General features: G+C 59.4%; 50 protein-coding genes and 2 pseudogenes (1 of these 52 running past the window's edge). 25 read left to right on the forward strand and 27 right to left on the reverse strand.

Annotation, left to right across the window (positions count from 1 at the left end; genetic code table 11):
• Positions 1–67: 67 nt before the first annotated feature.
• The 3 genes from nahK to AC07VR_RS06595 all read right to left on the reverse strand — a co-directional run bounded on the left by nahK (position 68) and on the right by AC07VR_RS06595 (position 5,426).
• Complete coding sequence (gene nahK / locus AC07VR_RS06585) at positions 68–2,701, reverse strand: hybrid sensor histidine kinase/response regulator NahK/ErcS' (RefSeq protein ID WP_494992797.1); 2,634 nt, start codon at positions 2,699–2,701, stop codon at positions 68–70.
• The gene (gene nosP, locus AC07VR_RS06590; protein WP_495010765.1) at positions 2,631–3,794 is read right to left on the reverse strand and encodes a nitric oxide-sensing protein NosP; all 1,164 of its coding nucleotides are present in this window, start codon (positions 3,792–3,794) and stop codon (positions 2,631–2,633) included. The genes nahK and nosP overlap by 71 nt, the downstream gene beginning before the upstream one ends.
• Positions 3,795–4,241: 447 nt before the next feature.
• Positions 4,242–5,426, reverse strand: coding sequence for a porin (locus tag AC07VR_RS06595; protein ID WP_494992795.1), 1,185 nt, complete (start codon positions 5,424–5,426; stop codon positions 4,242–4,244).
• 446 nt (positions 5,427–5,872) lie between these two features.
• On the opposite strand from AC07VR_RS06595, the gene AC07VR_RS06600 reads away from it, so the two are divergent.
• The 7 genes and pseudogenes from AC07VR_RS06600 to AC07VR_RS06630 all read left to right on the forward strand — a co-directional run.
• On the forward strand, positions 5,873–6,748 hold the full coding sequence (locus tag AC07VR_RS06600) for a MurR/RpiR family transcriptional regulator (protein ID WP_494992794.1): 876 nt from the start codon (positions 5,873–5,875) through the stop codon (positions 6,746–6,748).
• Positions 6,749–6,760: 12 nt separating this feature from the next.
• Complete coding sequence (locus AC07VR_RS06605) at positions 6,761–7,516, forward strand: transporter substrate-binding domain-containing protein (protein ID WP_495010766.1); 756 nt, start codon at positions 6,761–6,763, stop codon at positions 7,514–7,516.
• A gap of 112 nt (positions 7,517–7,628) precedes the next feature.
• Positions 7,629–8,348, forward strand: a complete 720-nt coding sequence (locus tag AC07VR_RS06610; protein WP_494992792.1) for an ABC transporter permease — start codon at positions 7,629–7,631, stop codon at positions 8,346–8,348.
• Entirely contained in the window at positions 8,345–9,055 is a 711-nt protein-coding gene (locus AC07VR_RS06615; protein WP_494992791.1) for an ABC transporter permease, read from the forward strand. Before AC07VR_RS06610 ends, AC07VR_RS06615 begins: the two co-directional genes overlap by 4 nt.
• Positions 9,056–9,104: 49 nt before the next feature.
• On the forward strand, positions 9,105–10,346 hold the full coding sequence (locus AC07VR_RS06620; protein ID WP_495010767.1) for an NAD(P)/FAD-dependent oxidoreductase: 1,242 nt from the start codon (positions 9,105–9,107) through the stop codon (positions 10,344–10,346).
• 17 nt (positions 10,347–10,363) lie between these two features.
• Positions 10,364–11,152, forward strand: coding sequence for an amino acid ABC transporter ATP-binding protein (locus AC07VR_RS06625; protein WP_494992789.1), 789 nt, complete (start codon positions 10,364–10,366; stop codon positions 11,150–11,152).
• Positions 11,153–11,321: 169 nt separating this feature from the next.
• Positions 11,322–11,438: pseudogene (locus AC07VR_RS06630) on the forward strand (SAM-dependent methyltransferase); the annotation flags it as partial.
• Between the two features lie 78 nt (positions 11,439–11,516).
• Here the strand turns inward: AC07VR_RS06630 and AC07VR_RS06635 are convergent.
• From AC07VR_RS06635 to AC07VR_RS06655, 5 genes are all read right to left on the reverse strand, one after another.
• Positions 11,517–12,581 (reverse strand): 2,3-butanediol dehydrogenase, encoded by a 1,065-nt coding sequence (locus AC07VR_RS06635; protein WP_495010925.1) that lies wholly within the window; start codon positions 12,579–12,581, stop codon positions 11,517–11,519.
• Between the two features lie 90 nt (positions 12,582–12,671).
• Entirely contained in the window at positions 12,672–13,784 is a 1,113-nt protein-coding gene (locus AC07VR_RS06640; RefSeq protein WP_495010768.1) for an acetoin dehydrogenase dihydrolipoyllysine-residue acetyltransferase subunit, read from the reverse strand.
• The gene (locus AC07VR_RS06645) at positions 13,781–14,800 is read right to left on the reverse strand and encodes an alpha-ketoacid dehydrogenase subunit beta (RefSeq protein ID WP_495010769.1); all 1,020 of its coding nucleotides are present in this window, start codon (positions 14,798–14,800) and stop codon (positions 13,781–13,783) included. Before AC07VR_RS06645 ends, AC07VR_RS06640 begins: the two co-directional genes overlap by 4 nt.
• Positions 14,801–14,833: 33 nt before the next feature.
• The gene (locus AC07VR_RS06650) at positions 14,834–15,811 is read right to left on the reverse strand and encodes a thiamine pyrophosphate-dependent dehydrogenase E1 component subunit alpha (protein WP_494992785.1); all 978 of its coding nucleotides are present in this window, start codon (positions 15,809–15,811) and stop codon (positions 14,834–14,836) included.
• Positions 15,812–15,813: 2 nt separating this feature from the next.
• Complete coding sequence (locus AC07VR_RS06655) at positions 15,814–16,890, reverse strand: ATP-NAD kinase family protein (RefSeq protein WP_495010770.1); 1,077 nt, start codon at positions 16,888–16,890, stop codon at positions 15,814–15,816.
• Between the two features lie 352 nt (positions 16,891–17,242).
• On the opposite strand from AC07VR_RS06655, the gene AC07VR_RS06660 reads away from it, so the two are divergent.
• Complete coding sequence (locus AC07VR_RS06660) at positions 17,243–19,135, forward strand: sigma-54-dependent Fis family transcriptional regulator (RefSeq protein ID WP_495010771.1); 1,893 nt, start codon at positions 17,243–17,245, stop codon at positions 19,133–19,135.
• On the opposite strand, the pseudogene AC07VR_RS06665 reads toward AC07VR_RS06660, so the two are convergent.
• A pseudogene (locus AC07VR_RS06665) lies at positions 19,132–19,320 on the reverse strand (hypothetical protein); the annotation flags it as partial. The gene AC07VR_RS06660 and the pseudogene AC07VR_RS06665 sit on opposite strands and share 4 nt — an antisense overlap.
• Before the next feature lie 295 nt (positions 19,321–19,615).
• The gene (locus tag AC07VR_RS06670; protein ID WP_494994952.1) at positions 19,616–20,629 is read right to left on the reverse strand and encodes an AraC family transcriptional regulator; all 1,014 of its coding nucleotides are present in this window, start codon (positions 20,627–20,629) and stop codon (positions 19,616–19,618) included.
• Between the two features lie 194 nt (positions 20,630–20,823).
• Between AC07VR_RS06670 and AC07VR_RS06675 the strand changes: the two genes are divergently transcribed.
• The 3 genes from AC07VR_RS06675 to AC07VR_RS06685 are packed head-to-tail and all read left to right on the forward strand — an operon-like array spanning position 20,824 to position 23,485.
• Positions 20,824–22,008, forward strand: a complete 1,185-nt coding sequence (locus AC07VR_RS06675; RefSeq protein WP_495010772.1) for an acetyl-CoA C-acyltransferase family protein — start codon at positions 20,824–20,826, stop codon at positions 22,006–22,008.
• Positions 22,009–22,026: 18 nt separating this feature from the next.
• Positions 22,027–22,878 (forward strand): 3-hydroxybutyryl-CoA dehydrogenase, encoded by an 852-nt coding sequence (locus AC07VR_RS06680; RefSeq protein ID WP_495010773.1) that lies wholly within the window; start codon positions 22,027–22,029, stop codon positions 22,876–22,878.
• Positions 22,865–23,485 (forward strand): TetR/AcrR family transcriptional regulator, encoded by a 621-nt coding sequence (locus tag AC07VR_RS06685; protein WP_494994949.1) that lies wholly within the window; start codon positions 22,865–22,867, stop codon positions 23,483–23,485. The genes AC07VR_RS06680 and AC07VR_RS06685 overlap by 14 nt, the downstream gene beginning before the upstream one ends.
• Before the next feature lie 236 nt (positions 23,486–23,721).
• Here AC07VR_RS06685 and AC07VR_RS06690 read toward each other — a convergent pair whose 3' ends face one another.
• Positions 23,722–24,534 (reverse strand): class I SAM-dependent methyltransferase, encoded by an 813-nt coding sequence (locus AC07VR_RS06690; RefSeq protein WP_495010774.1) that lies wholly within the window; start codon positions 24,532–24,534, stop codon positions 23,722–23,724.
• A 50-nt stretch (positions 24,535–24,584) separates the two neighbouring features.
• Positions 24,585–24,857 carry a DUF4242 domain-containing protein gene (locus tag AC07VR_RS06695; RefSeq protein ID WP_495010775.1) on the reverse strand — a complete coding sequence of 91 codons (273 nt, stop codon included), beginning with the start codon at positions 24,855–24,857 and terminating at the stop codon, positions 24,585–24,587.
• A 180-nt stretch (positions 24,858–25,037) separates the two neighbouring features.
• Between AC07VR_RS06695 and AC07VR_RS06700 the strand changes: the two genes are divergently transcribed.
• Together AC07VR_RS06700 and AC07VR_RS06705 are read left to right on the forward strand one after the other, a co-directional pair.
• A complete protein-coding gene (locus AC07VR_RS06700; RefSeq protein ID WP_495010776.1) occupies positions 25,038–25,163 on the forward strand; it encodes a hypothetical protein in 126 nt (41 codons plus the stop codon).
• Between the two features lie 34 nt (positions 25,164–25,197).
• Positions 25,198–25,563, forward strand: coding sequence for a VOC family protein (locus tag AC07VR_RS06705; protein ID WP_495010777.1), 366 nt, complete (start codon positions 25,198–25,200; stop codon positions 25,561–25,563).
• A gap of 33 nt (positions 25,564–25,596) precedes the next feature.
• On the opposite strand, the gene AC07VR_RS06710 is transcribed toward AC07VR_RS06705, so the two are convergent.
• Genes AC07VR_RS06710 through AC07VR_RS06725 form a run of 4 tightly spaced genes read right to left on the reverse strand, consistent with a single transcriptional unit; the run spans position 25,597 to position 29,197 of the window.
• On the reverse strand, positions 25,597–26,466 hold the full coding sequence (locus AC07VR_RS06710; protein WP_495010778.1) for a sugar phosphate isomerase/epimerase family protein: 870 nt from the start codon (positions 26,464–26,466) through the stop codon (positions 25,597–25,599).
• Between the two features lies 1 nt (position 26,467).
• Positions 26,468–27,709, reverse strand: a complete 1,242-nt coding sequence (locus AC07VR_RS06715; RefSeq protein WP_495010779.1) for an NAD(P)/FAD-dependent oxidoreductase — start codon at positions 27,707–27,709, stop codon at positions 26,468–26,470.
• 18 nt (positions 27,710–27,727) lie between these two features.
• Positions 27,728–28,048: a MocE family 2Fe-2S type ferredoxin gene (locus tag AC07VR_RS06720; protein WP_495010780.1), complete on the reverse strand. Its 321-nt coding sequence runs from the start codon at positions 28,046–28,048 to the stop codon at positions 27,728–27,730.
• A 36-nt stretch (positions 28,049–28,084) separates the two neighbouring features.
• Entirely contained in the window at positions 28,085–29,197 is a 1,113-nt protein-coding gene (locus AC07VR_RS06725) for a fatty acid desaturase family protein (RefSeq protein ID WP_495010781.1), read from the reverse strand.
• 182 nt (positions 29,198–29,379) lie between these two features.
• Here AC07VR_RS06725 and AC07VR_RS06730 point away from each other — a divergent pair, with 182 nt between their 5' ends.
• The 3 genes from AC07VR_RS06730 (at position 29,380) to phaR (ending at position 31,626) form a co-directional block, all read left to right on the forward strand.
• On the forward strand, positions 29,380–30,429 hold the full coding sequence (locus AC07VR_RS06730) for a LacI family DNA-binding transcriptional regulator (protein WP_495010782.1): 1,050 nt from the start codon (positions 29,380–29,382) through the stop codon (positions 30,427–30,429).
• 65 nt (positions 30,430–30,494) lie between these two features.
• Entirely contained in the window at positions 30,495–31,016 is a 522-nt protein-coding gene (locus tag AC07VR_RS06735; RefSeq protein WP_495010783.1) for a GNAT family N-acetyltransferase, read from the forward strand.
• A 76-nt stretch (positions 31,017–31,092) separates the two neighbouring features.
• Entirely contained in the window at positions 31,093–31,626 is a 534-nt protein-coding gene (phaR, locus tag AC07VR_RS06740; protein WP_494994938.1) for a polyhydroxyalkanoate synthesis repressor PhaR, read from the forward strand.
• Between the two features lie 35 nt (positions 31,627–31,661).
• On the opposite strand, the gene phaP is transcribed toward phaR, so the two are convergent.
• Positions 31,662–32,234 (reverse strand): TIGR01841 family phasin, encoded by a 573-nt coding sequence (gene phaP / locus AC07VR_RS06745; RefSeq protein ID WP_494994937.1) that lies wholly within the window; start codon positions 32,232–32,234, stop codon positions 31,662–31,664.
• A 252-nt stretch (positions 32,235–32,486) separates the two neighbouring features.
• Here phaP and AC07VR_RS06750 point away from each other — a divergent pair, with 252 nt between their 5' ends.
• Complete coding sequence (locus AC07VR_RS06750; protein ID WP_495010784.1) at positions 32,487–34,925, forward strand: DUF3141 domain-containing protein; 2,439 nt, start codon at positions 32,487–32,489, stop codon at positions 34,923–34,925.
• A 26-nt stretch (positions 34,926–34,951) separates the two neighbouring features.
• Here the strand turns inward: AC07VR_RS06750 and AC07VR_RS06755 are convergent, their stop codons facing one another.
• Positions 34,952–36,079: an AraC family transcriptional regulator gene (locus AC07VR_RS06755; protein ID WP_495010926.1), complete on the reverse strand. Its 1,128-nt coding sequence runs from the start codon at positions 36,077–36,079 to the stop codon at positions 34,952–34,954.
• A gap of 271 nt (positions 36,080–36,350) precedes the next feature.
• Between AC07VR_RS06755 and phbB the strand changes: the two genes are divergently transcribed.
• The 3 genes from phbB to phaC all read left to right on the forward strand — a co-directional run bounded on the left by phbB (position 36,351) and on the right by phaC (position 40,205).
• Entirely contained in the window at positions 36,351–37,097 is a 747-nt protein-coding gene (phbB, locus tag AC07VR_RS06760; RefSeq protein ID WP_494994935.1) for an acetoacetyl-CoA reductase, read from the forward strand.
• Positions 37,098–37,161: 64 nt separating this feature from the next.
• Positions 37,162–38,340 carry an acetyl-CoA C-acetyltransferase gene (locus AC07VR_RS06765; protein ID WP_495010785.1) on the forward strand — a complete coding sequence of 393 codons (1,179 nt, stop codon included), beginning with the start codon at positions 37,162–37,164 and terminating at the stop codon, positions 38,338–38,340.
• Between the two features lie 161 nt (positions 38,341–38,501).
• Positions 38,502–40,205 (forward strand): class I poly(R)-hydroxyalkanoic acid synthase, encoded by a 1,704-nt coding sequence (gene phaC / locus AC07VR_RS06770; RefSeq protein WP_495010786.1) that lies wholly within the window; start codon positions 38,502–38,504, stop codon positions 40,203–40,205.
• A gap of 142 nt (positions 40,206–40,347) precedes the next feature.
• On the opposite strand, the gene AC07VR_RS06775 is transcribed toward phaC, so the two are convergent.
• The 3 genes from AC07VR_RS06775 to AC07VR_RS06785 all read right to left on the reverse strand — a co-directional run bounded on the left by AC07VR_RS06775 (position 40,348) and on the right by AC07VR_RS06785 (position 43,179).
• On the reverse strand, positions 40,348–40,734 hold the full coding sequence (locus AC07VR_RS06775) for a LysR substrate-binding domain-containing protein (RefSeq protein ID WP_495010787.1): 387 nt from the start codon (positions 40,732–40,734) through the stop codon (positions 40,348–40,350).
• 272 nt (positions 40,735–41,006) lie between these two features.
• Positions 41,007–42,257 carry a 2-aminoadipate transaminase gene (locus AC07VR_RS06780; protein ID WP_495010788.1) on the reverse strand — a complete coding sequence of 417 codons (1,251 nt, stop codon included), beginning with the start codon at positions 42,255–42,257 and terminating at the stop codon, positions 41,007–41,009.
• Positions 42,258–42,468: 211 nt separating this feature from the next.
• Positions 42,469–43,179, reverse strand: coding sequence for a FadR/GntR family transcriptional regulator (locus AC07VR_RS06785; RefSeq protein WP_494994959.1), 711 nt, complete (start codon positions 43,177–43,179; stop codon positions 42,469–42,471).
• Between the two features lie 570 nt (positions 43,180–43,749).
• On the opposite strand from AC07VR_RS06785, the gene AC07VR_RS06790 reads away from it, so the two are divergent.
• Positions 43,750–45,078: an MFS transporter gene (locus AC07VR_RS06790; protein WP_495010927.1), complete on the forward strand. Its 1,329-nt coding sequence runs from the start codon at positions 43,750–43,752 to the stop codon at positions 45,076–45,078.
• Positions 45,079–45,161: 83 nt separating this feature from the next.
• The gene (gene gudD, locus AC07VR_RS06795) at positions 45,162–46,514 is read left to right on the forward strand and encodes a glucarate dehydratase (protein ID WP_495010789.1); all 1,353 of its coding nucleotides are present in this window, start codon (positions 45,162–45,164) and stop codon (positions 46,512–46,514) included.
• Positions 46,515–46,746: 232 nt separating this feature from the next.
• Here gudD and AC07VR_RS06800 read toward each other — a convergent pair whose 3' ends face one another.
• From AC07VR_RS06800 to AC07VR_RS06815, 4 genes are read right to left on the reverse strand one after another with little or no spacing between them, the layout of a single operon-like run.
• The gene (locus tag AC07VR_RS06800; RefSeq protein WP_495010790.1) at positions 46,747–47,355 is read right to left on the reverse strand and encodes a PqiC family protein; all 609 of its coding nucleotides are present in this window, start codon (positions 47,353–47,355) and stop codon (positions 46,747–46,749) included.
• Between the two features lie 5 nt (positions 47,356–47,360).
• A complete protein-coding gene (locus tag AC07VR_RS06805; protein WP_495010791.1) occupies positions 47,361–49,034 on the reverse strand; it encodes a PqiB family protein in 1,674 nt (557 codons plus the stop codon).
• A complete protein-coding gene (locus AC07VR_RS06810) occupies positions 49,027–49,641 on the reverse strand; it encodes a paraquat-inducible protein A (RefSeq protein ID WP_494994925.1) in 615 nt (204 codons plus the stop codon). The genes AC07VR_RS06805 and AC07VR_RS06810 overlap by 8 nt, the downstream gene beginning before the upstream one ends.
• Positions 49,638–50,249 (reverse strand): paraquat-inducible protein A, encoded by a 612-nt coding sequence (locus tag AC07VR_RS06815; RefSeq protein ID WP_494994924.1) that lies wholly within the window; start codon positions 50,247–50,249, stop codon positions 49,638–49,640. The genes AC07VR_RS06810 and AC07VR_RS06815 overlap by 4 nt, the downstream gene beginning before the upstream one ends.
• A gap of 341 nt (positions 50,250–50,590) precedes the next feature.
• Here AC07VR_RS06815 and AC07VR_RS06820 point away from each other — a divergent pair, with 341 nt between their 5' ends.
• Together AC07VR_RS06820 and alr are read left to right on the forward strand one after the other, a co-directional pair.
• Entirely contained in the window at positions 50,591–51,388 is a 798-nt protein-coding gene (locus tag AC07VR_RS06820; protein ID WP_494994923.1) for a DJ-1/PfpI family protein, read from the forward strand.
• A gap of 261 nt (positions 51,389–51,649) precedes the next feature.
• Complete coding sequence (gene alr, locus AC07VR_RS06825; RefSeq protein ID WP_495010792.1) at positions 51,650–52,888, forward strand: alanine racemase; 1,239 nt, start codon at positions 51,650–51,652, stop codon at positions 52,886–52,888.
• 69 nt (positions 52,889–52,957) lie between these two features.
• Here the strand turns inward: alr and AC07VR_RS06830 are convergent, their stop codons facing one another.
• On the reverse strand, positions 52,958–55,228 hold the full coding sequence (locus AC07VR_RS06830; RefSeq protein WP_495010793.1) for an ATP-dependent DNA helicase: 2,271 nt from the start codon (positions 55,226–55,228) through the stop codon (positions 52,958–52,960).
• A complete protein-coding gene (locus tag AC07VR_RS06835; RefSeq protein ID WP_495010794.1) occupies positions 55,225–56,877 on the reverse strand; it encodes a VRR-NUC domain-containing protein in 1,653 nt (550 codons plus the stop codon). Before AC07VR_RS06835 ends, AC07VR_RS06830 begins: the two co-directional genes overlap by 4 nt.
• Positions 56,878–57,095: 218 nt before the next feature.
• On the opposite strand from AC07VR_RS06835, the gene AC07VR_RS06840 reads away from it, so the two are divergent.
• Positions 57,096–57,144: the 5' portion of a YgdI/YgdR family lipoprotein gene (locus AC07VR_RS06840; protein ID WP_495010795.1), read on the forward strand. It continues 170 nt past the right edge of the window; 49 of the gene's 219 nt are visible here — the first part of the coding sequence; the start codon lies at positions 57,096–57,098; its stop codon lies off the right edge, out of view.

Consider the following 57,144-nt stretch of genomic DNA (forward strand, 5'->3'; position numbering starts at 1 on the left):
CCCCCCCCACCACCCCCCGCTCCTACAGGGGCAGGGCAATGCCCCACCACAAGTTACGCGGCGCGTCTCACGGCCGCCCCAACAAATGACTGATCGCCATCTTCAGCTTCATCGGCCGTACCGGTTTGTGCATCAAGGTATGGCCCAGCTCGCGCATTTGCAGTTTCAGTTCGTTGCTGTAGTTGGCAGTTATCATCAGGGCCGGCAAGGGTGATGCGCGCCGGGCATTGATCAGCGCCACGGCATCGACGCCGTTTTTGCCATGGTCCAGGTGGTAGTCGGCGATCAGCAGTTCAGCCTCGGCGTGGTAATTATCCACCTGGCGCGCCAGGTCTTCTTCCGAGAGTGCCGTCACCACGTGGCAACCCCAACTTTCCAGCAGCGTGCGCATTCCTGCGCAAATCGCCGCGTCATTGTCCAGCACCCAGATCCGCGCCCCATGCAAGCGCTCCAGCATCGGCTCGCTTATGGGCAACTGCGGCGCAACCTTCGGTGCACTGTGGGTCAGTGGCACCTCGACGGCAAACATCGAACCCTTGCCCGGCCAGGAGCGCACGGTGATCCGGTGCCCGAGAATGCCGGCGATTTTTTCGACGATCGCCAGACCCAACCCTAAACCACGATCCTGATTCGGCCGCTGCACATCGCCGCGTTTGAACTCCTGAAAAATCTCTTCCAGCCTATTGTCCTCGATGCCCATCCCGCTGTCCCAGACCTCAATCGACAGCCGCTGACGATGCCGACGACAGCCCAGCACCACGCGGCCACGGACGGTGTAACGAATAGCGTTGCTCAACAGGTTGCGCAAAATCCGTGCAAGCAACTGAATGTCGCTGCGCACCAGCGCCGAACTGGCCACGAAGTGCAGTTGCAGGCCTTCGCTGCGGGCCACCTGGGCGTACTCGGCCGCCAGGTTTTCCAGCAACTCGCTGAGGGCAAACGGTGCGATATCGGCCTTGATCACCCCGGCATCGAGCTTGGAGATATCCACCAATGTACCCAGTAGATTCTCCACGTCCTCCAATGAGTTGCTGACGTTGCGCACCAGAGCGGCGTTGGCCACCGGTTCGCGGCGTTCGAGCAGCGCGCTGGTGAACAGCCGCGCGGCGTTAAGCGGTTGCAACAGGTCGTGGCTGACCGCGGCGAGAAATTTGGTTTTCGACAGGTTGGCCTGTTCCGCCTCCAGCTTTGCCTCACGCAATCGCGATTCGACGCGACTGCGCTCATCGATCTCGCGCAGCAATTGACCATTGAGGGTGGTCAGCTCGGCGGTGCGCTCGCGAACCCGCACTTCAAGGTTCTGATAAGCCTGATGCAGCGCCTCGGCGGTGCGTCGGCGCTCGGTGATGTCGCGGATCAACACAAAAATTCCCACCACCTCGCCAGTGGCCAAGCGGTTCGGCACGTAGGAGCGCAGCATGTAACGCTCCTGATTGTTGATGTTGGTTTCGGGGAACTCGAACGTCACACTCTCCCCGGCCAGCGCCCGCGCCACATAGGATTCCAGACGCTGGTAATGCTCTTCGCTGTGGACCTCGCGCAGGCTCTGGCCGAGCATCACGCCGCGTGGCCAGCAGTACCATTGTTCATAGACCTTGTTGGTGAATTCGTAGACCAGATCGGCATTCAGGTAAGCGATCAGCGCTGGCACATGGTCAGTGATCAGGCGAATCCAGCGTTCGCTCTCGCTGAGGGCTTCGGCGTGCTGGTAACGCTCGGTGATGTCGGTGAATGTGTTGACGAAACCGCCGGTCGGCAACGGATGAGTGCGGATTTCCAGCACTCGCCCATCGTAGAGCCGCTGTTCGCACTCATGGACGATCCGCCCGTTGGCATCGCGGCTGGCGGGGGTCAGCAGGCTTAACTCGCTGTCGCCAATCACTTCGGTAAACAGCCGATGGGCCGCCACCGGCGCCAGGCCGCTCAACTCGAGGAATCGACGATTCCATAACTCCAGCACGCCCTCGGCGTTAACCATCGCCACGCCCTGAGACAGGTTGTCGACGGCGCGCTGCAGCAAGTGGGATTTTTGCGCGACAGCCTGCTCACGGCGCACGGTTTCGCTGAGTTTGACTTCGGTGATATCGGTGAAGAGGATCACCCGCCCGCCTTCCTGAGTCGGCCGTTCACTGACCTGCAACCAGCGACCGTTATGCAACCGGTAGAGCAAATGTTCATCGGCATGCCCTCGCGGCTCTTCGTTGAACAGGCCGGTGCCGGTCATCAATCGCTTGACCTCGGCCAGCCGCATCCCGGCAATGATCCGTATCCGGCTATTGGCCCAGAACGCCTTGAAGCGGCTGTTGAACAGCACAATGCGCTGATTTTCATCGAACAACACGAAGGCGTCGGAGATGCTTTCGATCGCATCGATCAGGTGCCGGTGAGCGGTTTCCGCCCGCAGCCGGGCTTCGCTGAGCAGATGATTGCCGGCCTTGAGTTCAGCCATCGCCTGATTCAGCGCATCGGTGCGCTCGCGCACCTGCTCGGCCAGCACCACCGAATGCTGAAACGCCGAATACGGATCGTTGCCACGGGTCCCCCCGGATTCGATCCGTTCGATCAGCGCGCCGTTGATCCGTTGCAGCTTGCGGTTTTCATGCTGCAACCGGGCGATCTGTTCGTAGAGATCAGCGGCTGACGGGGGGCCGGTTTCGAGCAATGGCAACGCCGGTGAAGGTCTGGTTGATGTGCATGCCATTGAACTGTTCTCCGTAGGTGTTGAAGCCCATCACCCGCTGCTCGCGCAGGAAGGCGCCGATTTGCTCAAGGCTGCCGTTGTCTTCGAGCTCAAGACGCCTGAGGAAACAGTCACAACCTATCGTCAGCAGTAGCGTGCCAAGACGCGTCTCAAGGCCTTCGAACAGCGTCTGCAAGTTCGGCAATAGCGGCCCTGGGGTCATGGCGGTGAGCACGATGCCGTTTTCCACTGCGCAGTAGAAACTCAGGCTCAGGTCCGGGTGCACCTGCTGAATGGCCCTGACGTAATACTGCTCATTGATGCGCACCGCCAGTGGATGGGCGGCGAACACCCGGTGATCGAGCTCGGCCACCGGTACGCCGATATGTCGGGCGTATTCCTCGGCGGCAGGCTCGGCATTGAGCTCGTAGACCCGGCGCGAGGCGCTGTCGGCACGGGTGACCACCAGTTTCTCTTCGCGCGGCAGGATGTGATGGGTGGTGAAGACCTCGAAGTCCAGCCAGGTATTGACCAGCACCACCACCGCAGCACCGCTGTGGAACTCGCCGCCAAAATACACATGGGTATGGGTCAGGTAGTTGTCATCGCCGGCCGAGCCGCCGAAATGCGGGATGTCGCCGAGGGCTGCGCTCAGCGCCGCAAGGACCATTTCCTCGCGGCTGGACAGGCCATCGAGCAAGGTCAGCGCGAAACTGTTGCCCTTGATTGGCGCCAGGGTATTGCTGCGACAGTCGCCCACCAGACGTTCGACCATTTGCTGGGCATCGATCAGGCTCAAGTGCGCCATCTGATCGATCAGCTCGATGGCGATGGAAAAATGCCGGTGATCGAAACCCACCGCGGTGATGCAGCCCCGGCCATAGCCATTGGGAGTGATTTCTCCGGCGCTGGTACAACCCACCAGGCGGATTCCGCCAAAGCTCTGTTGCAAGGCCGGGCCCAAGGCCTGCAAGTCGTACTCGGCGGAACAAAAGAACAGTACGAAACCCAAATGCGGATGCAGCAGTTGCCGCGCCAGATCCTGGGCGGCCTCCTGAGCATCGGTGGCCTGGGACATTGCACTGACGACGCCATCGGCCTGGCCCTGTTGCATATTCGCCTCCCGCAGGTGCGCTGTCTGAGCCATGAGTGTACGAAGCCAGCGACGCGGCCCGTATGCTACTTGGGTAGCGGGTAGGCGGTTCCATGGGATGAAGTGCGGGTGGCTGACAGCAAACGTGAGCACCCTCGCCACGGGGCCGCAAACCTGAGACCAACTGTAGGGGCTGCTGTCGAAGGCCGCGCCCGGCTCACGTAGCAGCTTGCTGCGTTCGGCTCACGTAGCAGCTGCCGAGCCCGCGAGGCTGCGTTCGGTTGCGCAGCAGCCGTAAAATCAGGCACTGCGGTCTTTCAGACAAACCGTGGAATCAGGATTTACGACTGCTGCGCAGCCGAACGCAGCCTCGCGGGCTCGGCAGCTGCTACGGGGGGATGTACGGAGTCAGAGATTCCTTATCGGCACCACGCCGCGATGCGCGCAGCGCGGGCAGATCCGGTCGGGTTACCAGGTCAACACCGCTCCCACGGCGAAGGTATCGGTGTGTTCATTTTGGGCAACGGTGTCGTGCCCGTTGATTTTGAATTGGTTGTACTCGGCCACCAGCTTGAGGTTGTCATTGACGTCATGGAACAGCGCTATCCCCCGAGTGTCGTAGTCCGCACCACTGCCGACCACGCCGTTGCCATCGTCGTTGGTCTTGCCATAGGACAGCGCGAGGCGGTTTTTACCGAGCTTGTAGGAGCCCTGTAGCAGATAGCCGTCGCTATCGACTTCGCGCAGCGTCGCTTTGCCGGCGTTGTTGGTAAAGAACGGATTGATACCCTTGGCCTGGAAGCCGGAGCCGGTCAGGGACAAACCGCCCATCTTCGCCTGCACGCCGTAACCGACGCCTTTGGAGGTCACCGACTTGACCGTGGAGTCGGTGTTGTCCGAGGTCTGGTAACTGCCGTTGACCCAGCTGTAGATCTTCGCCCCGGCGACATCGAACTGGTAGGTGATCTCGCTCTCGGTCCGTGGGTTTTCCTGATGGGCCTTGCCCAGTGCGCTGCTGTCGTTGGTGTCCACCGGATCCATGATCCCTACCGCAACCCGCAAGCCGTCCATGAGCGGTGTGCGGTAGGTGATTTGCGAGGTGGGAAACGGGTACGGGTAACCGGTGCCAATGTTGCCGAACGACACCCCGCCGCCATCCACCAGCCCCAGGCTGTCACTGACCTGGCCGTAACCGGCAAGCATTTCGTCGAGCAGGATGTTAGAGCGAGCGAACAGGCCGAAGTCTTTACCGATCAGCACTTCACCCCACTCGGGGTTGGCGACGGTGCCGTAGAACTGGCGTACATCGATGGCGGTGTCGGTGCCGTTGGTTTGACTGTCGTTGATGGTTACCCAGAACGACGCCCGCGCCCCGAGCTTCAAGTCGTCGACTTGCTTGCCCATGTTGAAACCCAGGTAGTTGGGCAAGAAGCCCATCTTCACTCGCGCCTGGCGCCGATCGAATTGATCGCCGGCGCGGTCGACTTTGCTGTTGACGTAAAAGGCGTTGATGTAGCCATCGGTGGAGAACGTGGTCTGATCCTTGTCGTATAGCATGATTTCGGCTTCGGCCATCGAACTGACGCCCAGGGTCGAAAAGCTGACAATCAAGGCAGGCAAGAAGCAGTGCTGGAATTTCTTATTGTTGTGCATGGCGCGCTCCGCAAACGGGGGACGAAATGTCGGAGGCGATTATCAAAAGGCGGTGCGCCGGCTTATATGCTGCCTTGGCGGCAATAGGCAGGTGCTTTGGATTGGGCGGGAGCGGCCCGGCAAATTCGGTGTAAGACCGGGTTGCCAAGAGGTACGAGACTTAAGGCTTGCACGGGCTTGCCAATGGGATGACCGACTAACCCGTCGCCGCTCCCCGTAGCAGCTGGCTGAGCCTGCGTTCGGCTGCGCAGCAGTCGTAAACCCTATGTCCACGGTTAACCTGAAACACCGCGCTGCCTGATTTCACGACTGCTTCGCAGCCGAACGCAGCCTTCGGCAGCTGCTACGGAAGCCATCACTAATGCCAGTTTTCTGTCAAATATTGACTTAATGACAGAAAACATTCACCTTCTGCTCCAAGCGCTGAATAACAACAGGAAACAGCCTTGAGCCAGCCCATCAAACAACGCCTTGAAAGTAGCCTGTCGACCGCCTCCGCCTCGGGCCGGGCGATCGCCAATTACATGCTGGCCAACCTCTACGAGTTACCGTTCCAGACCTCGGCCGATATCGCCGCCAGGCTGGGCGTCAGCGAATCCACCGTCGGGCGCTTCTGCCGCTCCATCGGTTACAGCCATTTCAAAGACCTGAAAAACGACCTGAAAGTCGACCTGGGCGAAGGTCCTTGGCTGGTGGGTGACCGTTTGCAGGAGTTCCGTCAGCAGTCCAGCCAGAGCCCTGAAGGCTTGCCGCGCAGCTTCGAACTGGAAGTCGGCGCGCTGATGAAAGTCTACGAATACAGCCTGACCCCGGCCTGGCAAACCGTCAGCCAGCGCCTGGCCACTCGGCGCAAGGTATTTGTTGCCGGATTCCAGACCGAACGCGGCATCGCCGCGTCCATGGTCCATCTGCTGCAGTACCTGCGCGACGGCGTGCAACTGGTGGACGGCGCCGCCGGGCATTTCGCCGACGTGCTGCTCAGTAACCCTGAGGAGTGCGCGCTGGTGGTGTTCGAAGCCCGGCGTTATTCCCGTCACGCCCTGAACCTGTGCCGCAAGGCCCGTGAAGCCGGGATTGCAGTCACCCTGGTCACCGACACCTTCTGCGACTGGGCCGAGCAAAACGCCGACGAAGTGTTCCGCGTACCCACCGAGTTCAATCTGTTCTGGGAGTCCACGGCGTCGATGCTGTCGCTGGTGCACCTGTTGGTCAACGAGGTGTGCAAGCAGTTGGGCCCCGAAGTCGAAAGACGTCTTGAAGCAACCGCTGCCTTACATAACGAGTTTGTTGGATACACATCCTCACCAGGACCAAAACAATAATCGAGGTGTTAGATGAAAAACGTCATTCGCTTTGCAAGTGCGTGTGCAATGGTCATCGCCGGTGTATCGGGCGCCCAGGCTGAAGTGCTGAAAATCGCCACCGAAGGTGCCTACCCGCCGTTCAACTACGTTGACTCGGACAACAAACTCCACGGCTTTGACGTCGACATCGCCAACGTCCTGTGCGAGCGAATGAAGGTTGAATGCACGATCGTCGCTCAGGACTGGGAAGGCATCATCCCGGCGCTGATGGCCAGGAAATACGATGCGGTGGTCGCCTCGATGATTGCCACCGATGAGCGCAAAAAGAAGATCGCTTTCACCAATCACTACTACCGTACGCCGCTGTCGATAGCCGTGGCCAAGGACTCGAACATCACCGATGCCCAGACCAGCTTCAAAGGCCGGTCGGTCGGCGCCCAGTCCTCCTCGACCCAGGCGATCTACGCCGAAGAGCATTACGGCCCGGCCGGTGCCGATGTGAAGTTCTATCCGACGCTGGACGAAGCCAACAGTGATCTTGTCTCCGGTCGAATTGACGGGGTGATTGCCGACAAGTTTCCGTTGGTGGCCTGGGCTCAAAGTACCGGCAAGGACTGCTGCAAGATCATTGGTGACGTCAACGGCACCACCGCCGACGCCTCCATCGCGGTGCGCCAGGGTGACGATGCCCTGCGTGAGCGCTTCAACAAGGCGCTGGATGAGATCGTCGCTGACGGCACCTATAAAAAGATCTCCAGCCGCTACTTCGCCTTCGATATCTATTGATCCCTCAGGTCCAGGGCACTGGCTCTGGACCTTCTTCTCCGGCACCCCTGCCCCGCGCTTCGTGTGAGCGCGTCGGCGGCGTGCAGGCTTAATTTCGCGAGAGGGTTCGGGCATGTTCGAACATCTGTCACTGTTATCTTTTGCCAGCGGCGGTTGGGGTTCGGCCTTGTTGGCCGGTGCTGTGGTGACCATCGCCCTGGCCCTCAGCTGTGTGCCGATCGGCTTGCCGCTGGGCCTGGGTGTGGCGCTGGCGGCGCGCTCCAGACGACGCTGGCTGCGGGTCTGGGCCACAGCGTTTTCAACCGTATTCCGTGGGCTACCCGAGCTGCTGACGCTGCTGATCATTTATTACGGTTGCCAGATCGCCGCGCAGAAGATTCTCGCCGCAATGGGCTATCAGACCGAAGTGACGATCAACACCTTCGTTGCCGCGATGATCGCCTTCAGCCTGGTGTTCGCCGCATTTTCCAGCCAGATCTGGCTCGGTGCCTTCAAGACCGTGCCCAAGGGGCAGTTCGAAGCGGCCGCAGCACTGGGGCTGTCCAAGCGCACCACCTTTCGCAAAGTCGTGCTCCCGCAACTGGCTCGCATTGCCCTGCCGGGTCTGTCGAATAACTGGCTATCACTGCTCAAGGACACCTCGCTGGTATCGACCATTTCACTGGTAGACCTGATGCGTCAGACCAACCTGGCCGTCAGCGTGACCAAGGAGCCGATGTTTTTCTACGCCGTGGCCTGCTTCGGTTATCTGTTTTTCTCGGCACTGTCCGGTCGCTTGTTCCACTTTCTCGAGCAGTACTTCAGCCGCCATCAACGGAGTGCCCGGCCATGAGCTTCGATGATGTGCTGAACCTGTTCCTCAGCCCCGAACTGATCGAGCGCTATGGGGCGCGCTTTATCGACGGGTTGCTGGTGACCGGCAAACTGGTAGCGATTTCCTTCACGCTGGGCGCCCTGCTCGGCCTGCTGATCGCCCTGGGCCGGCTATCGAGCAACCGTTTTGTGCGCAGCTTTACCGGCGCCTACGTGTACTTCTTCCGTGGCTCGCCGCTTCTGGCGCAGCTGTTCATGCTGTATTACGGCCTGGGTTCGTTCAAAAGTTTCTGGCAGGACGTCGGTCTGTGGTGGTTCTTCCGTGATGCCTGGTTCTGCACATTGCTGGCGTTCACGCTGAACACTGCGGCCTATCAGGCCGAAATTCTGCGTGGCAGCCTCCTGGCGGTCGCCCAGGGCCAGCGCGAAGCCTCGAAAGCCTTGAGCCTGTCGCGCTGGACGACCTTTCGCAAAGTCATCCTGCCGCAGTCGTTGCTGGTGGCCATCGGGCCGCTGGGTAACGAGCTGATCCTGATGATCAAGGCCAGCGCCATTGCCTCGCTGGTGACCATCTACGACCTGATGGGTGTGACCAAGCTGGCCTTCTCCCGCAGCTTCGATTTCCAGATCTACCTGTGGGCCGCGGTGCTTTATCTGCTGATCGTTGAAGTGGTGCGACGCAGCCTGAAACTGATCGAAGGCCGCCTGGGCCGTCATTTGAACTGAACCGACTTTCCCGGGCGGCCATCGCTGCCCGTGTACCAAGGATCTATCCATGCATTGCGAAACCATTGTTCTTGGCGCCGGGATTGTCGGCGTCAGCACGGCGTTACATTTGCAGGCTCGCGGCCGCAAAGTGCTGCTGCTCGACCGCCAGCAACCGGGCAACGGCACCAGCCACGGCAACGCCGGGTTGATCGAGCGCGCCAGCGTGATCCCCTACGCGTTCCCGCGCCAGTTCTCGAAGTTGCTGCGCTACGGCCTCAACCAACAGTCCGACGTGCGCTACAGCCTGCGCCATCTGCCCAAGGCCGGCCCATGGTTGCTGCAGTACTGGCGCCATTCTGGCCCCAAAGGACTGGCCGCGGCCACCCGCGCCATGCTGCCGCTGGTGGAGCGCTGCGTCAGCGAACATGACCTGCTGGCGGAACCGGCAGGCATGACCGGACTGATTCAAGGCGACGGCTGGATCGAAGCCTTTCGCGATCCGGCCGCATTCGAAAAGGCCCAACAGGATGCCTTGGATCTGAGCGAGTACGGGTTGAACTATGTGGTCCTCGACCAACAGCAGATCCACCAGCGCGAATCCGGGCTGCATGCCGACATTATCGGGGGCCTGCACTGGCTGGACCCCAAGACCGTCAGCGATCCGGGCGGCCTGACCCGGGGTTACGCCGAGCTGTTCAAAAACCGCGGTGGAACCTTCGTCCTTGGCGACGCCCTGACCCTGCGCCAAAACAACGGCCAATGGCAGGTGCAAAGCGACAAGGGCCTGATCACCGGCAACGAGGCAGTGATCGCCCTCGGCCCCCAGGCCCGAGATCTTTTCGAACCTCTGGGTTATCGCATTCCATTGGCGATCAAGCGCGGCTACCACATGCACTACGCGGCCAAGCCCGGCACACATTTGCATCACCCTATTCTCGATCCGGTGGGCGGCTACGTGCTGGCGCCGATGATGCGCGGCATTCGTTTGACCACCGGCATCGAGTTCGCCGACAGCGATGACCCGATCAATGAAATCCAGCTGCGCCGCTGCGAAGAGCATGCCCGGCACTTCTACCCGCTGGGTGAACGCCTCGATGCCCTACCCTGGCTCGGTCGCCGGCCGTGCCTGCCGGACATGTGCCCGGTGATTGGCCCGGCCAGTCGCCACCTGGGGCTCTGGTTCAACTTCGGCCACGCTCATCACGGCCTGACCCTGGGTCCGGTCAGCGGTCGCCTGCTGGCTGAAATGATGACCGGCAGCATGCCGTTTACCGACCCGGCGCCCTACAGCGCCGATCGCTTCCATTGATTGCTGGAGACCTGAGCATGCAAACCAGTACTGCCCTGCTGCAACCCCCTGTGTTCGCTGCCCCCGATACCCGCAAAGTCGTGGTCGATATCAGCGGGCTGGACAAGTTCTACGGCGCCTTCCATGTGCTGCACGGTATCGACTTGAAAGTCCGCGAAGGCGAACGCATCGTCCTCTGCGGACCGTCCGGCTCCGGCAAGTCGACCTTGATCCGCTGCATCAACCGTCTGGAAATCGCCGAAAAAGGCAGCATCCTGATCGACGACACCGACCTGTCGCAGAACACCCGCCAAGCCGCCAAAGTGCGCAGCGAAGTAGGCATGGTGTTCCAGCACTTCAACCTGTTCCCGCACATGAGCGTCCTCGACAACTGCACCCTGGCGCCGATGTCGGTACGCAGCCTGTCGCGTAAAACAGCCGAAGAACTGGCGCGCAACTACCTCAACAAAGTCGGCATCGAAAACCAGGCCGACAAATACCCCAGCCAACTCTCCGGCGGCCAGCAACAGCGCGTGGCCATCGCCCGGGCGCTGTGCATGGAACCGAAAATCATGCTGTTCGACGAGCCGACCTCAGCGCTGGACCCGGAAATGGTCAGTGAAGTCCTCGACGTCATGGTCAAACTCGCCGGCAGCGGCATGACCATGCTCTGCGTCACCCACGAAATGGGCTTCGCCCGGCAAGTAGCTGAAAGGGTGCTGTTTCTGGACGGCGGAAAAATCATCGAGGATGCACCGCCGAATGACTTCTTTGGCGCGCCGAAGAGCGCACGGGCCAAAGCGTTTCTTGCGCAGATTGTGCATTGAGACGGGGCCGGGATCGGCTAATGCCGGTCAGTTAAGCGAACGCAGCCTTTGTAGGAGCAGCCGGTCGACGCTCGATTGCTCGCGATGACGTTAACGATGACGCGTGTTTGTTGGATAGACGCGTCGCCCTCAGGTCCATCGTCGGAACGCCGCCCGGAGCAAGCTCGCTCCTATACATTCCGAAGCCGCGATACAGCAATTGCTCAACGATGCAGGTTTTGGCACCGCTACACGATTTTTCAGCAGCCTGTTCTGGGGCGCCTGGATTACCTGCAAAGAGGGCTGAACAGTCCCATTGCCCCTCTGTGAGAAGAACGTGCGATGGCCCGCATAGGCCATCGACGCTTCCAGCGTTTCAAACCGATCAGAGTGTATTCGGCGACACGATGATCTTTACGTTGTGCTCCTTGTTGTTGACCAGTTCTTCAAAGCCCTGACTGACGATCTGTTCCAGGTTGATTCGCCCGGTCACCAGTGGCGTGATATCCAGCCGGCCATCGGCAATAAAAGCGATCACATCGGCAAATTCGCCGTTGTAGGCCAAGGCCCCCAACACCTGTTTCTCGGTGGCTACCAGCTCGAAGAAGTTGAACTCGCTCGGCTCTTCGAAGATGCCCACCAGCACACATTTGCCTGCCTTGCGGATCAGATCGATGGCCAGTTTGGCCGTGTGTTTGTTCCCGATACATTCGAAGCTGACGTCCGCGCCCAGGCCACCGGTCAGGCGCCGAACTTCGGCCAGTGCGTCGCATTGGTTGGGGTCCAGCACGTGGCTGGCGCCGACTTCCACTGCCTTGGCCTTTCGCGCACTGGACATTTCCAGGGCGATGACCTGGGCGGCTCCGGCCGCTTTGGCGCACATGATGGTGCACAGGCCGATGGTCCCGGCGCCGACCACCACCACGTTCTGACCCAACAGGCTGCCGGCTTTTTTCACCGCATGCATGCCTACCGCCAGCGGCTCGATCAGTGCGCCGGCTTCGGCGGGAAAGTTGGCCGGCAGTTTGTACAGCAGGTTGGCCGGGACGTTGACCAGCTCGGCGAAGGCACCGTTGTTCATCAACCCGGTGAAGGCCAGGTTCTCGCAAATGTTGTACAGCCCGTGGGTGCAGTAGTAGCAGGTGCCGCAATGCTGACAGGCATCGGCGGCCACTTGCTCACCGACCGTGAAGCCGTTTACATCGGCACCCATCCCGACAATCTCACCGCAGAACTCATGGCCGAGAATGCATTGGCCCTTGATCCCGGTCAGCGGGTGCGGTGCGTCTACCGGGATGAACACCGGCCCTGCAACGTATTCATGCAGGTCGGAGCCGCAGATGCCGCACCACTGCACGCGGATCTGCACCCAGCCGGCAGGTGGCGCGATGGGCAGCGGCACGTCTTCCACGCGGATATCGTTGCGGCCATGCCAGACGGCTGCGCGCATGCTGCGGGTTTGCTTGCTTGAAAGACTCATGGATCGTTTCTCCTTGAAATCGCTCAGTCCCGACTGCCGCGAAGGCAGCCGGGGACGCCGTCAGTGTTGTTGCACAAAGTCGAGAATCAGCCGGTTGACCTGCTCCGCCGCTTCCATTTGCACCATGTGCGCCTGGCCCGGGAGCAATTGGACCTGCGCTGACAAACCCTCGGTGTGCGCAACCGGAATGATCGCGTCATCGCTGCCCCAGATCAGCAGCACCGGTTGCGGTCCGTCTTGCACCACTGCACGCAGGTCGACCTGCTGTTGCCCTGCGGCGAACAGCGTCGAGGCTAGTTGGCGCAAGGCGCTATCGACACCTTCCAGTCGCTTGTACTTGAGCATGTCTTCGAGCATCTGACGGTTCACCAATTCTGCATTGGAGAACAATTGCACCAGTTGTGGCTTGAGCGCGTTGCGGTTGGTCGCGTCAATGAAGCCTTGCAGGTAATCGCCATTGATCTGCGCCCCCAGACCAGCGCTGCCGATCAGGGTCAGCGAGCGCACCCGCTGTGCTGCAAGCCGCGCAGTGTTCAAGGACACCGCCCCGCCCATGGAATGCCCGACCAGATGCACGGCCTTAATGTCCAGATGATCAAGTAACGCCAGTACCACCTCACTCAATTCATCAAGGTCACCGCGCAATAGCGTCTTGCCCGACTCGCCGTGGCCCGGCAGATCCAGTGCGATCACCCGTCTCCCGGCGGCTAGCGCTTCGTGGTTGAACATCCAGTTGTTCAGATCGCCGCCGAAGCCATGTATCAATAGCAGCGGCGTGCCGCCGTCTCCGCGCTCGAAATAGCGAATGATGCGCCCGTCCAGCTCGATCTTTTGCGGTGCTGGCCCGCTGTCTTCATCACCAGCATCTCCCGGCACGAAGCTGGCCTGGAACTGCTCGACCACCGCGTCGATTTCTTCCTCACTGGCTTCTCCCTCGACGATGATGCCGAGCAAGGCACCGACCGAGAGGGTTTCGTCCTGACGCGCAATGGTGCGTCGCAATACCCCGGAAAACGGCGCTTCGACACTGCTGGAAATTTTGTCGGTTTCCACATCGAGCACTTCATCGCCCTTGACGATGGCATCGCCCTGCTCCTTGAGCCAGACGTCGACCCGCCCTTCAGTCATCGACAGCCCCCACTTGGGCATGGTCAGGGTGTGGATCTGGCTCATGGGCGCGTCCTCCACTCGATGAGCTTGAGCACCGCGGCTTCGATCTTCGCCGCGTCAGGGATGTACAGGTCCTCCAGGGCGTCGGAGAACGGCACCGGAGTATGCGGCGCGGTGACCATTTCGGTCGGTGCCCGCAAGGCCGAAAAGGCTTTTTGCGCCACCAGTGCGCAAATGTCGGTGGCCATCGAACAGCGCGGGTTGGCTTCGTCGATCACCACCAGGCGTCCGGTCTTTTCCACGCTTTCAAGGATGCTGTCCTCATCCAGCGGGCTGGTGGTGCGCAGGTCGATCACCTCGCAGTCGATACCGCGCCCCGCCAGACTGCGGGCCGCGTCCATCGCCAGATTGACCGTGCGGCCGTAGGAAACCAGGGTTACGTCCTTGCCATCGCGAAGGACGTTGGCCTCGCCAAAAGGAATCGCATAGAGCTCTTCCGGCACCTCGCCTTGCATGCTGTAGAGCATCTTGTGCTCACAGAAAATCACCGGATCGTTGTCGCGAATCGCCTGGATCAACAAACCTTTGGCGTCATAGGGCGTCGACGGGCAGACCACTTTCAAGCCGGGGATGTGGGTCCACAGAGAGGTGAGCATTTGCGAGTGCTGAGCGGCCGCCCGCAGGCCGGCGCCGACCATAGTGCGGATGACCAGCGGCGTAGAGGCCTTGCCGCCGAACATATAGCGGAATTTCGCCGCCTGATTGAGGATCTGGTCCAGGCAACAGCCGGCAAAGTCGACGAACATTAACTCGCATACCGGCCGCACACCGCAGGTCGCAGCGCCGACAGCAGCACCGACATAGCCCAGTTCGGACAAGGGAGTGTCCAGTACCCGTCCGGGAAATTGGTGGTAAAGCCCTTTGGTGACCCCGAGCACACCACCCCAGGCGTCGTTTTCACCGGGGGCACCGGCGCCACCCGCCACGTCCTCGCCCATGATGAATACACTGGGGTCGCGGCGCATTTCCTGGGCCAGGGCTTCATTGATTGCCTGTTGATAGCTGATTTTTCTCGCCATGATGAAGGTCTCGATTCTTGTTATTGGGGGCGTTCAGGGATAGGAGACGTAAACGTCGGTGAGCAGGTCGGCCGCCGTCGGTTTGGGATCGGATTTGGCCTTGCGCACCGCGTTTTCGATCAGCCGCTCGACCTCATCGTCGATCTGGTCCAGTTGGCTGGCATCGACCAGCCCGGCCCGAGTGGTGCGCTCGCGAAATTGCATCAGGCAGTCGTTATGCTCGCGAAAATGCTTCACTTCGTCGGGGGCCCGATAGGTCTGGGCATCGCCCTCGAAGTGGCCGTAGTAGCGAGTCAATTTGACTTCGATCAGCGACGGACCCTCGCCGGCGCGGGCACGTTCGACGGCGGCGCCGGCGGCTTCTTGAACGGCGAAGAAGTCGAAACCGTCCACCGTGACCCCAGGCATGCCGAACCCGGCGGCACGGTCGGCAATGTGATCGCAGGCCACTGACCAGTTGGACGCCGTGGCCTCGGCATAACCGTTGTTCTCGGCAATGAACAGGCATGGCAGATTCCACACCGAAGCCATGTTCATCGCTTCGAACACCGCGCCTTCGTTAGAGCCGCCGTCACCGAAAAACACCACCGCCACGCTGTCGGTGCCCTTGAGTCTGGCCGCCAGCGCCGCGCCGACTACCAGGGGTGCTCCGGCACCAACGATACCGTTGGCGCCGAGCATGCCTTTCTCGAAATCGGCAATATGCATGGAGCCGCCCTTGCCCTGGCAGACCCCGGTTTTCTTGCCGTAGATCTCGGCCATCATCCCGTCCACATCGACGCCTTTGGCGATGCAATGACCGTGGCCACGGTGGTTGGAGGCGATGCAATCGTCATCGCCAAGATGGGCCATGACCCCGGCAGCGGAGGCTTCTTCGCCAGCGTAGAGGTGGACAAAACCGGGAATCTCGCCGGTGGCGAACTCCACGTGCAGGCGCTCTTCGAAAGCGCGGATGGTGCGCATCACCTTGTAGGCATGCAGCAATTGATCAGCGGACAGGTGTGTCGACATCTTTATTCTCCAGGGTTGTCTCGAGTCGAAAGATTCATGGGGTGTTGCGGGTGTTCACGGCCGATGGACAGCAGTCGGCGTTGCGCCGCGTAGGCCAGTGCGGCGGTTACATCGATGCTCAGCGGGCCGCAGGCATCGAGGGTGACGGTGGGCCGGTCATGGGCGTTGAACTCGATTTCCCGTTCGCCATCCAGGGCCAGGGTGCCGCTGGGCAACGACAGGCAATGGGCGACGCCCGGCTCCAGGCTGCCGGCGGCGAGTACCCCGCAGCCTTGCAACAGACCAGGCGCCAGTGGTACCAGCAACGCCTCGCAAGATTGCGGATCAAGGCGCATCCAGGCTCCGCCCGGGGCCTGGCGGGACACCGGAAACCACAAGCCGCACAGCGCCGAAAGCCCGATGGCCTGGGGCTCGGCGAAAGTCACGAAAACCTCCGCCAGATCCGCTGCGCGGCTGATCGCCCGAGCGCCGATAAACGGCAACGACGACACTGCAACGTCCACCAATGCCCATTCGCACACACCTCGGGTGGGCTCGCGGACTAACAGGCGTTTATTGCGTCGCAGGGCAATCTCGGGAGGAATCCGCCCGCTGGCGAAAAGCCCGCCAGCCAGACCGGCACTGGTGGCTTCGCGCAATTCGGGAAAGGCGTTGTTAGTGCCGGTGGACAGGGTCAGCAACGGGATATCGCCAATCTCGGCCGCCACCGCTTTGTGGGTACCGTCGCCGCCCAGGACTGCAATCAGCGACACGCCGCGCTCGGCCATCAAACGCGCCGCCTTGCGGGTGTCTTCGACGCTCTGGCGCAGGGTGATGTCGAGAAATTCCAGAGCTGGCCAATGACTGGCGCGTGCCTGTCGGCTTTGGCTGTTCTTCAGCACTGCCGCGGCGATGCCGGTCATGTCGGTGGGGATCAGCACCTGCTCGACGCCAGTAGCACCGAATGCAGCTAGCAGACGCTGAATCACTGAGACCTTGTCGGTGCTGGAAAACAGCCCGGCATTGGCGGTCAACCGCCGCAGGTCTCGACCCGACGCCGGATTGGCAATGATCCCCACCGTCAATGGCGCACGGCTCATGGCGTAACCCGGACAGTCGAACAGCCAGGTCGGGAGCAGCCCAGGGAAACGGATCGGCAGTGGGACATACAGGAACCTCTCGTTATTGTTATGGTTGCCTGGGCTAGAGCAAGGCCGATGCCATAACGCTGTAAGTCGCTGAAAACGCCCGAACTAGAGAGGTTCATGAAGAATATGGGAGCACCCGGGGCACGCCGTTTCTGAGACGCGGCATGTCAGGTTGCGCGCAAGGAAAGCGAGACGCTGAGACGTTGCGTCTCACCTCGATCGGTCGGCGTCCTGTCGCTTGTCTGAAGGCTATGAACAGCGCTTAATGGCCGCACAACTACAAAAAGCTGGAAACGGAGGCCCTATGCTTTCCGCACACTCTAAGGCCCATGTGGATTGCGTCAGTCGCGTACTGAAGAATGCCGCGCACTTGCCGCAAGTGCCGGTACCGAGCCTGATTCTCGATTCCTGGCGCCGCTCCATGGAGCAGCACCATCTCGACCCCGGCTCGTTGCAGGGGCCGCGTATTCTTTCGCAGAATGTGCTCAATGAATGCCGCGAGCGCTCCGAACTGTTCCTGCGTATCGCCAGCGAAGAAGTTGCCCGCCTCCATGGCCGGGTACGCGACGCTGACTACTGCGTGCTGCTTACCGACGCACAGGGCCAGACCATCGACTATCGGGTCGATGCGGCAATTCGCAATGACTGCCGCAAGGCCGGGTTGTATCTGGGCACCTGCTGGTCGGAAGGCGAAGAAGGCACCTGCGGAGTAGCTGCGGTACTCACCGCCAAGGCGCCGGTCACGGTCCACAAACGTGATCATTTCCGCGCGGCGTTCATCGGTCTGACCTGCTCTGCCGCGCCGGTCTTCGACCCACAGGGCGAGTTGCTCGGGGTACTCGATGTGTCGGCCGTGCAGTCCCCCGATGACCGCCGTTCCCAGCACCTGATCCGGCAAATGGTGGTGCAGAGCGCCCGGGAAATCGAACACGCGTTTTTCATGAACAGCGTCCAGGGTTACTGGGTGCTGCGTGCCCACAGCACCCCCGGTTATGTTGATAGCCAGCCCGACTTCCTGTTCGCCTGGGATGAGGACGGCAGCCTCAAGGCGCTGAACCCGGCAGCACGCCAGTTTTTGCTGCAGCGCTACGGTCAACTCCCCGAGCATATCGGCCAGGTATTCGACCAGCAGATCCTGCATCGAGCGACGGACGAGTCCCTTTGCCTGCTGCGCAATCACGGCGGGCAGAGTGAACTGCATGCACGCTTGAGCGCCCCTCGCCGTCCTGCCAATAGGTCCTCGCGGGTTGAAATCGCCGCCACGGAACTTGACCCGCGTATCGCCGAAAGCCTGCGCCTGGCGGTACGAGTCAAGGACCGTAACTTGCCGGTGCTGATTCAGGGGGAAACCGGATCCGGCAAGGAAGTGTTCGCCCGTCAACTGCACCAGGCGAGCAGCCGACGCGAGCGCCCTTTCATCGCGGTGAACTGTGCAGCGATCCCGGAGAGCCTGATCGAGAGTGAACTGTTCGGCTATGTTGCCGGGGCCTTCACCGGCGCATCGAGCAAAGGCCTGCAAGGCCTGCTGCAACAGGCCGATACCGGCACGCTGTTCCTCGACGAAATTGGTGACATGCCGCTGGCTTTGCAGACCCGGTTACTGCGGGTCCTGGCGGAGGGTGAAGTAGCGCCACTGGGCGCTTCTCGGTCCAGGGTCGTGGATATTCAGGTGATCTGTGCGACCCACCGTGACCTGGAAGGACTGGTCAGGAGCGGAGATTTTCGTGAAGATCTGTACTTTCGCCTCGGCGGAGCGCGCTTCCAGTTGCCGCCCTTGCGCGAACGCAGTGACCGTTTGGCGTTGATCAACCGCGTTCTCGCTGAGGAATCGGAGCTGTGCGGTGTGTCGGTGAAAATCAGCACCGCAGCGCTGGAGTGCCTGCTCGGCTATCGCTGGCCGGGCAATGTCCGTGAGCTGCGCCATGTCCTGCGCTACGCCTGCGCCGTGTGTGAGGCGCACGTCATCCAGTTGAGTCATTTGCCGGGGCAACTACAGGGTTCAGGGCTCGACGCCCTGCCCTCGACCGGCTGCAACGAAACCACCGATTGTCCAGAGCGTCAGGCGCTGCTCGATGCATTGGTCCGTCACCGCTGGAAACCGATAGCCGCCGCAAAAGCCTTGGGTATTTCCCGTGCGACGCTTTATCGACGGGTGCATCAGCACCGGATAGAGATGCCCGGAAGAAGCCCGGTTTGAATCGCGCCGGCCATGGCCAGGCTCTCCATCACCTGAGTGACCGCCCGAATGCGGTGATCGGCAGCCTCCAGTAACACATCGAGGGGAGCTTGAGTGTCGACAAACAGAGCCGGGATATCGCAATCGTTGCTGGTGAGGGCCATATAACGGTTGGAAGATTGATCTTCAAGACTGGCCCTATGCATCGTTCCCACGCTCCCGCGTGGGAATGCAGCCCGTGACGCTCTGCGTCACTGCCGAAGCGGACGCGGAGCGTCCAGTGAGGCATTCCCACGCAGAGCGTGGGAACGATCCAACTCCTCCACCCTAATCACCAAGTGGATCGATCTTCAAGACTGGCGCTATAAAGCTCATCTTTCCACTCCTTACCCATCAACCTGTAAACATCCTCAAAGAATCTACGAGGATCAGAGGTGCCGGGAACAAGCCCCCTCGCCACAGGTTTTGTGCCCGACGCTTATTCTTCTTGACTGACTGGGATCAGGGCTTGTCCTGAAACCTTGCCCTATAGCGCCCCGGACTTTCCCCCGTCCACTTCTTGAACGCCCGGTGGAACGCGCTGGGTTCTTGAAAGCCGATCTGCTCGGCAATTTCGGTGATGCTCGCCCGGCTCTGGCGCAGCTGTTCAAAAGCAACGCCGCGGCGCACTTCGTCCTTGATCTCCTGAAACGAACAGCCTTCGCGCTCCAGTTTTCGGCGAAAGGTACTGGGGCTCAGATGCTGTTCTATTGCGAAGGTCTGCAAAGTAGGCCATTGGCCGTAATGGCTGTTTCGCAGACGCTGATGGATCTGTGCCGCCAGGCCATGCTGGTTACGAAAGCGAATCACCAGCCATTGCGGCGCACTGCGCAGAAACACTTTGAGTGATGCAAGATCCTGAACCACCGGCAGACGCAGGTAGCGACTGGCAAACTCGATTTCAGTGCGCTGCGCGCCGAAAGTCAGGTTGGCGCCCCAGAGCAATGGATCATCACTGAGCGACAAACGTTCATGGCGGAAATCCGCGCGATCGATGGGAATTCGCCGCCCACCCAGCCAGCACAGCAGACTGATCATCAACACCAGGAACGTCTCTTCGCCGAAACGACTGACGTCGTTGTTGTCCGATCGGGTCTGCAGGCTGATGACGGCGCGTTTGCCGCGCACACTCAAACTGCCGCGAAAGTCCCGCAGGAACAGCGCGAAGTTGGCCAGGCACTGGCGCATGGCCTTCTCCAGATTCGGCTCCTGAATCAATGCCCGGCAGATCAAGGCAAAACTGCCAGGCGGCATGCCGTGGGAGTCGAGCTTGAAGAACTCGTCGTTCAACTCGCGAATCTGGATCAACCACAACGCTGCAAAAGCACTGGCCGGCACCCGCGCCGTGGGCTGGTCCATCAGCGCCGGGTCGATTCCCGCCTGCTCGAGTACCGCCCGCAGGCGCTGTGGGTTCTCACGCAGTGCATGGAGCATTGCATGCATAAAGTAGACGGCAACCGAATCCTTTTCCCGCATTTGAACGTTTCTCTCTTCATCGCCTGAAAATGGCAAAAAACGCCAATGTCCTTGAACAGTTATGGCATAGGCCAGCGCTGCTGCGGACTCTAGACTCACATCCATACCAGGTAGGGGCGTCTGAAGCCGGACGGCGCCCATGGTACGCCAGTCGCTGACTGCCAACGATTGCAACATTGATTCCAGGAGTCGATATGAACAATTCCGATATTTTCGTCGTCAGCGCGGTGCGCTCCGCCATTGGCAGTTTCGGCGGATCGCTGAAGGACGTGACCCCTATCCAGTTGGCAACCGACGTTTGCCGCGCGGCCATTGAGCGCTCGGGCCTGGCGCCCGAGCATATCGGCCATGCGGTGATGGGTCATGTGATCCCCACCGAAGCCCGCGATGCCTACATTTCCAGGGCCGTGGCAATGAATGCCGGCCTGTCGAAAGAAACCCCTGCGTTCAACGTCAACCGCCTGTGCGGCTCCGGTTTGCAAGCCATTGTCAGCGCCGCGCAAAGTTTGATGTTGGGCGATGCCGGGGCCGTGCTGGCCGGTGGCGTCGAGTCCATGAGCCGCGGTGCTTACCTGCTGCCGCAAGCGCGCTGGGGTGCACGAATGGGCGATGTGCAGGCTATCGATTACATGCTTGGGGTTCTGCAGGATCCCTTTGCCGGCTTCCATATGGGCATCACCGCGGAGAACATTGCCGAGCACTATGGCATCAGTCGCCAGATGCAGGATGAACTGGCCCTTGTCAGCCAACAACGTGCAGCCCGGGCCATTGCCGAAGGGCGTTTTGTCGAGCAGATCGTGCCGATTGAAGTGGCGACACGCAAAGGCACGGTGTCTTTCGCCATTGACGAGCATGTACGAGCAGATGTCAGTGCCGAGCAACTAAGCGCTATGAAACCTGCATTCAAGAAAGATGGCAGCGTCACTGCAGGCAACGCCTCCGGACTCAATGACGGTGCAGGCGCATTGATCATGGCCACCGAAGCGGTCGTTCGCGAGCAAGGCCTCAAGCCCATGGCCCGGCTGGTGGGTTACGCTCACGCCGGGGTTGAGCCGTCGATGATGGGCCTGGGGCCGATCCCCGCCACCCGACTGGTTCTCAAGCGTGCAGGCCTGACCGTCGCCGACCTTGATGTGATCGAATCGAACGAAGCGTTCGCAGCCCAAGCCTGTGCCGTGGCGCAGGAGTTGGGCTTCGATCCGCACAAGCTCAACCCGAACGGTTCGGGCATTTCCCTGGGCCATCCGGTCGGTGCCACCGGCGCGATTATCGCCACCAAAGCCATTTACGAGCTGCACCGCTGTCAGGGACGTTATGCCTTGGCGACCATGTGCATTGGCGGTGGCCAGGGCATCGCCGTGCTGTTCGAACGCGTTTGATTAAGGAAGTACCCGAACATGAATCTGCAAAACATCGGTGTGATCGGCGCTGGCACCATGGGCAACGGCATTGCGCAAATCTGTGCCCTTGCCGGCTTCAACGTGACGCTGCTGGATATCTCCGGGACCGCGCTGCAAAACGCTATGGCGACCGTGGGCAAGAATCTGGACCGGCAAATCGCCAAACAGCTCCTTTCCCGGGAGCAAAAGCTCGCGGCGCTGGACAACATCCAGACCAGCACGGACTACGCGACCCTGCAAAACGCTCAACTGGTGATCGAAGCCGCGACCGAAAACCTCGACCTGAAACTGCGGGTACTGCAACAGATCGCCGCGCAAGTCAGCGCCGACTGTGTGATTGCCTCGAACACGTCTTCGTTGTCTATTACTCAGCTCGCCGCCAGCGTGAGTCAGCCCGAACGGTTCATCGGCCTACACTTCTTCAATCCGGTGCCGATGATGGGGCTGATTGAAGTCATTCGCGGCTTGCAGACCAGCGATGCCACCCATGTCCTGGCGCTGGAGCTGGCGCAACGGCTGGGCAAGACCGCCATCACTGCCGGCAACCGTCCAGGCTTTGTGGTCAACCGGATTCTGGTGCCGATGATCAATGAAGCGATTCTGGTGTTTCAGGAGGGGCTGGCCAGCGCTGAAGACATCGATACCGGCATGCGTCTTGGCTGCAATCAACCGATAGGCCCGCTGGCACTGGCCGACCTGATCGGGCTGGACACCTTGCTGGCGATTCTCGAAGCCTTCTACGACGGTTTCAACGACAGTAAATACCGCCCGGCGCCGCTGCTCAAAGAAATGGTCGCGGCCGGTTATCTGGGCCGCAAAAGCGGGCGCGGCTTCCATGCTTATGCCTGAGCGCTGCTCTCGCTTCGCGCAGCATCGAGACAAGGCGCTCGAGCTGTTTGCCAACAAGGGTTTCGGCCAGGTAGGGATGCGCGAGCTGGCGACCTATCTAGGGCTTGCGCCTGGCTCGCTTTACCATCATTACCCGAGCAAGCAGCACTTGCTGCTCGACCTGATCGAAGAATTCTACGAAGAGCTGCTGGCTACCCTGAGACGAAACGAGAAAAAAGCCGGCCCTGGGCGCAACAGCTTGAAAGTGATCATCCGCGCGCACCTGAAACTGCATCGGGAACTCCCTCGACACTTTCGCCTGGCCGAACGCGACAGTTGCTGCCTGAATGATGACCAGCAGCAGCGGGTCAGGCAGCTGCGCGAGCAATACGAACGCCAGTTGCTGGCGATGCTTGGCCATCGAACTCAGTTGACCGAACATGGACTGCTGGCCGCCGGACATGCCATTGCATCCTTGCTCAACAGCGCCCCGTCCTGGGTGGCACAGCACAGCCTCAATGATCGGGAGCGCGAAGAATTGATAGAGAACCTGGTGACCGGCGCAATAGAACGGCTGCTTGGCCCCTGCCCTCCGGGAGCGTCCTGTCTTCAGGCCGCGGTGGCTTGAGCCTGAGGGTGGGCAACAGAGACTAACCCGGCGACCTTTGTGGCGAGGGAGCTTCGGCTCCCTACCAACACTAGTGGCCTGTGTGGCTAGTTCGTTAGCTCAAATTCGGATGCCGGCGGCCCAGAGCCAAGGCGCTGTGACGAGTCATAGCCCGCTATGGCGAGGAACAGCAACGCAGGATATGGGCTGCTGGCGCCGAAGTTGACTAACAGAACTAGCCACACAGGCCACTAGACTCAACGCCGCGTGATAACCACCTCCAGATATTCACCCGGCACCACCAGCGACGCTTCGCCAGCCCGATTCATCGTGTCCAGCAATTTCCTCAGGTCACTTTCCAGCGCCATGGCCCCCTCAGCGGACAGCGCCGCGAAGGCCTTGTGGATCGGGCCGTACCAGGCGCGGAAAGTCTCAATGAAATGCGCGGCCGAGCGGTAGCGGAAGTTGAACATCCGCCGCGTCACGGTGACATTGTCAGCGCACTCAGCGAAAAGCGAATGCAGATGCGCTTCCGAGCCCCACAACGAAGGCGGTTGTGCGCCCGCTGGTGGTGGAAAATGCCGACCCAGCGTCGTGAACATCTGACCGACGAAACCTTCCGGGGTCCAGTTGGCAAGACCGATCCGTCCCCCCGGGCGACACACCCGCGCCAGCTCGGAGGCCGCCTTTGGCTGGTCGGGCGCGAACATTACGCCGAACGTCGACAGCACCACGTCGAAGCTCGCGTCCTCGAAGGGCAGTGCCTCGGCATCGGCCACCTGAAAGATCACCTCCAGGTTCTCTGCCCTGGCCCGGTCCTCGCCACGTTCGAGCAAAGCGGCCACGTAATCGGTCGAGGTCACCTTGCAACCTCGACGCGCTGCGGCGAGTGTGGCATTGCCATTGCCGGCCGCTACATCAAGCACGAGCTCATCGCAACGCAGGTCGCAGGCCTCCGCCAGCAGCTCCCCGACGATCTGTAAAGTTGTGCCGATCACGGCATAGTCGCCACTGGCCCACGCAATCATCTGACGGTTTTTCAGGGCGTTTAAATCAAGGGATGTGCTCATGGGAGCTGACTCTGTATGGGCTGGAATGCAGGCAGGGTACTGGAGGGCGATTACTCCGCCGTTGTCGGGCCAATGATGGAGGTGACTCGGGAAACGCTATTGGCAGGAAAACCGCCTTGTCTTGCGTGCTCCCTGACGAGTTCCTCGTTCGGTGCGATATACACGCAATAAATTTTCTCGCCCGTGACGTAACTATGCAGCCACTGTACTTGCGGCCCCATCTCGCGCAGGACCTTGCAGGACTTTTGTGCGATCGCTTTCAAGTCCCGTTCTGGCAGTGTTCCGGCTCCCGGAATTTCGCGCTCGATGACGAACTCAGGCATGGCAACCTCCACCTTGTGATTGATGACAGGGACGGCAGTGCTCCTGTTGGACAACTATCGCGCTCGGGCAGGTCGGCGTCCTGCCCGATCGTCGGCCAGGGCTGCCCGATCGTCCGGCGGTTTTGCGCCGCGCGGCGAGGCGCTCACAATCACAGACCCTGCAAGCACCGGAGCACAACAATGGACGCTTCGTCGCAGAGCCTGCGCATGGTGATCTTCCACCTGATCACCGAAGGCGAATGCTATGTCGAACTCGGCAATGAGCCAGCACTGCGACATCTCGTGAGAAAGCCCAATATCGCCTAACCTGAATGCACCGTCGTGCAAGGGGGATCGTAACGTGAGCGTGCAGTTGAACCACACCATCGTCTGGTGCCGCGACAAGCAAAAATCTGCGACATTTCTCGTGGACATCCTGGGCCTGCCCAGCCCTGTCCCATTCGGTCCGATGCTGATTGTCCAGCTCGATAACGGTGTCTCGCTCGATTACTACGACAACGACGAGTTTTCTTCCCAGCACTATGCCTTCCTGATCGGCGAGGACGACTTTGACCCGGTTTTCGCCCGTATACAGAGTCGAGAACTCCCCTACTGGGCCGATCCCTGCAAGCTGCGCCCGGGCGAAATCAACCGGCTCGACGGTGGGCGAAGAGTGTATTTCGATGATCCGGACGGCCATCTGCTGGAAATTTTCACCCGGGATTAGCGTTGCGATGCCTGGTGAGGCGTAAGACGGTATCTACGACCCTGGCGAACGACTGGTTTCCATCCGACGATGTTGCGCCAGGCTGTCATTCCAGACCTTGCGCATCAGGTCCTTAAGGATCAGCGCTTCGGCCCAGCGATCGGTGATGTCGCCTCCGTCGGCACCGGTGATGGCATAGGGTGGCGGGCCGAGTTCACAGGTGAAGGACAGGCTGGCGGGCGTGTTCGGGCGGGCCAGCCAATCCTCGATCCCATAGCGCCACCAACCCAGGAAACGCTCCAGCCAGGGTCGGTGCTGGGCGAAACTCAGGGGGACCTGGACCTGTTCACAACTGGCCACACGGCCATGGAAGCCCCAGCTGTGACGCAGGATGGTATGGATCTGTTCGTCGTCCTCGGCAGCGGCCGGTTCTGGCAGTTCGCGGCCCACGACATAGTGGGACAAGTCGGCCAGCAACTTGAGGTCGGGCATTTGCGCGAGAATGTCGAGGGTGAACAACAGGTCACTGGTGAGGCGGTAACGATGGGTTTCCAGGAGGATCGGAAAGTCCACCTGCTCGGCCAGACGCTGCCAGCCTTCAATCAGCTCGATCGCCTGCGTCAGCGTGCGCGGCCGGACATCGGCTTGTAGCGTGAGATGGTGGCATCCGTAGCGGGAGGCGACATCGATCGCCGCTGCCAGATCATCCACGGTGCGGGGGAACAGCTGACCTTCGATTTGCAGGCCTTGCGCCTTGGCGGCGGCACTCAGGCGTGCAGCCTGTGGCGCGAGCCAGAAATGGTCGGTGATCCCGTCGAAACCGGCGGCGGCGATCTTCTCCAGTTGCGCCTCAATGGAAAGATCGCAGTGGCCACGGTGATCTTGCATGGCCCACAAGGACTGAAACACCAGGAATTCGCGCATGTCAGTTCCTCAGCAGTTGTTTGAGCGATACATCGGCATCGGCTAAAGCGACCGCCGAGAGGGGGTTATGGTTGGCGATCAGCCGTTCGCACAACTTGATGTCCTTGGCGATGCTATTGCCCTGGCCCCAGCCGCAAGCCCCTAGCAGACGTTGTTCGGCATCGAGGTAGAACAACAGGAAACCGCCACCCGGGGTTGTCCGGCTCGCCGTCGGTTCGGTGTTTGCGATTACGCCCACGGTTTGCAGCCCCCAGTCGTACTGATCGGACCAAAAGCCGGGAATGACGTCGTAGGGCTGCTCGCCGCCCAGCAGGTTCAGGGCGGCGTGACGGCCCTGGGTTTCGGCGTTGCGCCAGGTTTCCTGACGCTGGACCCCCCCTTGCGGGTGCAGACGAAACTCACAGACGTCGCCTGCCGCAAAGATGTCCGGCGCACTGGTGCGCAACTGCGCATCGACGCGAATGCCCTGACCGACCTCAAGCCCGGCAGCCACGGCCAACTCGGTGTTCGGTTGCATGCCGATACCCACCACGACCAGATCGCAGGGCAACAACTGGCCGTCGACCAGTTGCACCGCCTCGGCGCGAGTGGCGCCCAGCACCGCTTCGATGGCCACGTTCAGTCGGACATCCACGCCCTGACGGCGATGCAGTTCCAGCAGGACACTGGACAGGCGCTGCGGCAGGACGCGGCCCGCCAGGCGCGGCCCGGCTTCGAGCAAAGTCACCGTGCAACCCAGGGCACGGGCGGTCGCGGCGACTTCGAGTCCGATGAAGCCGCCACCGATGATCACCAATCGGGCGCCGTGTCGTAGCGAAGCGCGCAGTGCGATGGCTTCGTCATGGGTACGCAGATAAAGCACGTTGGGCAGATGCTCGGGCACTGAGGGCAACAGCCGCGCCCTCCCCCCAGTCGCGAGCAGCAAACGGGCGTAATGTAACCAGCTGCCGTCGGCCAACTGCAGACGATGCTGCTGCGGATCCAGGCATTTCACCGGGTTGCCGGCCAGGTGTTCGATGTCCAGTTCGGCGAGCTGAGCGGTATCGCACAGGCTGCAGCCCGCCAGATCAATCGTGCCCTGTAACAGTCCCTTGGACAGCGGCGGACGTTCATAGGGAGGGTGGGACTCATCGCCTATCAGAATCAGGCGACCGCTATAACCTTCGCCGCGCAAGGTCAAGGCCGCGCGACCACCCGCATGCCCGGCACCCACGATAACCAGTGGATCGTTGTCAGGATTCATGGCACAGACTCCGTGCAGTTAAACCGTAATAGCGAGCAGGACACGACCCGCCTCGACCCGGACCTGATAGGTCTTGAGGTTGACGCACACCGGCGCGCCAAGGGCTTTGCCGGAGCGGTAGTCGAAACGCCCGTTGTGCTTGGGGCACTCGACGACGTGCTCCATCACCAGGCCATCGGCCAGGTGGATGGATTCGTGGGTGCACAGGCCCGCCGTGGCGAAAAACTCGCTGTCGGCGGAGCGGTAGACGGCATAGGTGTGCTGGCCATGGTCGAAACGAATGACATCTTCTTCGTCGATATCGCCCACGGCACATACATCGATCCATTGATCGGTCATGGCGTTTTCTCTTGTAGTGGTACAGACAGGAAGGTGTCAGGCCGGCGTTACTTCAGGTTCTGCCTGGACGTTGGCGGCCGGCGCTGCGCGTTGTGGCAAAGGGCGACGGACGAAATAGGTCGGGTCTTTGCGCTGCTTCCAGATGGTCGGGATGATTTCCTTGAAGGCCTCGAACAGACTGGTGTAAGGCGGCGGGCAGTCGTGGCGGATCTCCTCGTGAAGCTGCGCCAGCGCGTGAAAAGGCACCATCGGATACATGTGATGCTCAAGGTGATAGTTCATGTTGAGGTACATAAAGCGCAGCACCGGGTTCATGTAAATCGTACGGCAGTTGCTGCGGTGATCGAGTACGTCCTCAGCCAGGCCGACATGCTGCGACAGGCCGAACAGGTAGGACAGCCAACCGCCATAGAGGGTCGGCAGACCAATAAACATCAGCGGCAACCAGCTCTGCAGATAAAGCGCAGCGCCCACGGTAAACGCATAAATTGCTAGCCAGACGCGTGCGTCCCTCACCACCTTGGGCCACTCGGATTCGGGGATGAACGTCTGCTCTTCTTCACCCATCCGCCCTACCGCATGCCGGCAGACTGACCCCATCGTCTTCAACGCGTAAGGCATTCTGAACAGGCTCAGCACCATATTTATCAGGCTTGGCGGACGTGGTTCGACGATCTCCGGATCACGGCCGACGATAACGGTGTCGGTGTGGTGCCGTGCATGGCTCCAGCGCCAGACTTGGGGTTCGAACATGAACATGAAGCTCGACAGCTGGTAGACCGCATCATTCATCCAGCGGGTTTTGAACGCTGTACCGTGACCCGCTTCGTGCCAACGGGCATTGGACGCCGTGCCGTAGAGCAGCCCGTAGACGAAGAAGAACGGAATGCAGGCCCAGGAGCCCCAGAACCAGTAACCACCGAACCCGGTCACGACCATCGCCAGCAACCAGATTGCGGTATCGAGCAAGGCCGGGCCATCGCGGCGCTGCATCAATTCCTTCATGCGTTTACGAGAAATGGGGGATTGGTACCAGCTTGCCGATACCAGGCCTTTTTGCGCCGCTCGGGCGGCTTCGGGACCGGTCAATCGATAATCCCGAGGCACGGGTTTGCCGGGGTATTCAAAGGCTGCGTTTCGTTCAGGCATTTTATTGTTCTCCGCAAGCTTGATGGTTTCAGGCACTTGCCTGGATGCGCGATGGCATCGCTTGCGAAAATATAGAGAGCGCACAAATCACCCTCAAGCCCTTGAATACATTCCCTATCAAGCTATCATCCAGGCCCAGCAAGGCTTGATAGTTTTCTATCAAGGCGCTTCCGGGAGCCGCCATGAACAACAATAAACGCCCCACCATCGCCACGGTTGCTGAGCACGCGCGTTTAAGTGTCGCCACCGTGGATCGGGTGCTCAACGCCAGAGCTCCGGTCAGCCCGGCCACCGCCGAGCAGGTATTCCTGGCCGCCGAAGCGGTCGGTTATTTCGCCGCGAGGCTGATCGGCCAGCGGATCCGCGAACGTCGCCCCACCTACCGTTTCGGCATCCTGTTGCTCGGCACCGCCCAGGCGTTCTATGGCAACGTTGCCACCGCCATCACCGAGGTGGCGCAGCGTCAGGCCGGCGCCAACCTGAGCTGCCATTTCGAATACGTATTCGATCGCACACCCAGCGCCATCATTGCCCAGATCGAACAACTGGCGGTGCAGTGCGATGGCCTGGCGGTGGTCAGCTTCGCTCACCCGCTGATCAATGCAGCCATCGCTCAGATCAGAGAGGCGGGAGTTCCGGTGATCGCCCTGCTGTCCGACATCCATGAGGCGGCGGATGAGCCTTACGTCGGTCTGGATAATCATGAGGTCGGACGCACCATGGGTTGGCTGCTGGCTCACACCTGTGGTTCACGCAAAGGCAGCATCGGGGTGCTGCTCGGCGGCCACCGCTTTCTCGGCCATCAGGCGCGAGTCGAGGGGCTGCGCAGTTACCTGACGGAGCGCGCACCGGGGTTGCGGCTACTCGAAGCGGTGATCAACCTGGACAACTGTGACGTCACCGAAGAGGCGACGCTGGAACTGCTGGCGCGGCATGACGACTTGCGGGGTCTGTGCGTGGTCGGAGGGGGCGGTGACGGAATCATCAGTGCCCTGTCGCAGCTGCCGAAGCGGCCATCGCTGTGCTGTATCCTGCAGGAGTCGACCGAGCTGTCGCGACAAGCCCTGGATCAGGGATTGATCAGTCTGGTCATCGATTCCCAGCCGCGATTGCTGGCGACAGCGCTGGTCGACTTGCTGGTCGAGCTGCAGACCACGCCGGACTTCGATCCGATACGGCATCGGATCCATATTCCGCTGCAGATCGTGACCTCAGAGAACGCTCGACACTGACTTTGCATTTTCAATGGACGTGAACTCAGCCCGTCACGCAGGGATTGTAAGAAGGAGCTCCCGGTATGCTTTCGATAGAACTGCACCCCGTACAGCGCGATGAACTCGAATGCATCGAGAACCTGATGCAGTTCTACACCTACGATTTCAGCGAGTGGCTCCCGCTGAAATTCGGTAACCATGGCTTTTTCAACATCCAGCCAACACCCGATTACTGGAGAAAGCCATCGACGCACCCCTTCCTGATCAAGGTTGACGGGGAAATTGCCGGCTTCGTGACGATTGACGACGATGTCCGTTTTGACGATGTTCAGTACAACATCGGCTATTTTTTTGTCAGCCGCGGGTATCGAGGTCGAGGCGTCGGGAAGTTTGTCGTATCTGCGCTGCTCAACAAATTTCCCGGTCAATGGCAGATTTTTCACATCGACGCCAATCAGCCTGCACGGTCATTTTGGTCCAGGGTAATCCCCACCCTCACCCAGGGTGAGTTCACTCGCCATCCGCTGTCGATCGATGGCCATGAGTGCACCCTGTTCAAGTTTCAGTTCAGTGCTGACCTTAAAGTGCCCCGCCAGCCCGGTTAGGTGCTTCACCGATCCGCGGTAGTGGCCAGAGTAGGATAAGATGGCTGCTTATCAGGCTCGCTGTGAGTAGCCCCGCATGACAGATAACAGTCGGAACACCACCCGTCTGATCAAGAAATACCCGAATCGCCGTCTGTATGACACGCACACCAGCAGTCATTTGACCCTTGCGGATATACGCCAGTTGGTCGTCGATAAAATCCCGTTCGAGGTAGTCGACGCCAAGACGGGCGAGGATCTGACCCGCAGTATTTTGCTGCAGGTCATTCTGGAAGCCGAAAGTGGCGGTCAACCGATCTTCTCCATTGAGATGCTCATGGGGATTATCCAGTTCTACGGTCCTTACCAGGGCGTTCTCGGCAGCTACCTGGATAAAAGCATTCAGACGGTCATCGACATCCAGTCCCAGACCGGCGCTCAGTCCTCTGAAGCCTGGGGCGAGTTCATGCACCAGCAAGCGCCGGTCATGCAGGACTTGATGCGCCAGTATGTCGAGCAGTCAAAAGCCCTCTACATGAACACTCAGAACCTCTTCGGTCTGTTCGGCGGCACGCCACAAGGCAAGCCAGGCGCCGGTGGCGGGCCGAAAAAAAATGGCGATGGGGAATAAACCCATCGCCATCAGTGTAACCATTCTAATGTGACTTACTTGTTACCGCTTGTTGCCTTGCCCTCTGGCGCAGCTTTCCCGGTTGCGGCAGTTGCGGCAGTCGCTGCATCGAAAGTGCTCTGGGCAACGTCAGCAGCCTGTTTTACAGCTTTCTGTGCGTTTTCAAATACGGTGCCGGCATTGGCCAGCGACGACTTCAATGCAGCCACAACAGGCTCGGAGCCAGCCGGCGCATTCTTGCTGATCACTTCAACGAACTCTTGCACCTGCTTGGTGCCCGCCTCGACCTGACGCGTGGTCAGTTTGGCGATTTCCGACTGGGTGCCAACAATCAGCGCTTGTACTTGACGATTGAACTCAGCCAAGCGTTCGGCTTGCACATTTGGCTGGATGAAAGAAGCCTGGAGCTCAGCGAACCCTTGTGGATCACGGACTGCCAGCAGTTTGCGAAAACCGTCGAACTGCTCCTCGGTGGAGGCTTGCAGAGTCTTGATCTGCAATTGGGTGAGCTGTTCAACGCTGGCGAAGATTTTGCCGCTGATTTGCTGCAGGAGGTCTAGGTTGGCTTTCTGAGCGTCTTGCAATTTTTCCAAGTTAAAAAAAGACATGCTTGAATCTCCTGATTCTGAAAGGCCGACATGGGCCTGAGGGCGCGATAGCGATCCTGCCGGTCATCGCGTTAGCCTTGATATTGCAGTGCACAAATTCGTTTGGCAATGATTTTTTGTGCGCCGCACAAAAATATTTCACCTCCCGCCACTATTCGCTATAGACTCCTGAAAGGCGAACGGCCAGCCAAGCTCTCTTTAATGATGAGATGCCGGCAAGCTACTTCTCATGCATAAAGCCAGGAGATCACCATGGGACAGGAAGATATTATTGCATCGCAATATGACAAACTCTCCTCTCAACGCGGCCTGTTCGAACACCTGAGTCATCTGCAGCGCCTCAATACCCTGAATGTCCTTGATGCTTTGCGCCAGCGCCAGGAAAAAACCCTCGCCCCTCTGAAGCGGGGCGAACTCAGACAACCCACGCCCTCTGACTGGCAGGAATACTTCATCGACCTCGCTCAACGTAGCCTGCTGTTCTGGGACACCCTGCGCCAGCGCGGCGACAATACGCTGGCCCATGAACGCGCCGGGTATCCGCTGCTGCTCAAGTTCGATCATGAAATCCTGATCGCAGGCGCCGATCTCCCGCGCCCGGTCAACTATTCACTGTTGCGAATCCTCCCCGGGCCAGAGCAAAGGATCTACAGCAAAGGCCAGCCGGTGATCATCATCGACCCGCGCGGCGGCCATGGCTCAGGAATCGGCGGCTTCAAACAGGATTCGGTATTAGGCGAAAGCCTCAGAGCCGGCCACCCCACCTATTTCATCTCTTTCAGTCACTCACCACAGCCTGGGCAAACCCTGGCCGATATCGTCGAAGCCCAGGCCCGGTTCATCGAAGTCGTCAGCGCCCTTCACCCGGCCAATAGCAAGCCGATCATAATCGGCAACTGCCAGGCCGGCTGGGCCTTGATGGGATTGGCGGCAACACGACCGGAATTGCCCGGATTGATCATTATTAATGGTGCCCCCTTGTCGTACTGGGCCGGTGTCAATGGACGCAATCCGATGCGCTATACCGGTGGCCTGCTGGGTGGCGGCTGGATGGCTCGCCTGGGCAGCGACTTGGGCAATGACCGTTTCGACGGTACCTGGCTGGTCAGCAATTTCGAAAACCTGGACCCGGCCAACACCTATTGGGGCAAGTATTATCAGCTGTTCAGCCAGGTCGATAGCGAGGCTGAACGCTTTCTCGACTTCGAACGCTGGTGGGGCAGCCCGACCCTGCTCAATGGCGAAGAAATCGAAATGATTGTCGATGACCTTTTCATCGGTAACCAGTTGTCCGGCGGCCTCGGCCGCAAGAGCTCCGGCATTGATCTGAAACGGATCGAAGTACCGGTGGTGGTGTTCTGCTCCTACGGAGACAACATCACCCCTCCACAACAGGCATTGAACTGGATCGCCGATGTCTATCCCAGCGATCTCGCATTGCATGACGCAGGACGTACCATCGTCTACCTGCGGCACGCCAGCATCGGCCATTTGGGCATTTTTGTTTCCGGCAAGGTGGCGCGGCGTGAACACCGTGGGTTGCTCGGTGCGGTCGAAGCCATCAATGCGCTGCCGGCAGGGCTATACGAAATGCTGATCGACGATCTGCCGGCCACCTCAGGCAGCGGTGACGTGCAATACCACGTGCGTTTCGAATCAAGGCGAATCGCCGATATCCATGATGACGTCGAGCCGGCCCGTGATGACGATCGCGAATTCTCTCTGGTGGAGCGTGCGTCTGACATCAACAGCACGTTTTACGACGGGTTCATACGTCCGTGGCTACGTCAGATAGTCAACGAGCCCGTTGCCGAACTGATGCGCAGGACACACCCCTTCCATCAGCAGCAAGTGCTATGGAGCAGCCTGAATCCGGCACTTTGGTGGGTAGCCGGGAGCGTTTCCCAAGTGAGCAGCGATCGTCGTCCCGCACGCCAGGACAACCCTTTGCTGGCCTGGCAGGAGCTGTTCTCCAACCAGATACAAGACGCCCTGAATACTTATCGCGATGTGCGTGACGCCACCCAGGAGCTGTGTTTCTACGGCATTTACGGCGCACTGAGTGTCCTCACCAGCAACGAGCCTGCGCGAAATCTCCAGGCACATGCTGATCAGCAGGACCAGGCCCTGATCGAACGCCTGCAGGATGCGCTGCCCCATGGCGGCCCCTTGGAAGCTTTGGTGCGGATTCTGTTTTTACTGGGCCGCGACAGCGACAAGGCGGGCAAGGAAAGCATCGAGAAATTGATTCAGCAGGTGCATCGGCTGGTCCAGGACTACAGCAATGAGCCCGCAGCCCTGCGCGAAGCCATCCGATTGCAGAACCTGCTGGTTTTTGCCCACCCGCAAGAAAGCTTGCGCAGCCTGCCCTTGCTACTCCCGGACACCAAGGCACGCCAACAGGTCCTCGCAGCCGTTGGGCAATTGATGCCCGAACTGCTGACAATTACTGGAGCTGAAGGCAAATTCTGGCGTGAACTGCACGCGCTACTCGAAGTCCCCCTGCCAGGTTTTAGCCTGACCCAACCGCCCGGCGAAACAGATGCCATTCAGAAGGAGCCCCCTGCGGAGCCATCCCCGCTTGCGGCAGTGCTGCCGCCGGAGATCACACCGACGCCCGCCCCCGCCATTGAAGTTAAAGCTCCAAAGCGCAAGGCGAGCAAAAGGACAAAAGGTCCAAAGCCTGAATGAACGCCTCAATGAGCCTTCACAAGGAATTACCGGTGTATCCGTTCGGCGTAAGCGCTGGCGAAGCCTGCGATCTTTTGATCTCGGCGCAGACCCACGGGGTTCATGAGTCGGACCGGCACGGCTTCCTCGACCGCAAACAACGACTCGTCGGTCCGATACTGACCGGGGGTCATACCGAACCAACGGGTGCATGCCTTATGGAAGCTGCTGTGATCATGAAAGCCGAGCAGATACGTCACATGCTTCATGTTGAAATGAGAATGGCGCAAATAAAAGTCGGCCAACTGCCGGCGCACATCGTTCAGGACATCCTTGAATTGCGTGCCATCCTTCTCAAGGCCTCGTTGAAGCGTTCGCTTGCTGACGCTCAGTGCCGCCGCAATCGATTCCATATCACATTGCCCTTGGCCTTGCCCCTGGCTCAAGCGCTCGGTAATCAGCGCGCGAATCCTGGCGACAATAGAGTTGCCGGACAACAGGTCCAGCTGAGCCTCGGCAAAACTGTCATGGAGCGTGGCCAACGCCTCGTTGGCCATACTCAACGGATTCAGAAGCTCCTGACCATCGAACAAGATGCTGTCATAAGCGGCCCCAAAACGCAGTGGACAGCCAAAAAGCCGCTGATGCTCCGACGTGTCTTCAGGTTCGGGATAAGCGAACTCCACACTCAACGGTCGCGGCAACTTGCCACCCGCCAGCCAACGGCAAAAACCCAGCAGCGAAGCCAGCCCTGCATCCGTATATTGCCGGGGTTTGACCGAGCCACGTTGCTGATGATCGAGCGCGGCAAGACGGTAATGCTGCTGCTCCTGGACAAAGAAAAGGCTGAATCCAGTACCAATCAACGGGCTGAAACGAACCAGACGTTCGAGCGCCCTTTTCAGATTCGAACTGGACATCATCGTGTAGCCCACGATCTGAAAAACGCTGGGATGGAAATTCCCGTAGGCTTTCAAACCGATATTCGGATCATCCGAGGCCTGAGCGGCCAGGTCCCATAAACGATAGATAACGCTTCGCTCGCAGAATTCACCCGGGTTATTCACGAGCGTGACATCAAGTCCAGCCTCCTCGCACAGACTGGCAAAATCCAGTCCTTGAGCCAAAAGCGTATTCGCCAGCACGCTGGCATAACCTGAACTCATTCTATACATAGCGTCCTCAATAACCTGTGGAACCGAACATCCTGTCCGGAGCCAATATTGACCTACGCTGAACATATTTCAACTATGTTGCACAAATATTAACTGTCTGTTGAGTTTCAGGTATTGATCCCAGTACCAGGTACTCCTCATTTTTTGCCAGCGGGCCAAAACGCCCGTATGGCACCGTTGGACACCAATCAGTCACCTACAAACACTTCCGCCCGGCCCGTCGATATCGAACAATCTTCTCTCCTGCAGCGAAAAATAAGGAAGTAGAAGTATGGAGTCGCGTAGTCGTATTGCAGTGGTAACCGGTGGCATGGGCGGCATTGGCACAGCAATCAGCCAACGTCTATACAAGGAAGGCTTCAAGGTCATTGTCGGCTGCAGTGCCAATTCCAGCCGCAAGGATGACTGGATGGCAACACAGCTTGCAGCTGGCTATCAATTCGAATGCGTCGAAACCGACATCACCGATTGGGAATCGACCCGCAAGGCCTTTGAGATGGTGCGGGAACACTTCGGGCCAGTCGACGTACTGGTCAACAATGCTGGCATCACTCGTGACGCGTCTTTCCGCAAGCTCACCCCGGAAGACTGGAACGCGGTGATCGGGACCAACCTGAACAGTTTGTTCAACACCTCCAAGCAAGTCATTGAAGGCATGCTCTCCAAGGGCTGGGGGCGGATCATCAACATCTCGTCGATCAACGGCCAGCGTGGCCAGTTCGGTCAGACCAACTACTCGGCAGCCAAGGCCGGCATCCATGGTTTCACCATGGCACTGGCCCGGGAAGTTTCCGGCAAGGGCGTGACCGTCAACACCGTCTCCCCAGGCTACATCCAGACCGACATGACTGCGGCAATCCGCAAAGACATTCTGGACGGCATGATTGCCGGCATTCCGGTCGGTCGCCTTGGCCAACCCGAAGAGATCGCCTCGATCGTGGCCTGGCTGGCCTCCGATGAATCCGCCTACAGCACCGGTGCCGACTTCTCGGTAAACGGCGGCATGAACATGCAGTAACCCCAACCGGGGCATTTATGCCCCGGTCTGTTCGACGAATTTTGTCTTTTCAATGAGGTCACGCATGAACGAAGTCGTAATCGTTGCCGCTACTCGTACTGCCATCGGCAGTTTCCAGGGTGCTTTGTCCGCAATTCCCGCGACCGAACTGGGTGCCGCTGTGATTCGCCGCCTGCTGGAGCAGACGGGTGTCGATGCTGCTCAAATTGATGAAGTGATCCTCGGCCAGGTACTCACTGCCGGCGCAGGACAAAACCCGGCACGCCAGACAGCCATCAAGGCCGGCTTGCCACATACCACCCCTGCCCTGACCCTGAACAAGGTCTGCGGCTCCGGCCTCAAGGCCGTTCAGCTCGCCGTCCAGGCAATCCGTTGCGGCGACGCGGAACTGGTGATCGCTGGTGGCCAGGAAAATATGAGTCTGGCCCCCTATGTTCTGCCCAAAGCGCGCACCGGTCTGCGCATGGGCCATGCGCAACTGCAAGACAGCATGATCCAGGATGGCCTGTGGGACGCTTTCAACGACTACCACATGGGTATCACCGCCGAGAACCTGGCGCAAAAGTACGAGATCTCTCGTGAAGCACAGGATGCCTTCGCTGCCGCCTCGCAACAGAAGGCCGCCGCAGCCATTGAGGGCGGGCGTTTCAAGAGCGAGATCACGCCGATCCTGATTCCCCAGCGCAAGGGCGAACCGCTGGTCTTCGACACCGACGAACAGCCGCGTATCGACAGCACTGCGCAAGCCTTGGCGAAACTCAATCCGGCATTCAAGAAAGACGGCAGCGTGACCGCCGGCAACTCCTCGACCCTCAACGATGGTGCTGCCGTGCTGATGCTGGCCAGCGCCGCTAAAGCGCAAGCGCTGGGCCTTCCGGTGCTGGCACGGATCAAAGCCTATGCCAGCGCCGGTGTGGACCCGTCGATCATGGGCATTGGCCCGGTCCCGGCTACACGTCTGACCCTGCAAAAGGCCGGCTGGAGCGTCGAGGACCTGGACCTGATCGAAGCCAATGAGGCCTTCGCCGCCCAGTCGCTGTCGGTTGGTAAAGAGTTGGGTTGGGACACCAGCAAAGTCAACGTCAACGGCGGCGCGATCGCCCTCGGCCATCCGATCGGCGCGTCAGGGGCACGGATTCTGGTGTCGCTGGTGCACGAACTGATCCGCCGCGACGGCAAGAAGGGGTTGGCCACCTTGTGCATCGGTGGTGGTCAAGGCGTCGGCCTGGCCATCGAGCGCTAACCAACGGCATCTGAGTAGCCTATGCGCGGACTTGGGACCCTTGTTCCGCGCATCAGGTTGGCGTCAAACAATGCTGCCCGCATTCCTGCCGTCGCTACGCCGGAGTCCGGCATAGCGCGGCTTTTTTTCTGCCCGGCTCATCTGTGTGGGCAAGGAATTTTATGGACAACAACGCGCATACATTCAAGACCTATTGGTCAGGCCAGGTTCCGTTCATCGCGTCCTTTGCAGTGCAACAATTGCGCCTATGGGTCAGCACTAATCCCTGGTTTTCCGGGCATGAGCACAGCGCCTGGTTCGAACTGCCTCGCGAAACCCTGGACAGCCTTCAAGCGGACTACCAGGTTCAATGGGGTCAACTCGGCCAAAAACTGCTGACCGGTCAACCCTTCAGCTTCGACGATCGACGTTTCGCCAGCGGCAACTGGAGCGAGCCACTGTTCGGCTCTCTCGCTGCGTTTTACCTGCTCAACTCCAGCTTTCTCCTGAAACTGCTCGACATGCTGCTGATCGACGAGAAGAAAGCGCGCCAACGCCTGCGCTACCTGGTGGAGCAAGCCATCGCCGCCAGCGCGCCCAGCAACTTTCTGGCCAGCAACCCCGATGCGCTCCAGCGTGTGGTTGAGACTCAAGGTGCCAGCCTGATCACAGGTATGCAGCATCTGGCCAGCGACATGAACGAAGGCAAAATGCGCCAGTGTGATAGCGGTGCCTTCAAGGTTGGCGTCGATCTGGCCAGCACCCCCGGCGAAATCGTCTTCGAGAATCACCTCTTCCAGCTCATTCAGTACTACCCACAAAGCGAAACCCAGTACCGGCACCCGGTATTCGTCGTACCGCCGTCGATCAACAAGTACTACATCCTTGATCTGCGCCCGGACAACTCGATGGTCCGCCACCTGCTGGAACAGGGACACCCTGTATTCCTGATATCCTGGCGCAACTTTGACCAGGAACACGCAGGCACCACCTGGGAAGACCTGATTGAGCACGGGGTGATCGACGCCCTGCAAGTGACCCGCGAGATCAGTGGCCAGCAGCGACTCAATTGCGTGGGTTTCTGCATCGGCGGCACCCTGTTGAGCACTGCGTTGGCCGTACTGGCTGCACGCGGCGACCGAGAGATCGCCAGCGTGAGCCTGTTCACCACGTTCCTTGATTACCAGGATACCGGTCCCATCGACATATTCGTCGACGAAGAACTGGTGGCCTACCGCGAGCGCACCATCGGCGGCGTGAATGGCCCCATCGGTCTGTTTCGTGGCGAAGACATGGGCAATACCTTCTCCCTGCTGCGCCCCAACGAATTGTGGTGGAACTACAACGTCGACAAATACCTCAAGGGGCAAAAACCGATTCCTCTTGATCTGCTGTTCTGGAATAACGACAGCACCAACCTTCCGGGCCCGATGTACTGCTGGTACCTGCGCCACACCTATTTGCAGAACGACCTGAAATCAGGAGAGCTGGAGTGCTGCGGGACCAAGGTGGATCTGCGTGCGATTGACGCCCCTGCTTACATCCTCGCCACCCATGACGACCATATCGTGCCCTGGAGAAGCGCCTACGCCAGCACCAACCTGCTCTCCGGGACCAAGCGCTTTGTACTGGGCGCGTCCGGGCATATCGCCGGCGTCATCAATCCGCCTGCCAAGCAGAAACGCCATTACTGGACCAACAATCGGGTCACAAAAAACCCGGACACCTGGTTCAAGAATGCCGAACAGCAACCCGGCAGCTGGTGGAATGACTGGTTCAACTGGCTGGCCGGACACGCCGGAGAGCGCCAGCCCTCGGTGCTGCACGCCGGGAATGCCAAGTACCCGGCGCTGGAGAAGGCGCCAGGCCGTTATGTGATGCAATAAAAGACTGCGTTGAGCCGGCCCCGAATTTGTCTCGCAAGTGACAGGTTCGAGGGCCGTTTCTACGTCTTTGTGAACCGGGCACGGTAGTCACTCGGGGTAACGCCCAAGAGACAAAAAACAAAGATACGATCACTGTCATTCATCAAGGCGCAGCTCCTGGCCCAGGGGGCGACTGCAGATCGAACCAGTCCAATATGGGTTGTCGGGCTGGATGCAGGGCACCACCGGACTGTAGCCACAGGGTATAGACGCCAGAGGTTTTCAGAGCCGGGCCGAAGGGAATTATCAAGTCGCCACGGTTGATTAATTCTTGCGCCAGAGTACGGTCAGTCATGGCAATCCCCAGGCCGCGCGCAGCGGCATCAAGGGCCAGTTCGTCCAGATTGAAGGTGATGTGTTTGCAGTTGCCGGACAACTCCCTGCCCCGCGCTTTTAACCACGTTGCCCATTCCTGTTGTCCGGTTGAACCGTGGATCAGTGGATACTTTTCGAGTTCGTCCAATGAGGTCGGTGGTGACTTTCCATTCACCGAAGCCTGCGCAACGACCCGGCGATCTATCCGGCGCCCGAGGTCATGAGCACCTTGTTCCCATTGAAGGCAATGCAACCCAAGGTCATGCGGCAAGTCACGCGGTTATGGACCAAAGTAACCAGTGGACTATGAGTTGATGTCGCGCAGGGCTGTCACCTGAAATACCCGTGATGCGCCATTGCCGAGCAATCCAGAAAGAGCGTGTGACCCACGCTCTTTTTCGCCAAGGACCGTCAGAGGAATATCCATCGATCAGTCATGTGATGGGTTCAGCGAATGCCTGCCAGACACCTTTCGAGGATATCCAGCCCCTCATTCAACACCACCGGTTCGATGGTCAGCGGCGCCAGAAGGCGGATGATGTGCCGCGACTTGCCGCTCGGCATCAGTAGCAAACCGCTGTTTCTTGCGGCTTCCAGCAAGGCGGCCAACTGCGCCGTCGCGGGATGGCCTTCGGCGGTGATCAATTCGATACCGCGCATGGCGCCCACGCCCGTCAGGCGTCCCAGGTAAGGCGAGAGTTTTTGTTCACGCCAACGCTCATAACGACTGACGATAATGCTTTCCTGCATCTCGCCCCATGCAGAGAGATTCGCATCGCTCATTTCATCCAGCGTCGCCAGCCCCGCTGCACAGGCGATCGGGTTACCCGAATAGGTACCCCCCAGGCCGCCTTTGGGTAACGTATCCATGAGGGCTTTTCGTCCGACGACCGCTCCCAGCGGCATGCCGCCGGCAATACTTTTTCCCAACAGCAGCAAGTCCGGCTCGATCCCCAGGCGACTGAATGCAAAGCGTTGTCCGGTACGACCAAAGCCCGACTGAATTTCATCGATGACCAGAACAATGCCCTTCTCGTCGCAGAGCTTGCGCAATGCCTGGGCGAATTCGATATCCAGCGCCAGGAAGCCGCCCTCGCCCTGCACCGGCTCGACAATGAAACAGGCCACTTCATCGATATCGATTTCCACGCTCAATAGCCGGTCCAAGGCCTTTAGTGTGTCCTGGGCGGTGACACCTGTGTCTTTGCCCGGATAAGGCAAATGGTAAACGGGACCGGGCAAGACACCGACCTTCTGCTTGTAGGGCGCGACTTTGCCGTTGAGATTGAGGGTGGCCAGGGTACGCCCGTGGAATGCGCCGTCGAAGGCAATCACCGCCGTGCGGCCGGTATGCGCGCGGACGATTTTCAAGGCATTTTCCGCAGCTTCGGCACCGCTGTTGGTCAACATCCCGCCGAGTGCATAGCTCACCGGCACAAATGCCGCCAGCCGCTCCATAAACTGTTCATAGGGTTGATGGGGGGCCGCATTGAAAGCGTAGTGAGTCAATCGGGTGGCTTGCTCCCGAATGGCGTCGACAATGCGCGGGTGGCAATGGCCCAGGTTCAACACACCGATACCACCGACAAAATCGATGTAACGCTTGCCGTTCACGTCCCAGACTTCGGCATTTTTGCCGTGACTCAGGCTGATCGGATGAACGAAGGAAATAGAGCTGCTGATAGAGGCACAGGCCATGGCCGGTCATCCTGCTGACAATGAGAGTGCCCTCTATGTAAGCGGTGATCGAGCGGTCCCCACAAGCGAAATAAACTCTCCGGGTTATTCCCCGGATTCGGGATGTGCAAAACCCTGAGACTACGTTTACCGCAACACCGCCTCCCCGGCCTGCGGCATCAGACGCAGGTTATCCAGCGCATCGCCCGCACGGTTGCAATACGCCGATGTCTCAATCTGCAGAAAACCTCTCACGACTGTTCGTCAGATGTAACCACATCGCCGCTCGGGCGGCGTCCGGGTCCTGCTTTTTGATGGCATTGAGAATGGCTTCGTGCTCAAGATTGGCAAGGTGTCCGAGCCTGGCCAGGTCGGCTCCGCCACGCTCAGTGGCGTTCACCCGAGTTCTGGGAATCATGGAACTCCCCAAATACTGCATGATTTCGGTAAAGCAGGTATTACCTGTGGCCTGGGCAATGAGTAAATGAAAGCGCTGGTCCGCTTCGACACAGCTGTCGTTATTGGCCAATAAACGCTGATAGTCATCCAGTGCTTTACGCATCTGCGACAACTGTTTCGGGCTGCGACGCGTTGCGGCCAGGGCTGCCGCCTGGGTTTCGAGGCCCATGCGCAACTCCAGAATGTTGCGCACACTCATGGCGGTATCGACATTCAGTCGCAAGCCCTGCTCGGGTAAGCGCTCAAGCACAAAAGTGCCGATGCCGTGGCGAGTCTCCACCAAACCGGAGGCTTGCAATTTCGAGATCGCCTCACGCACTACCGTACGACTGACACCCTGCTCGCGAACAATCGCATTTTCTGCGGGAAGCTTTTGCCCGGGTTTGATTTGGCCCAGCAAAATGCTTTGGGTAAGCACCGTAACCAATTCATGGGCAAGATTGTGGGAGCGCTTGCGAGCAGGTGCATCAGGGGTATTTTGCATAATGATCATCCGCAAATCCGGGCTATCGAATCGTAACACCTTGCCGGTTTTGTGTTGCGCGCCTTCCATATCTGTCATGAAACGGCGCATCAAAAACCGATCAATGTTGTATGACAACACTCAACAAAAGGCCTGTAACCCGACACTTTTTGGGCTCTCCCTCAGAAAATCTTCGTTTCGAACCCAGTAAAATCAGAACCTCGACAAAACTCTATAGAACCTCATCCATCGCCTATATTAGGGGTTACACAGCACTTTTAGCGAGTTTGAATGCATAAAAAACGGCAATTTTAGAACGACAAAATCAACTTTCCTGGCTTGTGATGGAAAAATCTCAGTTGTATGATGTCTATCAACAAAAATCGCACCTCTCCTAACAAAAACCGCGAAGCAGGCTGACTCACCATGAATCCACAAGCACTTCATACCCTCCTTTCTGCAGGCCTACTGTCCTCCCCTGTCACCGATTTCGATACCGCCCCTTAGGCACCCGCCTGACACTTAATTCAGTCGTACCCCGCATAAAAATAACGAGTGGGAGATCAGATTGTGAGCACATCCAATTCCAAGGTGAGTGACGGCGCAGATCCGGCGTTGCTTTCGGCTGTTGCGAAAGTAAAGCGTCATGTCCTGCCCCTGTTTGTCATCATGTTTATCGTTAACTACATTGACCGAGTGAATATCGGCTTCGTGCGTTCGTACATGGAGCACGATCTTGGCATCGGTGCCGCAGCCTACGGCTTCGGTGCCGGCTTGTTCTTCATCGCTTACGCGCTGTTCGAAGTCCCTTCCAACATACTCCTGCAAAAAGTCGGCGCCCGTATCTGGCTGACCCGCATCATGCTGACCTGGGGCATTGTCGCCGCCTGCATGGCGTTCATTCAGAACGAAACCCACTTCTACATTCTGCGATTCCTCCTGGGTGTTGCCGAAGCAGGCTTCTTCCCCGGCGTGATCTATTACTTCACCCGCTGGTTGCCCGGTGTGGAGCGCGGTAAAGCGATCGCAATCTTTCTCAGCGGCTCGGCGTTTGCCTCTCTGATTTCCGGCCCCTTGTCCGGGTTGCTGCTGCAAATCAATGGTTTTGGCATGCACGGCTGGCAGTGGATGTACTTCATTGAAGGGTTGTTTTCGGTGGTGCTGTGCGTCTTCGTCTGGTTCTGGCTTGATTCCAGACCCCACGATGCCAAATGGCTGACCCGCGCCGAGCAGGATGCACTGGTCAATGCCATTGATGCAGAACAACTGGCGCGCGAAGCAGCAACGCCGATCAAACCGTCGTTGGGCAAACTGCTCAAGGATCGCCAGATCATTGTGTTCTGTCTGATCTACTTCTTCATCCAGCTGACCATCTATGCCGCGACATTCTGGTTGCCGAGCATCATCAAGAAGATGGGCGATCTCAGCGACGTCCAGGTCGGGCTGTTCAATTCGATTCCGTGGCTGCTGTCCATCGTCGGCATGTACGCCTTCGCCTCGCTATCGGCCAAGTGGAAGCACCAGCAAGCCTGGGTCGCCGTTGCACTGTTGATTGCCGCTGTGGGGATGTTCATGTCCACCACCGGAGGACCGATCTTCGCCTTCGTTGCCATTTGCTTTGCGGCTTTGGGTTTCAAGTCGGCGTCGTCGCTGTTCTGGCCGATTCCACAGGCGTATCTGGATGCACGAATCGCCGCCGGTGTGATCGCGCTGATCAACTCGGTCGGCAATCTCGGTGGCTTTGTTGCACCGACGACTTTTGGATTGCTGGAAGAACGCACCGGCTCGATCCAGGGTGGTTTGTACGGCCTGGCCGCGACATCCATTATCGCCGCGATCATCGTCTTCGCCGCGCGTAACAAGCCTAAAGGCGCACCGGCTGTCGCGACAGCAAACCAACACCAACCTAGCCACTCCTGATAAGGACGGGGTCGAGCGCCATGGCCGATCAACGCCAGGCTGCGGCCCCGGATCAAACGAATACGAATGTACAGGATAACGAAATGAACCCCTCGAACGCTCAAGACGCAGGCAAAGCCCCGGTTATTACCAGCATGCAGATCATCCCGGTGGCGGGTCACGATGGCATGCTGCTCAACCTCAGCGGCGCCCACGGTCCGTTCTTCACCCGCAACATCGTCATCCTCAAGGACAATGCCGGTCACACCGGTGTCGGCGAAGTGCCTGGTGGCGAGCGCATCCGCCAGACCCTCGAAGATGCCCGCTCACTGGTGGTCGGCAACAGCATTGGCACCTACCAGAAAATCTTGAACAACGTGCGCCAGGCCTTTGCCGAACGTGACGCTGGTGGCCGCGGTTTGCAGACCTTCGACCTTCGCATCACCATCCATGCCGTCACCGGCCTAGAAGCCGCCCTCCTCGACCTGCTGGGTCAACACCTGGACGTACCGGTCGCAGCCCTGCTTGGTGAAGGCCAGCAGCGCGATGAAGTGAAAATGCTCGGTTATCTGTTTTATGTCGGTGATCGCAATCAGACCGACCTGGCCTACCGAAGCGAACCGGATGCGGATAACGACTGGTTCCGCGTGCGCCATGAACAAGCCATGACTGCCGAGTCCGTAGTGCGTCTGGCCGAAGCGGCTCATGCCCGTTATGGCTTCAAGGACTTCAAGCTCAAGGGCGGCGTGTTAAGCGGTGATGAAGAAATCCAGGCCGTTACCGCCCTGGCCGAGCGCTTCCCCGACGCGCGCATCACGCTGGACCCCAATGGCGCCTGGTCGCTGAAAGAAGCCATCCGCCTATGCCGCGATCAACATCATGTGCTGGCTTACGCTGAAGATCCCTGTGGCGCAGAGAACGGCTTTTCCGGTCGAGAAGTCATGGCTGAGTTCCGTCGTGCGACCGGCATGAAAACAGCGACCAACATGATCGCCACCGACTGGCGCGAAATGGGCCATGCGATCCAGCTGCAATCGGTGGACATCCCGCTGGCCGACCCGCACTTCTGGACCATGCAGGGTTCGGTCCGGGTGGCACAGATGTGTAACGAATGGGGTCTGACCTGGGGCTCGCACTCCAACAATCACTTCGACATCTCATTGGCGATGTTCACCCACGTGGCCGCTGCTGCGCCGGGTGAAATCACCGCCATCGACACTCACTGGATCTGGCAGGACGGTCAACGACTGACCAAAGCACCGCTGCAAATAGTCGATGGCTGCGTGCAAGTTCCAAAAAAACCAGGGCTGGGTGTCGAGCTGGATATGGATCAAGTCGCCAAGGCTCACGAGCTGTACAAAGGCATGGGGCTCGGCGCGCGGGACGACAGCGTTGCCATGCAGTTTCTGATCCCTGGCTGGAAATTCAACAACAAACAGCCGTGCCTGGTGCGCTGAACCCGTACCACTGCTCCAACTCCTGTAGCAGCTGCCGAGCCTGCGAGGCTGCGTTCGAGGACGCAGTCCTCGCAAATCCTGTGCACGCGGTTTACCTGGAAGAACGTGTTGCCTGATTTTACGACCGCTTCGCGGCCGGACGCAGCCTCGCAGGCTCGGCAGCTGCTACGGGCGTAGCCCTTCACCGTATTTCAAGTTGTGTAGACACCTATGCCCTGGCCATTCAACTGACCTAAGGGCACCCTGTCCCCTGCTGTTTCGACCAGGTGCGCGCGGCGCCGGCAATGATGCTCGCCAGTTGCCCGATGGCCTGCTGATGGGCCGACACCAGATCCTGCACCTGCGGGCCGGCGGGTTGGCGGATGACGCTGCTGCACGTCAGGCTACGACGCTTTTCGCCATCGCCGCGCAGGCTGATGCTCCAGACCACATCGATCAAGGCGTACTGGCCCGGCAGTGAGTCGAAACGCCGGACGTCGGTTTGCAGCGAGAGTGTCGGGAGCCCCGGGGTCTTGGGTAAGCCTGCCTGTTCCCGGACACCCAGCTTGAGCTCCATCTGGTCGGCCAGGGCGTCATGGAATTCGTCGGCCAGTGGTGCGCTCCAGCGCGAGGTTTCGAGGATCGCCAAGGCTGCGCTGCCCTGGCGAACAACCACTTGTGGCTGGTCGACCTGGACCGGTATGCGCACTGGCTGCATCTCGAACTGGAAGGCTGGCGCGGCGATATTCGTGCGTGCAGTGCTATCCGTCGCCGTCTGCACCAGCGTGTAGTAGTGGGTCGGCGCCGAGCTGCAGGCGGCCAGGCCCACTGTGGCGAAAATGGCCAGGGAACGAAGAGTCATGGTGTTCATTGCTGGTCAATGTCCCGAGAGGATGAAGTCGACGATTTATAGCTATCGGGCTGGTTGTCTTTGAGGCGCCCGCGGATCAGTGCCTCGGGATGCCGGCCCAGGAAATCGGTCAGCACCCGCACCGAACGAGCAGTACGCTGGACTTCTTCCATCGTCTGACCCAACTGCTGGCGCTGCGGAGAGTCTTCGGAAATGCTGTCATTGGCCGAGGCCATGGTTTTTCTGGTCTCCACCAGGGTATCGCGCATTTGCGGCAGCACTTCACCATTGACCTTTGTCAGGGTTTTCTGCAGCTCGCCAAGGCTACCGTTGAGGTTGGCAGCAATCTGGTCGATCGGCAGTTTGCTGATCTTGTCGACCACGTTTTGCAGTTGCTCCTGAAGTTTATCCAGGCTGCCCGGTATCGTCGGAATATCCATCGGCCGTGCCGTCACGTCGAACGTCACCGGTTTTGCATGAGGCTCGAAATCCAGAGCGATGAAGAGTTGCCCGGTGAGCAGGTTACCGGTTCGAGCCTGCGCCCTGAGCCCGCGCGCGACTAACTCGGCCATCAATTGCGCACTTTTGGTTTCATCTTCCGCGCCCCGCAGTTTCAACATTTTTTCATGGGCCTTACCCAGCCTGGTTGGGTAAATCACGGCGCCAATAATGGTCGGAAAGTCTTTCTTGTCCTCGTCATAATCCAGGTCAACCGAGACCACCCGGCCCAGGTTCACCCCGTGAAACTCCACCGGCGCGTTGACCACCAGGCCGCGCAAGGGTTGATCGAAGCGCATACGGATGTAGCGTGGCTCGCCATCGGCTGGCGCCATGGCGGTGTCCTGATCATTGAAGAGGGTAAATTTGGCATGCTCTTCGGCCTGCTGGGGATTGGGGCTGTATTTGGGCTCAACGAACGCGATGCCCCCCGCCAGAATCGATGCCACCGATTCGGTGTTCACCTTCAGGCCATCGGCGCCCAGGCTGACATTGACGCCGCTGGCGTTCCAGAAGCGCGTATCGCTAGTCACGAACTGGTCGTTCGGGGCATGGACAAAGATCTGCACTTCGACGCCTTTACCGTCCTCGGACAGTTGATAGGACACCACCTCGCCAACCGGAATGCGGCGGTAATAGACGTTGGAGCCGATATCCAGCGAGCCAAGGTTGTCGGTGCGCAAGGTATAACGCTTGCCCTTCTGACCGTAGGTAATGGGCGGTGGGGTTTCCAGGCCGACAAAGTTATCTTTGGTGTTGTCCGATTCGCCGGCATCGGCCCCGATAAAGGCGCCGGACAACAGCGTATCGATCCCGGAGACACCGTTGGCGCCGATGCGCGGGCGCACCACCCAGAAGCGCGAGTCATCGGTCGCAAACGACTTGGCTGAAGCATCCAGGTCGATAGTGGTCTCGACGTGACTGCGGTCGTCTGCCAGGGCAATCGAGGTCACTTTGCCGATTACCACGTTCTTGTATTTGACCTGGGTCTTGTTGACTTCCAGCCCTTCGGCAGTCAGAAAACTCACAGTGATCTGCGGCCCCGCTTGCCTGGCGTTATGCACCACCATCGACAACCCCACCAGCGCCGCGACAATCGGCACCAGCCAAACCAGGGAGACGTTGAAACGCCGACGCTTGATCTCAGGGGTACCCGGAGCAGGTGTATCGGAGGAACTTGGGTGATCAGGCATCTTCAACCTCTGCGTCCCAGATAAGCCTGGGATCAAAACTCATGGCAGCGAACATCGTCAGTACCACCACCAAACCAAAAAATAGAATGCCCATCCGTGGATCGATGGTGCTGAGCGAGCGAAACTGCACCAGGGCGGCGATCAGGGCCACCACCAGCACGTCGAGCATGGACCAGTAACCCACCACTTCGACCAGCCGATACAATTTGGCCCGCTCACGCATGGCCCAGCGACTGCGGCGCTGACAGGTAATCAGCAGCGTGCCCAGTACCAGAAACTTCATGCACGGCACCGCCACGCTGGCGATGAAAATAACCAGCGCCAGGTCCCACTCGCCTGCGTGCCAGAACTCCATGATCCCGCTGAAGATGGTGTTTTCACTGCCACTGCCAAAGATGTTGGTGTACATCACCGGCATCACATTGGCCGGGATGTAGCAAATCATGCTGGCCAACAGCAGTGCCCAGGTACGGGCCAGGCTATTGGGCTTGCGTCGATGCACAGTGGCGTCGCAGCGAAAGCAACGCGCGTCCGCCAATGGGCAAACCTGGCCGCAGGTATGACACAAGACCAGATTCATTTCGCTGGCATAGGGCGGCAGGCTCATGGAATCACCCCCTCCAGGTCTTTCCACAGCCTGCGGATGCCTTTACCCGAGATCAGGATGATCAGCACAGTCAGCATCGCCAGCGCCCACAGCCCGAGACCTGGATGCACATCGAGCATGCCGGCCAGCTTGATGATCGCCACCAGAATCCCCAGCAAACACACTTCGAGCATGCTCCAGGGGCGCAGCTGTTCCAGGGACCGCATACAGACCTTGAAGCCCGGAGCCGCGCGCCCGAGCAGGGCAAAACCGAGTACCCAGCACAACAAGATGATTTGCAGCATTGGCGCAAGGATGATCGTCAGCCCCGCCACTGCCGCCATCACGCTGATTTGTCCCTGCGCCAGGGCTTCCACCGACTGCCACAGCGTCGCCTGGTTACTCAGGCCTTGCAGGCTGATGGATATGACCGGAAAGGCGTTGGCGAAGACGAACAGCAGCGCCGCGCTGATGGACAGCGCGAGGAGTTGTTGAATGCTGAGCTGGCCACCACGGTCCAGAATGGCCGAGCAACGGACGCAACGTGCGGTCTCACCTTTGGCCAAGGCTACGGGCTTGTACACCGAGTCGCAGTGCTCGCAGATGATCCAGGCTGGGGAAGATGTCATGGGCTCGACCGAGGTGCATTGAGGATCTATAGGTTTAATGTGCCATTGTCCTTGGGGAGCCAAATTATCATAGACCCGATTGATATCGAAAAGCCGTTAACTCTTTTGTTGCCGCCGCCTAGTGGCCTGTACGGCTGGTTCGTTAGCTCAAATTCGGATGCCGGCGGCCCAGAGCCAAGGCGCTGTGACGAGTCATAGCCCGCTATGGCGAGGAACAGCAACGCAGGATATGGGCTGCTGGCACCGAAGTTGACTAACAGAACCAGCCGTACAGGCCACTAAAGCTGCGCTAACGTGATCAACCACAACCACTCACACATTATTAACGCGAGCGAGCCTGAATGATCCTCTTCCTGCTACCTCAAGCCGACTACGATCCCACCGAAAGCAGCGTGCCCTGGCAGGCACTGCGCCAAGCCGGCATTGACGTGTGTTTCTCCACTCCCCATGGCTTGCCCGCCTATGCGGACCCGCGGCTGGTCGCCATTGGCTTCGGTCCGCTGAACCCGTTTCTGATGACACGTAACGCCGATCTTCAGCACTACCAATCCATGATCACTGACGATGGGTTCCGCAAACCCATGGCCTACGCCGATGTCGACCCCACCCGATTCGAAGGGCTGGTGATTCCCGGCGGCCATGCCGTCGGCATGCGCAGCTTGCTGGAGTCGGAACAGGCCAGGCGCATCGCCCTGCACTTCTTCAAAGCGAACAAACCGGTCGCCGCCGTCTGCCACGGGGTGGTGGTGCTGGCCCGTACTCTGGACCCTGACTCCGGTCTATCGGTATTGCACAGACGCAAGGCTACTGCACTGTTGAAAAGCATGGAACTGCTGGCCTGGGCGGTTACCGCCCCGTTGCTCGGCCGCTACTACCGCACGTATCCACAGACGGTCGAGGAGGAAGTCAAAGCCGAACTGGCCAGCCCCGACGACTTTATGTCCGGGCCGCTGCTGCCGCTACGCGATTCGGCAGCGCAGCCGCACCGCGGCTTCGTGGTCCGCGATGGCAATCTACTGACGGCACGCTGGCCGGGCGATTGCCACCGGTTTGCGGGTGAGTTGGTGACGATGCTGGAACAAGCCCGAGTTGCAGTTTCGCAACCAACTACAGACGATCCAACGTCGGTGTCGCCATAAGCGCACTGGATACGGCGCGAGCATCGCCGGTATCACTCACGCCCCTTGCGTATCTGGCCTTTACACCACCGATAAGCAATGTGTCGCCGTTCACCCCCAATCAACAGCGTTTTGCGCTGTAACCGGCCATGAACACCACACAAACAAACGACGTCTTTGCATAAGAATTTCGGGGCTGTCCGCACAGTGCCCCCCTGGATCTGGCTGATGCCATTTGCACCGGTGCCTGGGCCTCTCCTTATCTTGAATGGAAGACTCGATATGCCTCGTTTCATGCTCAGCACGCTGACGCTCGCTCTGGCTTTGACGACAATGATGCCGGTGGTCCACGCTGCGCCCTTGCTCGATCCCGCCCCGGAACACCCACGCGCCGATAGTCGATCGAACCAGGCCAATACCTGGCTGGAGATCGATCAGGCCGCCTTCGAAGCAAACATCACCAAACTCCAGCAACGGCTGGCGGGCAAAAGCCAGATGTGCGCCGTGATGAAAGCCGACGCCTATGGTAATGGCATCGCTCTACTGATCCCTTCCGCCATCAGGATGGGCGTCACCTGTATCGGGGTGGCAAGCAACGAGGAGGCGCGTGTTGCACGGGCAAAAGGCTTCAAGGGCCGTCTGATGCGTTTGCGCAGCGCCACCGTTGGCGAAGTGGAAAATGCTTTGCGCTACAACATCGAAGAACTGGTCGGCAACCTGGACGTTGCACGCCAGCTCAACGAACTGGCCACGCGCAAAGGCGTGAAACTGCCTGTACACCTGGCGCTGAATTCGGCGGGCATGAGCCGCAACGGCCTGGAAATGAGCACTGCCCAGGGGCAACAACAGGCAGTGGATCTGACTCGGCTGGATCACCTGAATATCGTCGGGATCATGACCCACTTCCCGGTGGAAGAACGAGAGGATGTACTGCGGGGCCTGGCCAGCTTCAAGGAGCAGTCAGGCTGGCTGATCGAGCACGCCGGACTGGACCGTAGCCGGATCACCCTGCACTGCGCCAATACCTTTACCACCCTTGAGGTGCCTGAGGGTTGGCTGGACATGGTTCGCCCAGGGGCCGCGCTTTATGGCTACCCGGTGGGCGGGCATAACGAGTTTCAGCGGGTCATGCAGTTCAAGTCGCGGGTTGCGGCGGTAAACGCCTACCCGGCGGGCAGCACCATCAGCTACGACCGAACCTTTACCCTGAGCAAAGACTCCTTGATCGCCAACATACCGGCCGGTTACTCCGATGGGTATCGACGAGCATTTTCCAACAAGGCCTCCGTGCTGATTCACGGTCAGCGCGCCCCGGTGATCGGCAAGGTCACCATGAACACGCTGATGGTCGACGTCAGTGGCATCCAGGGCGTCAAGGCGGGAGATGAAGTCGTTCTGTATGGCAAACAGGGTGATGAAGAAATTACCCAGACCGAACTGGAAACCATAAACGGCGCCTTGTTGGCGGACCTCTACACGATCTGGGGCAACTCAAACCCGAAAATACTCAAGAGCCGATAGCCGCCGGTAAACGCTACACAGGTGCGAACCTGAAGCCTCGCCGCGGCACTGGCGAGGCGACAAAACCAATCATCCAGATGTGTGGCCGGTAACCGACCACCAGCGCGGCAGCAATTGCCGGACCCTGGACTCGGCAAAACGGTCATCGATCAACATCACCACCCCATGGTCCTGCTGGGTTCGGATCACCCTTCCGGCGGCCTGCACAACCTTCTGTACGCCAGGAAACAGGTAGGTGTAGTCATAGCCGGCGCCAAAGATCGCGGCCATGCGCTGCTTCAGTTGTTCATTAACCGGATTCAGCTGGGCCAACCCCAGGGTAGCGATAAACGCGCCGATCAGCCGTGCGCCCGGCAAGTCGATACCTTCGCCGAACGCCCCGCCCAGCACGGCAAAACCGATTCCCTGGCTGTTCATCGTGAACTGCTCGAGGAAGGCCTGGCGCTGCCCTTCGTCCATGCCCCGCGACTGTGACCAGAGGCCAATGTGCGGGTGCTTATCGGCCAACAGCTGCGCCACTTGCTGCAAGTAATCGAAGCTGCTGAAGAACGCCAGGTAGTTGCCCGGGCGTTGCTCGAACTGAGTAGCGATCAATTCGACGATGGGCGCAAGCGATGCCTGCCGGTGTACGAAGCGCGTGGATATCTGGCTGACAATGTGCACCTCCAGTTGGTCGGCGGTGAACGGTGATTCGACATCAATCCATACGGTGTTCGCCGGCAGGCCCAGCAAATCCGCATAGTAATGTTGCGGACTCAGGGTCGCGGAAAACAGTACGCTGCTGCGGGCCGCCGTGAGCCGTGGCCGGATGAAACCGGCGGGCACTACATTGCGCAAACAGAGCTGCGACACACTGCGTCTGGCGTTGAGGTCACGCTTGCTCACATCGAACAGGAACTGCTCATCGAACAGCTCGGCGACCCGGGAAAATTGCAGCGCCTCGAAATAGAACCCCTGCAGAGCGCTGTCCAGGCCCTGGGGATGGTCGTTGAGGTAATCGCCAATGGCCGAGACGCATAGCGAAAGCGCTTGAAGGAGTTTCCCCGGCGCCTGGGCGTAGGCCTGATAGGGGCGAATCTGCTCTTTGTGCAGGGCATTCCATTCGCGGTTCAGTCGTTGCAAGGATTTCTTCAACGGCTCTGGCGCATTATTGCGCACGCTGTTCAGAGTGGATTGATCGAGGCTTGCGCTGTACATCTGTCTGCCGCGCTCGACCAGGTTGTGGGCCTCGTCAACCAGAACCGAAACCCGCCACTGGTTGAGTTGGGCAAGACCAAACAGCAAGGCGCTGAAGTCAAAATAGTAGTTATAGTCGGCAACCACCACATCGGCCCAGCGGGCCATCTCCTGACTCAGGTAGTACGGGCAGACCTCATGCCTGCGCGCGATATCCCGCAGGCTGCTCTGATCCCATAACCGCACCTGCGCGGCCTCTTCCCGGGCCGCGGGCAGACGATCATAGAACCCCTTCGCCAAGGGACAGGATTCACCGTGGCAGGCTTTGTCCAGGTGTTCGCAGGTCTTGTCTCGCGCCACCAGTTCAAGCACTCGCAGCGGCAGATCGGGTGCGCTGTCGTAGATAACCCGGGCGGCATCGAGCGCGAGTTTGCGGCCCGGCGTCTTGGCGGTCAGGAAAAACACCTTGTCCAGTTGCTGCGGCGCCAGCGCCTTGAGCATCGGGAACAGCGTGCCGACGGTCTTGCCGATGCCGGTCGGTGCCTGGGCCATCAGGCAGCGACCGGTGCTTACCGCCTTGAAGACCGACTCGGCCAGGTTGCGTTGCCCCGGGCGAAAGTCGGTGTGGGGAAAACACAACCGCTGCGCCCCCTGATTCCGCTCGTCGCGGTGGGTCATCTCCTGCCCGGCCCACTGCAAAAACAAACCGCAGTGACGATTGAAAAAAAACTCCAGCCCGGCGGCGCTCCAGGCTTCAACGAACCGGGTTTCCTTTTCGCTGACGATATCGAAATACACCAGCGCCAGGCTGATCTCGGGCAGCTGCAATTTCTGGCACATCAACCAGCCATAGATTTTTGCCTGAGCCCAATGCAGCTCACGATGATTGGCCGGCATAGCACTCAGGTCGCCGCGATAGGTTTTCACTTCTTCGAGCTGATTCTGGTTGGGGTCATAGCCGTCCGCCCTACCCCTGACTCGCAATTGCTGGTACTGCCCCTGCAGCGCAACTTCGGTTTGATAACCCTCGTGACGTCGCGAGGCGACAGTGCGGTGGCCGACAATGCCTTCCAGCGCTGTGGGAGACGGGGTAAAGCGCAAGTCGAGATCGCCGACCTTGGCCGTGAATTCACATAAGGCGCGTACCGCGATGCTGTAGCTCACGCGTCCGGCTCCGCCCATTGCACATAACAGACGGCCACCGGCATCTGATGCTGATGACAGAACTCCAGCCAGCGCAGTTGGTTGTCTTGCAGGCGATCCCCCGGGCCTTTGACTTCGATCATGCGGTAGGTCTTTTGCTGCGGCCAGAACTGGATCAGGTCGGGCATGCCGGAACGGTTGGCCTTGATGTCCAGCAGCAAGCGATTGAACCAGTGTTTGAGGTGCTCGGCCGGCAGACAATCAAGGGCCTGCTCGAGCAAGTCATCGGTCAAGACGCCCCAGAACACGAAAGGCGACTGCACCCCCGATTTGCTGGCGTAACGAGTGCGGATGGTCTGTGTGTAACGGCCATCATCCAATTCTGCCAGGCAGGCCTGAAACAGCTCGGCGCGCCGTGAATGAAAATCCTCGTTGAGCAGGTCGACCGGCCCGCGTTGAAACGGGTGAAAAAACGCCCCCGGCAACGGCGCGAATATCGCCGGCCAACAGAGCAGCCCGAACAAGGAGTTGATCAGGCTGTTCTCGACATAGTGCACCGGCGCCAACTCCTCGGCGAGATGCGCCTGAACATGGAGTTCGACCGATAACGCCGGATCGGTTCTCGGCAAGCGAAGATCGAGCCGCAATGTATCCCGAGCGACCGCCCGAGGCATGGGCGGGCCACCGAGCTTGCGTCGCAGCCTTGGCAGGACTCGCAGCAGTTGCTGTTGTTCTGCGGCATTTTCCGGACATTGCCCGGCCTGGCTGGCGAGTGTCATTGCCAGTGAGTAGTCACCGCTGCGCTCTAGCACACGGATCAAGCGCAGCCGCGCGCCGGGATAAGCGCAGGCGCGATAGATTGTCAGGGCTGCCGGCAGATCGGCGATTCGCTCGCAGTGCTGGCCTATCTGGAACAGCAGCCTGGCGCGGCGCCTTTCAAGCCAGGGGTTGGCTGTGTCCAGGGCATTGATGTGCTCAAGTACCTCGTTCAATGGCTCACCGGCTTCGAAACGCCCCTGACAATCGTGCAGGTAGAGAAAATCATCCACGTCTTCACGACTGCGCAAACCACGGGATTCGGAGCAAAATTCGACTTTTTCGTAGGTGAAGACGCCCAGGTCCGCCAATACGAATTCCGACCAGTCCTGATACAGGTTGCCGAAGAACATTAGCCGCAGCCGATCGCAAAGGCCCATGATGGTCAAGGTGAGGAGTTGATCGTCCAGGGTCGGACACCATTGGCTGAATGTGTGCGCTTCGCTGAACTGCTCGCTCAAAGACGCAAGCCAATCGGTTTTTTTTGCCTTGGGTTGATCGATCGCGGCTTTGAAGCACTGGAGAATTTCCGGTTTCTGCAAGACATCGAACAGTTCTTCGATCGTCAGCGACGCGTGCTCATCGACCCAACCCAGACGCCGCAACGGTGCAACCGCCGGCTCAATCTCACCGATTTCCTGGTAATGCAGTTTGCCCGCTCGAAAGCGCACGCCTTTGCGCATCACCATTCTGACGAGCAACGCCTGGGACGCTTGGGGTAGATGACCGAAGTCGAGAATGAACTGCTGCTCTTCAGCGCTCAGCACGTCGGCATAACGTTGCTCAAGCCAGGCGAGAACTTGCACGAAGTTGTTCAGGTAATAGAACGGATTGTCGAGCGGGTTGGAAGTCACGGATCAAGCGCGCCACATGAATGGGATACTGGTTATGCATACAGATACCAGCTCAGCCCCGGCGCTTGCAAACGGTATTGGATAAGCGGCCGGGCGTCGGACTTTTTTCTTGCCGGTACGAACTTTCTTTCAGTTAGTCACACCAACGCGGACAGCACTGCCTTCATGACTCGCTTGAGTGGAGGTGATCAAGTGCCTTTTGAACGAGAGGTTTATGCATGAACGTTAGAATCCTGGGTCTGCCGCTGGCAGTAGCGGCACTTCTGG

Source organism: Pseudomonas sp. GW821-FHT02H09, assembly GCF_059421425.1.

Bases quoted from the DNA above. Each gene is read 5' to 3' on its own strand.
- AC07VR_RS06815 (WP_494994924.1), bottom strand. From the start codon at position 50,249: ATGACATCTTCCCCAGCCTGGATCATCTGCGAGCACTGCGACTCGGTG.
- AC07VR_RS06730 (WP_495010782.1), top strand. From the start codon at position 29,380: ATGAACAACAATAAACGCCCCACCATCGCCACGGTTGCTGAGCACGCG.
- AC07VR_RS06615 (WP_494992791.1), top strand. From the start codon at position 8,345: ATGAGCTTCGATGATGTGCTGAACCTGTTCCTCAGCCCCGAACTGATC.
- nahK (WP_494992797.1), bottom strand. From the start codon at position 2,701: ATGGCATGCACATCAACCAGACCTTCACCGGCGTTGCCATTGCTCGAA.
- AC07VR_RS06735 (WP_495010783.1), top strand. From the start codon at position 30,495: ATGCTTTCGATAGAACTGCACCCCGTACAGCGCGATGAACTCGAATGC.
- AC07VR_RS06785 (WP_494994959.1), bottom strand. From the start codon at position 43,179: ATGCAAAATACCCCTGATGCACCTGCTCGCAAGCGCTCCCACAATCTT.
- AC07VR_RS06685 (WP_494994949.1), top strand. From the start codon at position 22,865: ATGCTTATGCCTGAGCGCTGCTCTCGCTTCGCGCAGCATCGAGACAAG.
- AC07VR_RS06800 (WP_495010790.1), bottom strand. From the start codon at position 47,355: ATGACTCTTCGTTCCCTGGCCATTTTCGCCACAGTGGGCCTGGCCGCC.
- phaP (WP_494994937.1), bottom strand. From the start codon at position 32,234: ATGTCTTTTTTTAACTTGGAAAAATTGCAAGACGCTCAGAAAGCCAAC.
- AC07VR_RS06640 (WP_495010768.1), bottom strand. From the start codon at position 13,784: ATGAGCCAGATCCACACCCTGACCATGCCCAAGTGGGGGCTGTCGATG.
- AC07VR_RS06720 (WP_495010780.1), bottom strand. From the start codon at position 28,048: ATGACCGATCAATGGATCGATGTATGTGCCGTGGGCGATATCGACGAA.
- AC07VR_RS06715 (WP_495010779.1), bottom strand. From the start codon at position 27,709: ATGAATCCTGACAACGATCCACTGGTTATCGTGGGTGCCGGGCATGCG.
- alr (WP_495010792.1), top strand. From the start codon at position 51,650: ATGCCTCGTTTCATGCTCAGCACGCTGACGCTCGCTCTGGCTTTGACG.
- AC07VR_RS06605 (WP_495010766.1), top strand. From the start codon at position 6,761: ATGAAAAACGTCATTCGCTTTGCAAGTGCGTGTGCAATGGTCATCGCC.
- AC07VR_RS06820 (WP_494994923.1), top strand. From the start codon at position 50,591: ATGATCCTCTTCCTGCTACCTCAAGCCGACTACGATCCCACCGAAAGC.
- AC07VR_RS06810 (WP_494994925.1), bottom strand. From the start codon at position 49,641: ATGAGCCTGCCGCCCTATGCCAGCGAAATGAATCTGGTCTTGTGTCAT.
- AC07VR_RS06650 (WP_494992785.1), bottom strand. From the start codon at position 15,811: ATGTCGACACACCTGTCCGCTGATCAATTGCTGCATGCCTACAAGGTG.
- AC07VR_RS06805 (WP_495010791.1), bottom strand. From the start codon at position 49,034: ATGCCTGATCACCCAAGTTCCTCCGATACACCTGCTCCGGGTACCCCT.
- AC07VR_RS06755 (WP_495010926.1), bottom strand. From the start codon at position 36,079: ATGTATAGAATGAGTTCAGGTTATGCCAGCGTGCTGGCGAATACGCTT.
- phaC (WP_495010786.1), top strand. From the start codon at position 38,502: ATGGACAACAACGCGCATACATTCAAGACCTATTGGTCAGGCCAGGTT.
- AC07VR_RS06625 (WP_494992789.1), top strand. From the start codon at position 10,364: ATGCAAACCAGTACTGCCCTGCTGCAACCCCCTGTGTTCGCTGCCCCC.
- AC07VR_RS06655 (WP_495010770.1), bottom strand. From the start codon at position 16,890: ATGAGCCGTGCGCCATTGACGGTGGGGATCATTGCCAATCCGGCGTCG.
- AC07VR_RS06670 (WP_494994952.1), bottom strand. From the start codon at position 20,629: ATGCGGGAAAAGGATTCGGTTGCCGTCTACTTTATGCATGCAATGCTC.
- nosP (WP_495010765.1), bottom strand. From the start codon at position 3,794: ATGCAACAGGGCCAGGCCGATGGCGTCGTCAGTGCAATGTCCCAGGCC.
- AC07VR_RS06635 (WP_495010925.1), bottom strand. From the start codon at position 12,581: ATGCGCGCAGCCGTCTGGCATGGCCGCAACGATATCCGCGTGGAAGAC.
- AC07VR_RS06680 (WP_495010773.1), top strand. From the start codon at position 22,027: ATGAATCTGCAAAACATCGGTGTGATCGGCGCTGGCACCATGGGCAAC.
- AC07VR_RS06660 (WP_495010771.1), top strand. From the start codon at position 17,243: ATGCTTTCCGCACACTCTAAGGCCCATGTGGATTGCGTCAGTCGCGTA.
- AC07VR_RS06750 (WP_495010784.1), top strand. From the start codon at position 32,487: ATGGGACAGGAAGATATTATTGCATCGCAATATGACAAACTCTCCTCT.
- AC07VR_RS06645 (WP_495010769.1), bottom strand. From the start codon at position 14,800: ATGGCGAGAAAAATCAGCTATCAACAGGCAATCAATGAAGCCCTGGCC.
- AC07VR_RS06780 (WP_495010788.1), bottom strand. From the start codon at position 42,257: ATGGCCTGTGCCTCTATCAGCAGCTCTATTTCCTTCGTTCATCCGATC.
- AC07VR_RS06690 (WP_495010774.1), bottom strand. From the start codon at position 24,534: ATGAGCACATCCCTTGATTTAAACGCCCTGAAAAACCGTCAGATGATT.
- AC07VR_RS06695 (WP_495010775.1), bottom strand. From the start codon at position 24,857: ATGCCTGAGTTCGTCATCGAGCGCGAAATTCCGGGAGCCGGAACACTG.
- gudD (WP_495010789.1), top strand. From the start codon at position 45,162: ATGAACCCCTCGAACGCTCAAGACGCAGGCAAAGCCCCGGTTATTACC.
- phbB (WP_494994935.1), top strand. From the start codon at position 36,351: ATGGAGTCGCGTAGTCGTATTGCAGTGGTAACCGGTGGCATGGGCGGC.
- AC07VR_RS06700 (WP_495010776.1), top strand. From the start codon at position 25,038: ATGGACGCTTCGTCGCAGAGCCTGCGCATGGTGATCTTCCACCTGATC.
- AC07VR_RS06595 (WP_494992795.1), bottom strand. From the start codon at position 5,426: ATGCACAACAATAAGAAATTCCAGCACTGCTTCTTGCCTGCCTTGATT.
- AC07VR_RS06675 (WP_495010772.1), top strand. From the start codon at position 20,824: ATGAACAATTCCGATATTTTCGTCGTCAGCGCGGTGCGCTCCGCCATT.
- AC07VR_RS06725 (WP_495010781.1), bottom strand. From the start codon at position 29,197: ATGCCTGAACGAAACGCAGCCTTTGAATACCCCGGCAAACCCGTGCCT.
- AC07VR_RS06710 (WP_495010778.1), bottom strand. From the start codon at position 26,466: ATGCGCGAATTCCTGGTGTTTCAGTCCTTGTGGGCCATGCAAGATCAC.
- AC07VR_RS06765 (WP_495010785.1), top strand. From the start codon at position 37,162: ATGAACGAAGTCGTAATCGTTGCCGCTACTCGTACTGCCATCGGCAGT.
- phaR (WP_494994938.1), top strand. From the start codon at position 31,093: ATGACAGATAACAGTCGGAACACCACCCGTCTGATCAAGAAATACCCG.
- AC07VR_RS06620 (WP_495010767.1), top strand. From the start codon at position 9,105: ATGCATTGCGAAACCATTGTTCTTGGCGCCGGGATTGTCGGCGTCAGC.
- AC07VR_RS06610 (WP_494992792.1), top strand. From the start codon at position 7,629: ATGTTCGAACATCTGTCACTGTTATCTTTTGCCAGCGGCGGTTGGGGT.